The sequence below is a fragment of the Pseudomonas sp. DR48 genome (genome assembly GCF_019823085.1).
Classification (GTDB): domain Bacteria; phylum Pseudomonadota; class Gammaproteobacteria; order Pseudomonadales; family Pseudomonadaceae; genus Aquipseudomonas.
Genome location: NZ_CP081946.1, coordinates 3,410,922 through 3,466,960, shown reverse-complemented (window position 1 = coordinate 3,466,960; position 56,039 = coordinate 3,410,922). Strand labels below are relative to the sequence as shown.

Genomic DNA, 56,039 nt, shown 5'->3' with positions numbered 1-56,039 from the left:
TCCCCTTGGCGCTGCTTTTCGCTACCCTTCAGACTTTGATCGGTACTGATAAGCTCGTACGCCGGGTTCCAGCCTTCATTTTCGGCATCACAAGCCCCGATCCAGCGTTGCCACCCCTCGTTCCTGCCACTCTGGAGCAGGTTGCAACCTTCCGGCTCGGGTTTTCTGAATTCGCATCCGCAGGCTCGTCCCCGGTAAAAACGCCCATTAAGGTATCGACCGCTCATCGCTTTAGGAATGCTGCATGTCCACCCCCACAGTTCGCGAACAATTCCTTGTCATCAGTGCCCTCGGCGCCAACCCCATGGAGCTGACTAACGTCCTGTGCCGCGCCAGCCATGAAAATCGCTGCGCCGTGGTCACCTCTCGCCTGACCCGTCATGGCGAGTGCAGCGCGTTGGTCCTTGAGATCTCCGGCAGCTGGGACGCCCTGGCGCGCCTGGAAGGCAGTCTGTCGAGCCTTGCCAAGAAGCACGCCTTCACCGTTAACGTGGTGCGCAGCGCGGCTCTGGAGAACCGTCCACAGGCCTTGCCGTACGTCGCATATGTCAGCTCGGCCTATCGCTCGGACATCATCAACGAGCTGTGCCAGTTCTTCATGGACCACAACGTTGAACTGGAAAACCTGACGTGCGACACGTATCAGGCGCCGCAAACCGGCGGCACCATGCTCAATGCCACGTTTACCGTGACCTTGCCTGCCGGCGTGCAAATCAGCTGGCTGCGCGATCAGTTCCTGGATTTCGCCGACGCGCTGAACCTCGACGCCCTGATCGAACCGTGGCGCCCACAAAACCCAATGTAAGGAAGCTTTCATGGCCGTTGCCATCGACCAACCGGTTGCCGACTTCGAAGCACCCGCCACCAGCGGGCAGACCATCAGCCTCGCGAGCCTCAAGGGCAAGCAAGTGGTGATCTACTTTTATCCGAAGGACAGCACGCCGGGCTGCACGACTCAGGGTCAAGGCTTTCGCGATCAACTTGAAGCCTTTAAAGCGGCCAACACCGAAGTATTCGGTGTGTCCCGTGACAGCCTCAAATCCCACGAAAACTTCAAAGCCAAGCAGGCGTTCACCTTCGAGCTGATCAGCGACAAGGAAGAAGCGCTGTGCCAGCTGTTCGATGTGATCAAGCTGAAGAAGCTGTATGGCAAGGAATACATGGGGGTGGATCGCAGCACTTTCCTGATCGACAAGAATGGCGTGCTGCGCCAGGAATGGCGTGGCGTGAAGGTCCCAGGGCATGTGGACGCGGTTTTGGCTGCAGCTCAGGCACTGAACAAGGCCTGATTCATCTGTTGCCTGTTATTACGCCTTCGCGGGCAAGCCCGCAAAGAGACGCTCAGCCTCACTGAAGAATCAGGGCTGAGCGTTAGAGCAGGGGCGCCACTATCGGCTCCTTGCGTGGCCACGCGTCGAGCACAGCCTTGAACAGCGTCGCCAGGGGAATCGCAAAGAATACCCCCCAGAAACCCCACAACCCGCCAAACAACAACACTGCGCAGATGATCGCCACCGGGTGCAGGTTGACCGCCTCCGAGAACAGCAGCGGCACCAGCACGTTGCCGTCCAGGGTCTGAATGATTCCGTAGACCGCCATCAAATAGATGAACTGGTCACTCCAGCCCCACTGGAACAACGCAATCAGCATCACCGGAACCGTCACCACTACCGCCCCGACATACGGCACCACCACCGACACGCCCACCAGCAACGCCAACAGCGCCGCGTAGTTGAGCCCCATAACGACGAAACCGATGTAAGTCACGCCACCGCAAATGACAATCTCGATGACCTTGCCGCGAATGTAGTTGGCGATTTGCCGGTTCATCTCATGGGCAACCCGTGTGATCAGCGTACGCTCACGCGGCAGGTAACCAAGCACCCACTGGCCGATCATCTCCCGGTCCTTGAGGAAGAAGAACACCAGGATCGGCACCAGGACCAGGTAGATCATGATGTTCACCAGCAGCGGCAGACTCGACAGCGAGAAGGTCAGCGCCCACTGGCCAAACTTGCCGATCTCGCCCCGCGCCAATTCGATGGCCTGCAACACCTGCTCATCGGACACCAGATGCGGATAACGCTCAGGTAGCAGCAACAGTAGCGATTGCCACTTGGCAAGCATGCCCGGCAGTTCATTGAACAGCGTGATCAGTTGATGCCAAAGCAACGGCACCACGACAACGATGAAGACCAGCAAAACGCCCATGAACAATGCAAAGACCAGCCCTACCGCGACAGCGCCCGGAATGCGCAGGCGCTCGAGCGTGAGGACCAGGCCTTGCATCAGATACGCCAGTACCATCCCGGCCAGCACCGGCGCGAGCATGCCACCCAGCGTAAGTACGGCGGTAAATGCCAGAAACAGCAGAACCGCCAACACCACGGCTTCTTCGTCGGAAAAGTAGCGCTGAATCCAGTCGCGTAACACCTTGAACATCAATAATCCTTAGAAATGAACGCAGCAGGTTCAGGCTTTTTTCAACCAATAGCGGTAAACACCCGCCTCATCTTCTTCGCGAAGCAGCGTATGACCGGCCAATCGGGCAAAGGTGCGAAAGTCGCGTTGGGAGCCGGCATCTGTCGCGGTGACCTTCAGCACAGCGCCACTGGCCAGCTGATTGAGTTCCAGCTTGGCCTTGAGCAAGGGCAAAGGGCAATTGAGGCCACTGGCGTCCAGTTCGGCGTCATGGGCTACAGCATCGGTCATTGCGTCACTCCGGGTCAGGTGGTGGTGTTGCCTAGAATATCTGGTCCCAAGCCAAGTGTCCGGCTACAGTAAGCTCTTTGTCGACTAAGGCTTTGTGCATGACTTTTTTGCGCCCTACCCTGCTGACGCTCGCTTGCCTGCTCGCCTCACCGGGCTTCGCTGACGACTTGCCGTCACTCGGCGACGCCAGTTCTGCCATCGTCTCGCCGCAACAGGAATACCAACTGGGCCGCGCATGGCTGGCGCTGCTGCGCAGCCAGGTTAAACAGCTCAACGATCCGCAGCTCAAGGATTACGTCGAATCCAGCGTTTACCGCCTGGTGGAGACCAGCCAGGTCAATGACCGGCGCCTGGAGTTCATCCTGATCAACAGCCCGCAACTCAACGCCTTTGCGGCGCCGGGCGGGATCGTCGGGGTCAACGGCGGACTATTCCTCAACGCGCAGACCGAGGGCGAATATGCGTCGGTACTGGCCCACGAACTGGCTCACTTGTCGCAACGCCATTTTGCCCGTGGCGTTGAAGCGCAACAGCGCATGCAAGTACCGATGATGGCAGCCCTGCTGGCCGGTATCGTGATTGCGGCGGCCGGCGCTGGTGACGCGGGGATCGCGGCGATTGCCGGTACTCAGGCAGCAGCCATTCAGGAACAGCGACGTTTCTCGCGCCAGAACGAACAGGAAGCCGACCGTATCGGTATCCTCAATCTGGAAAAGGCCGGTTACGACCCACGGTCGATGCCGACGATGTTCGAGCGGTTGATGCGCCAATACCGCTTCGATGCCAAACCACCTGAATTTCTGCTGACTCACCCGGTAACCGAATCGCGTATCGCCGACACCCGCAACCGGGCCGAACAAGCTAAACCGGGCGGTATCGAAGATACGATGCGCTATCAGCTGATTCGTGCGCGCGTCCAACTGATCTATGAAGAAACCCCGGGACTGGGCGCCAAACGTTTCCGCGCGCAACTCGATGAGAACCCGAGCAGCGACGTCGCCCGATATGGTTTGGCGATTGCCCAGATCAAAGGCGGCCAGCTCAATGAAGCTCGGGAAAACCTCAAGCTGCTACTGGCCAAGTCGCCGAACGAGATCATCTACAACCTGGCACAGGTCGATCTGGACATCACCAACAACCGCCTGCCCGATGCGCAGACGCGTGTCGACCGGATGCTCACCCAGTATCCCGGCAACTATCCGTTGAACCAGGTGCGTGTAGATCTGTTGCTGAAACAGAACCGCACCGCCGACGCTGAAAAGGCCCTAGAAGGCCTGCTCAAGTCGCGTCCCGACGATCCAGATGTCTGGTATCAGGTGGCCGAAACTCGCGGCCTGTCGGGCAACATCATTGGCCTGCATCAGGCGCGTGCAGAGTACTTTGCTCTGGTTGGGGATTACCGTCAGGCCATCCAGCAACTGGACTTCGCCAAACGCAAGGCGGGTACCAACTTCCCGTTGTCTTCGCGCATCGATGCGCGCCAACGCGAACTGATGGAGCAGGAGCGCATGATCAAGGACATGATGGGCTGACAGTCACAAGAAACCTGAATTCCGCGCACAAAAAAACCGCCTCTTTCGAGGCGGTTTCTTATTCAGCCATCTACTGGTTTATTCAGCCAGTTTGAAGGTGATGAAGCTGGCACGACCTTGACGCAGAACCCGCATTGAAACCGAGCGGTTCTTCGGCAGCGCCTTGGCAATTTCAGTGAACTGCTTGCTGTCACTGATGGCCTGGTTGTTCAGGTGAGTAATGATATCGCCAGGTTGCAAGCCGATCAGTTCAGCTGGACCCTCTTGCACCTCCTTGATAACCACCCCGCCCTTGAGGTCATAGGTCTTCTTCTGCTCAGCGGTCAAATCGCCGACGGCAACACCCAGACGATTGCTGCTGGCTTCAGCACCGGATTTAAGCGGTGAATTCAGCTCCGAACCCTCATCAGGAATCGCCCCCACAGTCAGCTCGACATTTTTGCGTTTGCCTTCACGGATCACTTCGAGATTGGCCTTGGCGCCTTCTTTCAGTGCACCGACCAGATGCGGCAGATCGGCAGACATGATGATCGGCTGACCGTTCATGCTCAAGATCACGTCGCCCACCTGCAGACCACCTTTGGCTGCCGGGCCGTCGTCCTGGATCTGAGCCACCAGCGCACCGGCCGGTTTTTCAAGACCGAAAGACTCGGCCAGATCCTTGCTCACTTCCTGAATCACCACACCCAGCCAGCCGCGGCTGACTTTGCCACCGGCTTTCAGCTGGTTGGAAACGTCCATCGCGACGTCGATGGGAATCGCGAACGACACGCCCATGAACCCACCGGAGCGGGTGTAGATCTGTGAGTTGATCCCGACCACTTCACCGGCCAGGTTGAACAGCGGGCCACCGGAGTTACCCGGATTGATCGGCACGTCGGTCTGGATGAACGGTACATAGTTCTCGTTCGGCAGGCTGCGACCGATGGCACTGACGATGCCTTGGGTCACCGTGTGATCGAAGCCGAACGGCGAGCCGATGGCAACAACCCACTGGCCGGCTTTCAGGTCTTGGGATTTGCCGAGTTTCAGTACCGGCAGGTTTTTGCCTTCGATCTTCAGTAATGCCACGTCGGAACGTGGATCTGTGCCGATGAGCTTGGCTTTCAACTCACTGCGATCGGCAAGACGAACCAGGATTTCGTCAGCATCTGCGATCACATGGTTGTTGGTCAGGATGTAACCATCAGGCGAGATGATGAAACCCGAACCCAGGGACTGCGCTTCACGGCGATCACCACGAGGCGAGCGCGGCTGCGGCATGCCCCGTTCGAAGAACTCACGCAGCGCGGGCGGCAAGCCTTCAAGATCAGGCATCTGGCCAGAAACTTTACGATCTGGCAGTTTTTGCGTGGTACTGATGTTTACCACCGCAGGCGAGGCCTGCTCGACCAGTTGCGTGAAGTCAGGCAATTCGACTGCTTGAGCAGTGACCGCCTGACCGAGCACCAGCACGGTGGCAAAAATGGAGAGATAAGACTTCAAGCGTGGTATCGACATACGGCTCCCGTTACGACGAGCATGGTTAAGCGATATGGAGCAAGGAACACCGGGAAAGATACGCCGGTATTTTTGTTCCGGGAACAACAAAACAAGGCCAGAGCCGTGAGGCTCTGACCTATAGAAAAATTCAGGTTTTTTTGCAAATTGAAATGCTCACCAAACATTTCGGCATCAGCTCACTACTTGGTTGCAGTGGCATCGGTGCGCATGGACAGCGCAATCCGTTCAGCAGTACCTATTGGAATCTCGCCGACCACAGTCACCATTATTTCGCCTTGAGGAGTCGTCAAGCGTCGAGAAACAGCAACGGTTGGTCCTAGCTGTGTGCGAGTGTCGGTGACGGTCGCACCGTTCAACGGCTCAAGAAACACCGAAAAACGCGCCAGACCATCGTCATACATCAGACTGTTGACCTGGGTTTTGGTCTCAGGATCCTTGCGGGCATTGCTGCTGGTCAACTCGAAACCTGGCGGTAGCCAGTCCGAATGCCAGACTTGCGCAACCTTGGCGGCAGACGCCTTGTCACTATCGAGGGCGATAGCTTTACAGTCGGGGCCCGGCTGCAATTCACTTTCCTGCGGTACATCGGTATCCAGTTGCGTGAACTGGAACCGCTCCAGCAGTTGCCCTTTCTCATTAAGCAGCAATGACTTGAGGGGCAGGCCGGTTTCTTTATCCAGATGCAGTTCAAAACCGTATCGGTGCTGATCACGGGGTACCAGTGAAACGATCACTGCCGCCCGCCCAGCCACGCGCGACTTGCCGATCACGGCAAGGTCGTACCAATTCTTCAGCTTTTGTGGATCGAGTGAACGAGCAGCGGAGCTGGGGGAATCCCCAAGCCCTGCGATCAGGGTGCCGCTGACACATTGAGTATGACCATCAATGCGCACGACTTCCTGCGCTGAGCCGTCGAGCTGGAGTAAACGCTCTCGGACCTTGCCATCCTGGACGCGGTGCCAGATGTTATGGGTAGAAAAACTACCGTTACGCTCGTAAACAAAAGTGCCGTGAAAGCTTTGCTGTTGCTCGGCTTGGCCCAGGCGTGTCAACCAGTCCTGGGCTTCATCAGCATAGGCTGGAACAACAAACCAGCCACCGAGCAGAAGCGAAAGTAGAGGTATGGCGCGCATGATCCTCCTTAACGGTTTTCCAGGCTCGCTGCACGAGCGTAAGGCAGAGCGCTTTCAGTACCTTTCAGTGCAGCCTGTTGAGCATGTTGGCGCAAGTAGCCTGGCAGACGCTGATCGTGCCAGCCTGGCTGACCTTGCAATACGCCGTTGGCCATAGGGCCAGTGGCATCCGAACTCTCATTGTAGCCTGCTAATACGGCTGGGCCTTTAACTTGAGGAGCGACCAGGCTTTGTTGGCTGGAACGCTGTGCCAGCTCAACACCAGCGATCTCGTCCTGGTTATACAGACGAACACCTGCCAGTACGGCAACGGTTACCGAAGCGGCAACGGCCAGTCGACCCAGGCTGCGCCATGGACTGCGAGATGCTTTTGCCGGTACGGCTTCGTCAGCCAACGCAGCAGAAACTGCCGCAGCGATGTCCAAGCGTGGAAGCAGCAAATCCTTGTGCATTACTGCCCGAGCGATTTGATAACGAGCCCAGGTTTCACGGGTTTCGACATCGTCAAAGGCATTCAACACCCGACGCAATTCCAGTTCGTCCGCTTCGTTATCCATCACTGCGGACAGCGATTCCTGCAGGGCTTCACGACTCATGGCGTTCCTCTCTTGGCTATCGCCGCTGTCTCAGTTTTCCTGCAACAACGGCTGCAGGGCTTTATCGATGGCCTCCCGAGCGCGGAAAATCCGGGAGCGCACGGTACCCACCGGACATTGCATGACGGCTGCAATGTCCTCGTAACTCAGACCATCGAATTCACGTAAAGTTAACGCCGTACGTAAATCTTCTGGCAGTTGCTGGATGGTTCGATGGACGGTGCCTTCGATCTCATCCCGCAGCAATGCACGCTCTGGCGACTCGAGATCCTTGAGGCCATGATCGCCATCGTAGAACTCTGCATCTTCGGAACTGACATCGCTATCCGGCGGCCGACGGCCGCGTGAAACCAGATAGTTCTTCGCCGTGTTGATGGCGATGCGGTAAAGCCACGTATAAAACGCGCTGTCTCCGCGAAAATTTCCAAGTGCGCGGTACGCCTTGATAAAGGCTTCCTGTGCCACATCTTGGGCTTCATGGGTGTCGTGCACGAAACGCACGATCAACCCGAGAATTTTGTGCTGATATTTCAGCACTAGCAGATCGAAAGCTCGCTTGTCGCCGCGTTGAACGCGCTCGACGAGCTGCTGATCCTCTTCCTGGGTTAGCATGAACACTCCTCGATAAGCTCGGAGGAGGCTTGCATAACTAAACGACCAGGCTTGCAAACATAGACTCGGGCTTTTCGCAAAAGTTCTCCCCCTCCAAGCAAGTTTCCTGCGGGCTCTGATTTGGCACGCACGAAAAGCGCAGCTCGGCATGACCCGGCTGCGCGAATAATCTTGTCATCGGATCCGCCAGGAAGGACCAACCGCACGTCCCATCCTGAAGCCGACACTGTCCTTCTTTTCAGGCACCGTCTATTGATCTTGAGCCTTCCGCAAAAGTTCCAAATATTTATAGCCGGGCGAATGCGACATTGTGCAACCGTGAATAGAAAAAGAATGTTAAATCGCTGATACAGTCGTGTTGTCGCCGAACCCGCGAAAAAACCATCCGACGAAGCGTCAGATATTTTCCGTCACAGTAGTTTCACAATGCCATATGCGCTCGGGTATTGTGCCGCTCCCCCCCTCTATATACTAGTGGGCTGTGTGGCTGCCTCGACTCGCCGTTCCAGGAGTCTTGCGCCAACCCCGACCCGGGTCGCTTTGAGCGGAATCCTGAAATGAGCCAACAGTTTCAACATGATGTTCTGGTCATTGGCAGCGGCGCTGCCGGTTTGAGCCTTGCGCTGACTTTACCCGGTCATTTGCGTATCGCCGTACTGAGCAAGGGCGACCTTGCCAACGGTTCCACGTTTTGGGCCCAGGGCGGTGTCGCCGCCGTTCTGGATGACACCGATACTGTCGAATCCCACGTCGACGACACCCTCAATGCCGGCGGTGGCCTCTGCCACGAAGATGCCGTGCGCTTTACCGTCGAGCACAGTAAAGAGGCAATTCAATGGCTGATCGACCAAGGCGTGCCCTTTACCCGCGATGAACAATCCGGCACCGAAGACGGTGGATTCGAATTTCACCTGACCCGCGAAGGCGGTCACAGTCATCGGCGCATCATTCATGCCGCCGATGCCACGGGCGCGGCGATATTCAGAACCTTGCTCGCCCAGGCCAGACAGAGGCCGAATATCGAGTTGCTGGAACAGCGGGTCGCCATTGACCTGATCACCGAAAAACGCCTGGGCCTTGAAGGCGATCGTTGCCTGGGCGCTTATGTGCTGAATCGCGGTACCGGTGAAGTCGACACCTATGGTGCCCGTTTCGTGATCCTCGCATCCGGTGGCGCGGCCAAGGTCTACCTCTATACCAGCAATCCTGACGGCGCCTGCGGTGATGGCATCGCGATGGCCTGGCGTTCGGGGTGCCGGGTGGCGAATCTGGAGTTCAACCAGTTCCATCCGACCTGCCTTTATCACCCGCAAGCCAAGAGTTTCCTGATCACCGAAGCCCTGCGCGGTGAAGGTGCTCACCTGAAGCTGCCTAATGGCGAACGGTTCATGCAGCGCTTCGACCCGCGTGCAGAACTGGCGCCACGGGACATCGTCGCCCGCGCCATCGACCATGAAATGAAGCGCTTGGGGGTCGACTGCGTCTACCTGGACATCAGCCACAAGCCCGAAGCATTCATCAAGTCGCACTTCCCGACGGTGTACGAACGCTGCCTTGAGTTTTCCATCGACATCACCAAGCAACCGATCCCGGTGGTTCCGGCGGCGCACTATACCTGCGGCGGCGTGATGGTCGATCAGAACGGTCGCACCGACGTGCCCGGCCTATATGCCATTGGCGAAACCAGTTTCACCGGTCTTCACGGCGCCAACCGCATGGCCAGCAATTCGCTGCTGGAGTGCTTCGTCTACGCCCGCTCGGCGGCGGCGGACATTCTTGAACAACTGCCGCAGGTTTCGGCCCCTGTCACCCTCCCCGTCTGGGATGCGAGCCAGGTGACCGACTCCGACGAAGACGTGATCATTGCGCACAACTGGGACGAATTGCGGCGGTTCATGTGGGACTACGTCGGCATCGTGCGCACCAATAAGCGCTTGCAACGCGCGCAACACCGGGTGCGATTGTTGCTGGACGAGATTGACGAGTTCTACAGCAACTATAAGGTCAGTCGCGATTTGATCGAGTTGCGCAACCTGGCCCAGGTCGCCGAGCTCATGATCCAGTCAGCGATGGAGCGCAAGGAAAGCCGCGGCCTGCATTACACCCTCGACTACCCGAACATGCTGCCCGTCGCCCTGGACACTATTCTGGTGCCGCCCACCTACGTCGACTGAACTTGAGTCGAACCCGCAGGCGGCGATGGACATCCGCCGCCTGCGAATCGTGGGGGACGCAGAGTGATCTGACGTGACGCTCGCCTCGCAGACGAAATCGCAGGACCACCATCAACGGCAATGCCAGGCTGTCCGGTCGCATCTGCACGGACTGCCAACCCGCCGCTTGATTCCACAATTGCCAGCCATCGGCATCGCGACGCAAACCGCGAAACGCGTGTGGATGTGTCAGCAGGATCTGTCGCGGCAGCAGCCAAACGCCATGCGCCAGGCACAGCGCAAAGGCAGGCAAACTGGCCCAGACGGGTATCGAAAGAAGAAACAGCGAACCCAGCGCGAACAGCTGGGCCAAGACATAAGCCGCCAGCAATTGCCGTGAGGCATGCCAGCGGCATTCGAACGCGTTACTTGGGCTGGACACGATCCAGGATCATGCGAACCATGCGCTGAAGCTCCGGATCTTCGGACTCGGCGCGCTCCATGAACCAGCCGAACATGTCCTGATCTTCGCATTCGAGCAGCTTGCGGTAGCAATCGCGGTCGACATCATTGAGGTGCGGGTAGACCTCTTTCACGAACGGCACCAGCAACACGTCAAGCTCGAGCATGCCGCGGCGGCTATGCCAGTAGAGGCGATTCAGTTCAACATCTTCGACCATGGAGCGCTCCTCAAATAGGCGGCAAGTATACAGCCCCGGGCACGCTCGAACAGCCGGCTTTGGTCGGGCATGTTCAAGCCTTTGTGAACTACCCATTTCAAGAGCGCACCCTTATGATGTCCCCCAGACTCTTTACCCTGCGATGACCCATGGCCGATTCTGCTTTTTTCTGCACCCTGTCTCATGAAGGCGTTCTTGCCGTCCGCGGCGCGGATGCGAGCAAATTCCTGCAAGGCCAATTGACCTGCAACCTCAATTACCTCAGCGATACCCAAACCAGTCTTGGCGCTCGCTGCACGCAAAAAGGGCGCATGCAGTCCAGTTTCCGCATCCTGCTCGAAGGCGATGGCGTGCTGATGGCCATGGCCACCGAACTGCTGGAGCCGCAGCTCGCGGACCTGAAAAAGTACGCCGTGTTCTCCAAGTCCAAGTTGACGGATGAAAGCGCTGCCTGGGTCCGTTTCGGCCTTGAGCATGCAGACGCCGCGTTGACCGGCCTGAGACTTGAGCTGCCGGCCGACACTGACAGCGTCGTGCGCAACGACGGCCTGATCGCCATTCGTGTCTCGTCGGAGCGCGCAGAGTTGTGGGTTGCCGCCGATAAAGCCGATGCGATCAAGGGCAAGTTGTCCGCACAGCTGGCCGAAGGCAATCTGAATCAATGGCTGCTGGGCCAGATCCGCGCAGGGATCGGCCAGGTCATGCCGAGTACCCGTGAGCTGTTCATCCCGCAGATGCTCAACCTGCAAGCCGTCGGTGGCGTCAGCTTCAAGAAAGGCTGCTACACCGGTCAGGAAATCGTTGCGCGCATGCAGTACCTGGGCAAACTCAAGCGTCGCTTGTATCGCCTGACACTGGATGCCAGCGAATTGCCCGAGCCTGGCACGCCACTATTTTCACCGACCCACGGTAGTTCCATCGGCGAAGTGGTGTTGGCCGCCACCGCCGAGCAAAACATTGAACTTCTGGCGGTGCTGCAAGCCGAAGCAGCTGAAGGTGGCGATATTCATCTGAGCGCGCTCGAAGGGCCTGCCCTGCACCTGCTTGACCTGCCTTATCAACTGGATCGCGATCGCGAAATCCAGCGCTAACTGCAGCACTTGTTGCAACACCCTAGAGAAAATAGATGAGCGAGCTGGCGGATAAGGTCCAACAGGATTTGGTTGAGGCCATCGATAATGATGACCTGGTTCTGCCAACTTTACCGGAAGTGGCCCTGCAGATTCGCAAGGCCGCCGAAGACCCGGAAGTCAGTGTCAGTACCCTGAGCAAAGTGATCGGTCGTGATACGGCGCTGTCTGCGCGCCTGATCAAAGTGGTCAATAGCCCACTGCTGCGCGCGACTCAAGAAGTGACTGACCTGCACACGGCAATCACGCGTCTGGGCGTTAACTACAGCAGCAATCTGGCGATCGGCCTGGTGATGGAGCAGATTTTCCATGCCCGATCCGAAGTCGTAGAGCAGAAAATGCGCGATGTCTGGCGCAAAAGCCTGGAAATCGCTGGTGTCAGCTATGCGCTGTGCCGCCGATACACGCAACTCAAACCTGATCAGGCGGCCCTCGGCGGGCTGGTGCATCAGATCGGCGTACTGCCGATCCTGACCTACGCCGAAGACCATTATGAACTGCTGTCGGACTCGGTCAGCCTCAACCATGTGATTGACCAGATTCATCCGCTGATCGGCGACAAACTACTCAGGGTCTGGGAATTTCCGGAAATGCTGTTGCAGTTGCCGGGTCTGTATCTGGACTTCAAACGCGAGTCCGAACGGATCGACTATGTCGATCTGGTTCAGGTCGCCAGCCTGTATTGCCATAAAGATACCGACCATCCCATCGCTCGCATCGATGCGTTCAGCGTGCCAGCTTTCAAGAAATTGGGGATCGATCCGCAGAACGAGGCTGTGTGCCGAAGTCTGGAAGAGTCGCGGTCGATGTTTTACTAGACGGGACTGCGGCGCTTCAATCGCGAGCAAGCTCGCTCCCACATAATCAATCCAGTGTGGGAGCCTGCTCGCGATGGGGCCCTAACAGGCGCCATCACTCCCCCGCAATAAAACTCACCCGAACCTTCAAACCCGTCGATTCGCCATCGTGCAGACTGATCTGCGCCAGGTGGGCGCGACAAATCTCACCGACAATCGCCAACCCCAGCCCCGAGCCGGCGACCTGCTGATTTCGCCGGTAAAAGCGCTCGAACACCCGATCCCGCTCATCAATGGGAATGCCTGGCCCGTCATCCTCGACCTCCAGCACCGCGGGAGCCGTCACCCGCAGAATCACATTGCCACCCGGCGGTGTATGCGCCAGCGCATTGTCCACCAGATTGCTCAGCAGTTCATTCAACAGCGTCGGCTCCCCGCGTAACCACACCGGCTCGTCCGCCTCCAGCGCCAGGGCCACGCCGCGCGCATGAGCCAAAGGTGCCATCGCCATGCCCAGCTCTCGAGCCAACTGACTCAGGTCCAGCAATTGCGCCCCGCCCTCGGCGATCGCCCGAGCACCGTTTTCCACCCGTGCCAGCGAGAGCAATTGATTGGCCAGATGCGTCAGACGGTCAGTGCCTTGGGCCGCAGTTTCCAGGGTGTTGCGCCAGGTATCGGGTTCGTTGGAACGCAAACCCAGCTCAAGTCGTGCTTTCAGAGCGGCCAATGGCGTGCGCAATTCATGGGCGGCATCGGCGATAAACTGTGCCTGTCGCTCGAATTGCCCACGCAGGCGCTCGGTAAAATGATTGAGGGCCCGCACCAGCGGCCATAACTCGTGTTGCACTTCCACCAGTGGCAGCGGGCGCAGATCGTCCGGCTGGCGCTCTTCCACTGCCGTGCGCAAGCGTTCCAGTGGACGCAACGCCGCACTGACCGCAAACCACACCATCAATAAAGCACCGATGGCCAACATCCCCAGGCGCAGCAACGTGTCAGCGGCCAGGCTGCGGGCCATCGCCACCCTCGCTTCATCGGTTTCTGCCACACGGATTTCGGCCATGCCATTCATGTTCGGCTCGCTCACCGGCTTGAGCAAACTCACCACGCGCACGTTCTGCCCTTGGTACTTGGCGTTGTAGAAACGCGCCAGCGCGGGGTAGTCATCGGTGCGCGGGGTTCCCGGCGGCGGTGGCGGCAGGTTTTCGTAGCCGGAAATCAGCTTCTGATTGATGTCGTTGACCAGGTAAAAAATCCGCCCGGCGCTATCGTAAGCGAAGGTATCGAGGGCCACGTAAGGCACGTCGGCGCTGAGGCTGCCGTCGCGCTGGGACACGCCGGCGGCAATGGTCCGCGCCGAGGCCAGCAACGTGCGGTCATAGGCGGTGTCCGCGGCTTCGCGACCATTCCAGTACGCGCTCAAACCACTGGCCAGCATTAACACCACCAACAACAGCGCCAGGTTCCACAACAACCGCCAGCGCAGGCTGCTGGGCTTATGCATCGCGGCTTTCCAGCAAATAGCCGAGGCCGCGGAACGTCACGATGGCAACCGGCTGGCCGTCGAGTTTCTTTCGCAGGCGGTGGACGTAGATTTCGATCGCATCGGGACTGGCTTCTTCATCCAGACCAAACACCTGAGAGGCCAATTGCTCTTTGCTCATCACACGACCGGGCCGGGCGATCAATGCTTCGAGCACGGCCTGCTCGCGTGAGGTCAGGGTCAGCAATTCTTCGCCGAGGGTGAAGCGTCGCGTGTCCAGGTCATACGCCAGCACGCCACAGCGTTGCTGGCGTTCACCACCGAGCACACTGCGTCGCAACAAGGCTTTGACCCGCGCTTCGAGTTCCGTCAGCTCAAACGGTTTGGCCAGGTAATCGTCGGCGCCCAGGTTCAAGCCGTGTACCCGATCCTTGACGTCGCTGCGAGCGGTCAGCATCAACACCGGCAGGTTCTTGCCCCTGGCCCGCAGGCGCGCCAGCACCTCGAAACCATCCATGCGCGGCAGGCCGACATCAAGGATCGCCATGGCGTATTCCTCGCTGCCCAAGGCCAGGTCGGCCGCCACGCCGTCGTGCAGCACATCCACGGTCAAACCGGTGCTCTTGAGCGCCTGGGCGACACTTTCGGCGAGCTGCAGATGGTCTTCGACGAGCAGAACACGCATGGATCTTTACCTCATTCAGGGATGGTCGACGCCATTCTTTGGCGCGGAGTTTACAGCCGCATCCGCTGCTGTGAAGCCGCAAAACGGTGAAAGTCCACTGAAAGGTTAGCGAAAGGTTGGGCCGTTAGAGTCGATCCACGGAGGGTTTCGACTGCAGACCTTCCAATCGTAGTTTGAAAACGTGCCTGAAACGTAGCTCCCGAAAAACGCCTTGAAGCGTTTTCGCCAATAAGAACAATAAACCGAGGTACTGCACCATGCCGCGCATCGCGCTTGAGACCTACCCGCCCCACCCTTCCTCTCGATTCCCATCGTTGACGCTTGCCAGCGCCGTTGCCGGCTGCACGACGCGAAACCGCCGCATCTGAAACATCCCCAAAAACAAAAACTCCCGTGGAGACAACAATGAATCGATCACTGCGCCGTTTCGCCCTCGCCGCCAGCTGCATGCTGTTCGCCGGTCAACTGATGGCCGAACCAAAACGCCCGGAATGTATCGCCCCTGCCTCGCCAGGTGGCGGTTTCGACCTGACCTGCAAACTGGCGCAAAGCGCGCTGGTAAACGAAAAGCTGCTGACCAAACCGATGCGCGTGACCTACATGCCCGGCGGTGTCGGCGCGGTGGCGTACAACGCGGTGGTTGCACAGCGCCCGGCAGACGCCGGCACGCTGGTGGCGTGGTCCAGCGGTTCGCTGCTGAACCTGGCCCAAGGCAAGTTCGGTCGTTTCGATGAAACCAACGTGCGCTGGCTGGCCGCCGTCGGCACCAGCTATGGCGCCATTGCGGTGAAAAGCGATTCGCCCTACAAGAACCTGGACGATCTTGTTCAGGCGCTGAAGAAAGATCCGAGCAAAGTGGTGATCGGTTCCGGCGGCACCGTCGGCAGCCAGGACTGGATGCAAACCGCACTGATCGCCAAGGCCGCCGGGATCAACCCGCGTGACCTGCGTTACGTCGCCCTCGAAGGCGGCGGCGAAATCGCTACCGCCCTGCTCGGTGGCCACATCCAGGTCGGCAGCACCGACATCTCCGACTCCATGCCGCACATCCAGAGCGGCGACATGCGCTTGCTGGCCGTGTTCGCAGAAAAACGCCTGGACGAGCCGGAAATGAAAGACATTCCGACCGCCAAGGAACAAGGCTATGACATCGTCTGGCCAGTGGTTCGCGGCTTCTACCTCGGGCCAAAGGTCAGCGATGAAGACTACGCCTGGTGGAAAAACGCTTTCGACAAGCTGCTGGCGTCCGAAGACTTTGCCAAGCTGCGCGATCAGCGCGAGCTCTTCCCGTTCGCCATGACCGGCCCGGAGCTGGACACCTACGTGAAGAAGCAGGTCGCGGACTACAAAGTGCTGGCCAAAGAGTTCGGCCTGATTCAGTGATCGCCTCTGTCTAGCGGCTGCGGCCCCCTTCCTGCGGGGTCGTGGCACAGGAGTTCCCCATGCTCTTACAACGCATTTTTGCTTCGGTGCTGTTATTGGCCTGTGTTGGCCTGGCGCTGATGGCATGGCCGTACCAGGCCGCTTTTTCCTACGAACCGGTGGGCCCTCGCGCGTTTCCGCTGTTGATGCTGGGCCTGATGGGGCTCGGCTTGCTGTACATGGTGTTTCGGCCAACGCCGATCATCCACAGCGACGACGACCCGAAGCTTGATCGTGAAACGCTGATCAAGATCGGCATCTGCGTGGTGCTGTTGCTGGTATTCGCCGGCACCTTCGAACCCCTTGGTTTCATCGTCGCCAGCATCCTGATCGGCGTTCCCATGGCTCGCCTGTACGGTGGCCGCTGGCTGCCGAGCGCAGTGATCATCAGCCTGATGGCCATCGGTCTTTACCTGCTGTTCGACAAGTTGATGGACGTGCCTCTGCCCTTGGGCGTACTCGACGTTCTGGAGAACTGATATGGATACTCTTGGCTATTTGGGTCAGGGCTTCGGCGTCGCGCTGACCCCGTACAACCTGGTGACCGCGCTCTGCGGCACCCTGATCGGCACCGTTGTCGGCCTGTTGCCGGGCCTGGGCCCGATCAATGGCGTGGCGTTGTTGATCCCGATTGCGTTCGCCCTGGGCTTGCCACCGGAGTCGGCTTTGATCCTGTTGGCGGCGGTATACCTGGGCTGCGAATACGGCGGTCGTATCAGCTCGATCCTGCTGAACATCCCCGGCGAAGCTTCCACCGTCATGACCACCCTGGACGGTTACCCAATGGCCCGCAAAGGCCTGGCCGGCGTGGCTTTGTCGCTGTCCGCGTGGAGCTCGTTCATCGGTGCGTTCATTGCCACGTGCGGCATGGTGCTGTTCGCGCCGTTGCTGGCGAAGTGGGCGATTGCCTTCGGCCCGGCGGAATATTTCGTGCTGATGGTATTTGCGATTGTCTGTCTCGGCGGCATGGCCGGGGACCGACCGTTGAAAACCTTTATCGCAGCGCTGATCGGTCTGTTCCTGTCGAGCGTGGGGATCGATGCCAACAGTGGCGTCTACCGTTTCACTGGCGACAACATCCATTTGACTGACGGCATTCAGTTCGTGGTGCTGGTTCTGGGCCTGTTCTCCATCAGCGAAATTCTCCTGCTGCTGGAAAAGACCCATCGCGGCCAGGAAGCGGTGAAAGCCACCGGGCGCATGATGTTCAACTTCAAGGAAGCTTCGGCGGTCTTCGTGGTGAACATCCGTTGCGGCTTGCTGGGCTTCATCATGGGCGTGTTGCCGGGTGCGGGCGCAACCCTCGCCAGCGCCGTGGCCTACATGACCGAGAAGCGTATCGCCGGCGCCAAGGGCACTTTCGGCCAAGGTGACATGCGCGGCCTCGCCGCCCCGGAAACCGCCATCGGCGGTGCAGCCTGCGGTGCACTGGTACCGATGCTGACCCTCGGCGTTCCAGGTTCGGGCACCACGGCGGTGATGATCGGCGCGCTGTCGCTGTACAACATCACCCCCGGCCCGCTGCTGTTCCAGCAACAACCCGACATCGTCTGGGGCCTGATCGCCTCGTTGTTCGTCGCCAACGTCATGCTGGTGATCCTCAACATCCCGATGATCCGCATTTTCACCCGCATCCTCGCCGTGCCGAACTGGGCGCTGGTGCCGGTGATCGCGATCATTACCGGGATCGGCGTCTACGCGGTGCACGCCACCACCTTCGACCTGTTCCTGATGATCGGTATCGGTATCTTCGGTTACATCCTGCGCAAGCTGGACTTCCCGTTGTCGCCGGTCCTGCTGGGTTTCATCCTCGGCGGCTTGATGGAACAGAACCTGCGTCGCGCCCTGTCGATCTCCAACGGTGCGCTGGAGATCCTCTGGTCGAGCCCGATCACGTTCGGTGTCTGGGTGCTGACGGCGATCATGCTGTTGATGCCGATTCTGCGGATCTGGCGCAAACGTTCGGTTGCGCGTCGCGCTATCGCCGATGTCTGATCGAACACCTTTCAACGCCTGGTGGGGTACGCCGCTGGTCGGCGCGCTGGGCGGTTACCTGGCCAGCCTCGTCGGCTGGCCGTTGCCATGGATGGTCGGCTCATTGCTGGCGATCATCCTGGTGCGTTGTCTGACACCCTGGCAATTGGCGGAAATCCCTGGCGGCCGCAAGTGCGGCCAGTGGATCGTCGGTATCGGCATCGGCCTGCATTTCACCCCGATCGTAATGGAGCAGGTGCTGAGTCACTTCGGCCTGATTTTCTGCGGTGCGTTGATAACTAGCCTGTCCGCCGTGGTCGGGGTCTGGTTGATGCGGCGCACCGGTGAAGATCGCGCTACCGCTTTCTTTTCCAGCATGCCGGGCGGCTCCGGGGAGATGGTCAACCTCGGCGCGCGTAATGGCGCGGTGCTTAGCCGGGTTGCGGCAGGACAAAGTCTGCGGGTGTTGGTCGTGGTGCTGTGTGTGCCGGCGGCGTTCAAGTATTTGTTGGGCTACGGTGCACCGGTCTTGCATCCCACCGAGGTCAACTGGTGGCTGCTGGCCCTGCTGTTCCCGGCCGGCGCGTTGGCGGCCTGGATCTGGGAACGTCTGCGCCAACCCAATCCCTGGCTGTTCGGGCCGTTGCTGGTGAGTGCGGCTGTGAGCATTGGTTGGGATTTGCACATCGGCTTGCCCAATGGTGGCAGCCAGATCGGCCAATGGCTGATCGGCAGCGGGTTGGGTTGCCACTTCAATCGGAAGTTTTTCCGGCGCGCACCTTCGTTCATGGGGCGGACATTGATTGGCACGGTGCTGACGATGTTGATCGCCACAGCGGCGGCACTGGGTTTGAGTGCGCTGACCCATCTGGATCTGCGTTCGCTGACCCTGGGCATGATGCCCGGCGGGATTGCGGAGATGAGCCTGACGGCAGAAACCCTGCAATTGTCCGTCCCGCTGGTAACGGCGATGCAGGTAATGCGGCTATTGTTTGTGTTGTTTTTGGCGGAGCCATTGTTCAGGTATTGGAACCGCGAGCCCGATTCAGACTGATAGACCACGTCGCCGCCATCGCGAGCAGGCTCGCTCCCACAGGGTTCGTATGCTCCTTGTGGGAGCGAGCCTGCTCGCGATGCTTTTCAGACTGGCGGCAACCGCCACTCGATCGGCGTCTCGCCATTTTGCTCGAGATACTTGTTGGTCCGACTGAAATGCCCACAACCGAGGAAGCCGCGATAGGCGGACAGCGGTGACGGATGCACCGACGTCAGCACCAGATGCTTGGTGGCATCGATGAGTTTCTGCTTGCTCTGGGCATGCGCGCCCCACAGCAAAAACACCAGATGCGGTTGATGCTCGCTGACCACTTCGATAATCCGGTCGGTGAAGTGTTGCCAGCCCTTTCCGGCATGGGCGTTGGCGTTGGCGCGCTCCACGGTCATGGTGGTGTTGATCATCAGCACGCCCTGGTCGGCCCAGCTTTGCAGGCAACCGTGGTTGGGGATGTCGATGTTCAGGTCGCGTTTCAACTCTTTATAGATGTTCACCAGCGACGGCGGCGCCGGCACGCCCGGTTGCACCGAAAAGCACAGCCCATGGGCCTGGCCCGGGCCGTGGTACGGGTCCTGGCCGAGAATGACGACTTTGACCTTATCCAGCGGCGTCGAGTTGAGCGCGTTGAAAATCATCGGTCCAGGTGGGTAAATTTCTTTGCCCGCCGCGCGCTCCTGCTGCAGAAAATTACGCAACTCTGCCATGTAAGGCTGGTCGAATTCGGCACGCAGCGCTTCCTTCCAGCTCGGTTCGAGTTTGATACGGTCGTCAGCAGTCATGGTTACATCCGGCAAAAACAATGGGGCGAACCCTAGGAAAGCTGACCATGCTTGTCAATTGATCTGACGCAGATCCGCCACTTTCCTGTACAGCGATCATACTGAACGCTTAATTTCCCTATCGAGGTCACGATGAATCTGCACTTCGAAGAACTCACCGGCACCGACGGCGCTCGCATTGGCATCGCCAGCCTGGATGCCGAAAAGTCCCTCAACGCGCTTTCCTTGCCGATGATCAACGCCCTGCGCGATCAAATGGACGCGTGGGCCAAAGATCCGCAAGTTGTCTGTGTCCTGTTACGCGGCAACGGCGCCAAGGCTTTCTGCGCCGGGGGCGAAGTGCGCAGCCTGGTGGAAGCCTGTCGCGCGCATCCGGGGGAAGTCCCGCCGTTGGCTGCGCACTTTTTTGCCGCGGAATATCGCCTGGACTTCAATCTGCACACCTATCCCAAACCGCTGATCTGCTGGGGGCATGGCTATGTGCTGGGCGGCGGCATGGGGTTGCTGCAAGGCGCGAGCATCCGCATTGTCACGCCGAGCAGTCGCCTGGCGATGCCTGAGATCAGTATCGGACTTTATCCGGATGTCGGCGCCAGTTGGTTTCTGTCACGGCTGCCCGGCAAGCTTGGGTTGTTTCTGGGTTTGACCGGCGCTCACATGAACGGTCGTGATGCGATCGATCTGGACCTGGCCGATCGTTTCCTGCTCGATGAACAGCAACCAGAGTTGATCGAAGGCTTGCTGCAATTGAACTGGCAGGAACAGATACCGATGCAGCTCAACAGTCTGCTCAAGGCTCTGCAACAGGAAGCCGTCGCGCAATTGCCCGAAGCGCAATGGTTGCCGCGACGCCAGCAAATCGACGAACTGCTGGACGTTGCCGATGTGCGTTGCGCCTGGAAAGCCATCAGCCATCTGCGCGACAGCACGGACCTGCTGTTCAGCCGCGCCGCGAAAACCATGAGCGAAGGCGCGCCCCTGACCGCCCATCTGGTGTGGGAACAGATCGCCCGCGCCCGTCATATGTCACTGGCGCAGGTTTTCCAGATGGAATACACGATCAGCCTCAATTGCTGCCGACATCCGGAGTTCAGTGAAGGGGTTAGAGCGCGATTGATCGACAAGGACCAGAAACCGCATTGGCACTGGCAGGACATCAATGTGCCTGAAGCGGTTGTGGAAGCGCATTTTCACAAGGTCTGGGAAGGTCGGCATCCGCTGGCGGACCTTTCCGAGTACTGAAATTCAGGCACAAAAAAAGCGGCGCACGATGCGCCGCTTTTCTAAAGGTTTGCGTCAGAGTTACCAGCGACCACCCCGGTCACCTCGGTCACCATGATCGCCGCGACCCTCATGGTCGCCTCGTCCGCCGTGATTGCGTCCACCCTCGCCACGGTAGTCGTTGTTCCAGCCGCCACGGTTACCGCCGCCCCAATCGTGATTCTGATGGCCCCGGTAGTCGCCTCGTTGCGACTGGTAATAGCGGGGAGCCGGTTGATAAACCCGCGGCTGGTAGTAATACCGTGGGGTTGGCTGGTAATACCGGGCCGGTGGCGCGTAGTAACGACGCGGCTGGGTGTAGTAGCCGTCGCCACCGGAGTAATAGACCGGCGCCGGTGAGGTGTAGACCTCGGAACTGTAGTAGCTGCCTCCTCCATCGGAATAGGGTACGCACGCACCAAGAGATAATCCCAATACAGCCATCAGAAGAATTAGTTTGACCCGTTTTCGACAGAGCATGGCGGCCTCCTGGACCGCGAGTGAGCCATACCAGCGACGCTGGCAGGCAACAGTCAATTATTCGGTGACTGTCGATAGATCAGACATCGATTTCGAAATCTGGTGCGTTTCTGAAACACATTGAAACAAGTAGCCGATGAAAGGTTTTTCACCTATTCATGCGCTGATTAGTGGTGCCCACCGTGGTATCCACCGCCGTAATGACGTGGCCCGTACCCGCGCCAGTAGTAATAGCGATAGCCGCCGTAAAAGCGTGGCCCGTAGTAATAACGGGGGCCGTAATAGTAGTAATAGGGCGAATAGCCAGGGTAGTAATAGGCCCCATAGCCGGGGTAGTAATAAGGCGCGGAATACACATCGTAGCCGCCAGCGTAGTAATAGCAGCCGGCCAACCCCAGACCGAGAACCATACCCAACAACAGTCGGCGAAACATCACGGCCTCCTGAAAGACCCGCAACCGGAACTCGCCGGCTGATACCACTTTTGACTGGCGATCCCGGGCCGAGTGCCGAGCTGCGCAGACCTTCGGATCAGCGGCCTGCCCGGTCCATTGCGGTGCGTCCACGCACCATCACAAAGCACCCTCCCCGCCCTCTTGACCGCGCCAATCGCGTAACCCCGCACGCTAGAGCGCTTTAGCCGACTTGGCACGGCTCTCGCTTTAGTAAACCCGTGCAGGAGTCATCACAGGTTCGCGGCACCACAATTTGCAATGGCTGACTAGGGTTCCGGCTCGCTTAAGCGAGTGGCTGGTCCGAGAGTTGGCGACCTCCAGTTGAGGTTACACGGCGGGACAAAAGCCCGGGAGACAAGCCACCGTTCGCGGTGCCGCGTTGACTCCTGCCCGCCCTTGATCAACTGGAGAACCACCCATGCTCAAGCTTCGTTTACCCGCCCTGCTCGCCGCTGCTTTCGCAGCCCTCGTGAGCGTCTCGTCCCAAGCCGCACAGAAAGACCACTTCAGCGTCTGCTGGACCATCTACGCCGGCTGGATGCCCTGGGAATACGCGGGCAGCCAAGGCATAGTCGACAAATGGGCGAAAAAGTACGGCATCAAGATCGATGTGGTGCAGCTCAACGATTACGTCGAATCGATCAACCAGTACACCGCCGGCCAGTTCGACGGCTGCACCATGACCAACATGGATGCACTGACCATTCCCGCCGCCGGTGGCGTCGACAGCACAGCGCTGATCGTCAGCGATTTCTCCAACGGTAATGACGGCATCGTGCTCAAGGGCGATGGCAAGAAAGTCACCGACCTCAAGGGCATGAACGTCAATCTGGTCGAACTGTCGGTTTCCCACTATTTGCTGGCGCGCGCGCTGGATTCGGTCGATCTCACCGAGAAAGACCTGAAAGTGGTCAACACCTCCGACGCCGACATCTCGGCCGCCTTCAACACCGATCAGGTGAAAGCCGTCACCACCTGGAACCCGATGCTCTCGGACATCAAGGCCAAGCCTGCGGTGACCGAAGTGTTCAACTCCAGCCAGATTCCCGGCGAGATCATGGACATGATGGTGGTCAACAGTGCCACCCTCAAAGACAACCCGGCCCTGGGCAAAGCGCTGACCGGCGCCTGGTTTGAAGTGGTCGCGTTGATGAACGAGAAAAACGCCGCCAGCAAAACGGCCCTCGAACACATGGCCAAAGCGTCCGGCACCGACCTGGCCGGTTTCCAGGCGCAACTCGATACCACCAAATTGTTCGCGACGCCCAAGGAAGCCCTCGACTTCTCCACCAGCAAGCAACTGCCGGAAACCATGCGCAAGGTCGCCGAGTTCTCTTTCCAACACGGTTTGCTCGGTGAAGGCGCCAAAGACACCAGCGCGGTGGGCATGGCCTTCGCCAATGGCGTGACCAGCGGCGACAAGAGCAACCTCAAGCTGCGCTTCGACCCGACCTACGTGCAGATGGCAGCCGACGCCAAGCTGTAAACAGGAGGACTGGCCATGCGCCTGATCAATCGCCACCCGGATCGCCCGAGTCGCTTGCTGTTGGTGATCCTGCCGTTCGCCCTGGTGCTGTTCGCCTACTTCATGGGCTCGGCCGAGCGACTGACGGACAACCCCAACGACAAACTGCTGCCGAGCGCCGTGCAAATGACCGACGCGGTCCAACGCCTGGCGTTCACCGCCGACAGCCGCACCGGTGAATACGTACTGTGGCAAGACACCGCATCCAGCCTGCGACGTCTGGCCATCGGCCTCGGCATCAGTGCGTTGGCCGGGCTGTGCCTGGGCATTGCCGCCGGTACCTTGCCGCTGTTTGGCGCACCGTTGTCGCCACTGCTGACCGTGCTGTCGATGGTGCCGCCACTGGCAATCCTGCCGATTCTGTTCATCGTGTTCGGGCTGGGGGAATTGTCGAAAGTGATGCTGATCGTGATCGGTATCACCCCGGCACTGGCCCGTGATCTGGAACAGCGCGCCCGGGAAATTCCGCTCGAGTTGCTGATCAAGGCCCAGACGTTGGGCGCTTCGACCTGGACCTTGATGCTGCGCGTGGTGCTGCCACAGCTGTTACCTCGCCTGTTGATCTCGCTGCGGTTGATGCTCGGCTCGGCGTGGTTGTTCCTGATCGCCGCCGAAGCCATCGCCTCCACTGACGGTCTCGGCTACCGGATTTTCCTGGTGCGTCGCTATCTGGCGATGGACGTGATCCTGCCGTACGTGGTCTGGATCACGCTGCTCGCCTGGCTGATGGATTGGGGTCTGAAACGCCTGACCCAGCGCGCCTTTCCCTGGTATGAGGGGGCTCGCGCATGAGTTTCATCACAGTCAAAAACGTTTGGCAGCAGTACGCCGATCAGGTGGTGCTCGAAGGGCTGAACCTGAGCGTCAACGAGGGTGAATTCTGCACCTTGGTCGGCGCCTCGGGTTGCGGCAAATCGACCTTCCTGCGGCTGTTGCTCGGCCAGGAACGCGCCAGTCGCGGTGAGATTCTGCTCGACGGCCACGCCCTGGCCGGCGAGCCGGATTCCAGCCGTGGCGTGGTATTTCAGCGCTACTCGGTGTTCCCGCACCTGACAGTGCTGGACAACGTCGCTCTGGGCCTCGAACTGCCACGCTCACCGCTGCTCGGACGCTTGTTCGGCAGCGCCAAACGCGAGGCCCGGGAACAGGCCTCGGTGCTGCTGCACAAAGTCGGCCTCGGCCATTCGCTGGATAAATACCCGGCGCAGCTCTCCGGCGGTATGCAGCAACGACTGGCGATCGCCCAGGCGCTGATCATGAAACCCCGGGTGTTGCTGCTCGACGAACCGTTCGGCGCTCTCGATCCGGGCATCCGCAAAGACATGCACGCCTTGCTGCTGGAGCTGTGGCGCGAGACGCAACTGACCGTGTTCATGGTCACCCATGACCTGTCCGAAGGTTTCAGCCTCGGCACGCGCCTGCTGGTGTTCGACAAGGTCCGCGTCGACCCGCACGCCCCCGGCGCCTATGGCGCGCGCATCACCTACGACATCCCTTTGAACAGCGACCGCCGCGTCAATCGCGCCGCCGTCGACGCCCTGCCGCAAGCCCTGGCAGGCACGCTTCGTATCGCTTAGAGGAATTTTGAAATGACGGATTCGACTCAACTGTTCCCACCCTTCGCCGAAGAAATGCTCCCCGGCGGCGGTCATCGCTCGTTCGTGTTGAAGCGCGGCCAATTGCTGCGCCTGACCGACCTGCGCGGCGGCGCCAACGTCAGCCTGACGCTGCTCAACGCCAACGAAAAAACCGAACGCCTGAACCTGCCCGACAGCCTCAAATGCCAACACACCGCCAAACTCACTGGCGGCCATTGCCTGTACTCGGACATGGGCCGCGTCCTGGCCGCCATCACCGCCGACACCTGCGGCTGGAGCGACAGCCTCGGCGGCGTGCTCTGCGCCGAAGAAGTCGCTGAAAAGTACGGCGCCGGCCGCTATCAGGAACTGCGCAACGGCTTCTTCCGCAACGGCACCGACAACCTGTTGGTGGAACTGGGCAAGTGGGGCCTGGGCCTGTCGGATTTGCTGATGACCCTCAACTTGTTCAGCCGCGTCAACGTCGATGAAGCCGGGCGTTTCCATTTTGTCGAAGGCAATTCCAAGGCCGGCGACTACATCGAGTTGTACGCGCCAATGGACACGCTGGTGGTGCTCACCGCGCTGCAACACCCGATGGACCCGTCGCCGCAATACGCACCGAAACCATTGAAGCTGAGCTGGATGAACGCCGACGCCAGCGTCGCCGAACATTGCCGCACCTCGCGCCCGGAAAACGAGCGCGGCTTCATCAACACCGACCGTCTGTTCGCCTGAGGATCGCTGCCATGTCACTCGCCATCGCTACCACGCACAAGCATCCAGAAACGGCGGTCTATCGCGCCACCATCCCCGCTGGCGAACCCTGGCTGATGGAGGTCAAGGCCGGCCAGACCCTGCGCATCCTCGATCTGGAAGGCAACCAGGCCGTCGACACCTTGTTCTACAGCGTCGCCAACCCGAAGGAACGCTACGACGTGCAGCGGACTTTGCGCCGGCAGAACAGCGTCTATTTGAGCACCGGCAGCGTGCTGTATTCCAACCTCGGCAAACCGATGCTGACCATCGTCGCCGATACCTGCGGCCGTCACGACACCCTCGGCGGCGCCTGCGCGCAGGAGAGCAACACCGTGCGTTACGCACTGGAAAAACGCTACATGCACAGCTGCCGCGACAACTACCTGCGCGCCTGTGTCCACGACGGACGGCTGGGCAAGGGCGACATCGGGCCGAACATCAATTTCTTCATGAACGTGCCGGTCACGGCGGACGGCGGGCTGACGTTTGAAGACGGCATTTCGGCGCCGGGCAAATACGTCGACCTGCGGGCCGAGATGGACGTGATCGTGTTGATTTCCAACTGCCCGCAGTTGAACAACCCGTGCAATGCCTACAACCCGACCCCTGCGGAGTTGCTGGTATGGAACTGAAAATGGCGCAGTTGCGGCGGTGGTTGTTTGCGTTGTGCCAGGCGCGTTCGGGCCAGTGCCTCAAAACTCATGTACACCACTAATCCCACTGTGGGAGCGGGCTTGCTCGCGAAGAGGTCATCACATTCAAAATTGATGTCGACTGATACGCCGCTTTCGCGAGCAAGCCCGCTCCCACAGGGGTCGGTGGTGGTCTGAAGAGAAGTGATTTTTCCGTCGGGGACGACCCCGGCGCTCATCGAAAAACTGCGGGACGGCCCGCATCCCCTTCAGGGGTTATGCCATGTTCGAAAAAGTCCTGATTGCCAACCGTGGCGCTATCGCCTGCCGCATCCTGCGCACGCTGCGCGAATTGCAGGTCAAGGGCGTCGCCGTTTACTCCGAAGCCGATGCCGCCAGCTTGCACATCCTGCAAGCCGACGAAGCCCACAGCCTCGGTGAAGGCGCCGCCGCCGGCACCTACCTGGCGGTCGATAAAATCCTTGCCATCGCCACTTCTACCGGTGCCACGGCGATCCACCCCGGCTACGGCTTCCTCTCAGAAAACGCCGCGTTCGCCGAAGCCTGCGAAGCGGCTGGCATCGCCTTCATCGGCCCGACCCCGGAGCAGCTGCGGGTGTTCGGCCTCAAGCACACCGCACGTGCCCTGGCCAAACAACACGGCGTGCCGATGCTCGAAGGCACCGAGCTGCTCGACAGCCTCGACGCGGCCTTGATCGCCGGCGAACAGGTCGGCTACCCGGTGATGCTCAAGAGCACCGCCGGCGGTGGCGGCATCGGCATGCGCGTGTGCCGCAGCGCAGCCGAGTTGAGCGAATCCTTTGAAGCGGTGAAGCGCCTCGGCCAGAACAATTTCAGCGACGCCGGTGTGTTCATCGAGAAATACATCCAGCGCGCCCGGCACCTTGAAGTCCAGGTGTTCGGCGACGGTCGCGGCGAAGTGATTGCCCTCGGCGTGCGCGATTGTTCGGTGCAACGGCGCAACCAGAAAGTCCTCGAAGAGACCCCGGCGCCGAACCTGCCAGAGGGGATGGCCGATGAGTTGTGTGCGGCGGCGATCAAGCTGGCAAAAGCAGTCAACTACCGCAGCGCCGGCACCGTGGAATTTGTCTTCGACAGCGAAGACCAGCGTTTCTATTTCCTGGAAGTGAACACCCGCCTGCAAGTGGAACACGGTGTCACCGAGCAAGTGTGGGGCGTGGACCTGGTGCGCTGGATGGTGGAACTGGCGGCCGGTGACTTGCCGCCATTGAGCGAGTTGAGCCGGGGCTTGAAGGCCGACGGTCATGCGATTCAGGCACGGCTCTACGCCGAAGACCCGGGCCGCGATTTTCAGCCGAGCCCGGGTTTGCTGACCGCTGTGAACTTCCCGACCGCCGATGGCAAACAGCTGCGCATCGACACGTGGGTCGAGGCCGGTTGCGAGATTCCACCGTACTTCGATCCGATGATCGCCAAGGTCATCAGCTGGGCCCCGACCCGCGAAGAAGCCCGCGCCGATTTGCATCAGGCGTTGGGTGACAGCCTGCTCTATGGCGTGGAAACCAATCGCGATTACCTGCGGCAGATTCTGCAGGATGTGCCGTTCGCCAGCGGTCAGCCGTGGACCCGTTGCCTCGAAGGTCTGGTGTATCAGGCCAACACCTTTGAGGTGCTCAGCGCCGGCACCCAGACCAGCGTCCAGGACTATCCCGGCCGTCTCGGCTACTGGGCGGTGGGCGTGCCGCCGTCGGGACCGATGGACAGTCGCGCTCTACGCCTGGGCAACCTTTTGCTGGGCAACGACGAAGGCGCCGCCGCGCTTGAAATCACCATGAGCGGGCCCTTGCTGCGTTTCAACTGCGACGCGGTGGTGGCGGTGACCGGCGCGCAGATTCCACTGACGTTGAACGGTGAAACCGTTGCAATGAACACGGCACTGCTGATTCCGGCCGGTGCCACGTTAAGCCTCGGCACGATTGCCGGTGCCGGCGCACGCAGCTACTTGTGCCTGCGCGGTGGCCTGCAAGTGCCGGATTATCTGGGGAGCAAAAGCACGTTCACGCTGGGACAGTTTGGCGGGCACGGCGGTCGCGCGCTGCGCGCGGGTGACGTGTTGCACGTGCCTGCGTTGATTGACCGTGGTGTCGGTCAGCAACTGCAACACATCACCGAGTTACCTGCCGTGCGGCAGATCCGGGTGATCTACGGTCCCCATGGTGCGCCGGAATACTTCACCGAAAACTACATCGGCACGTTTTTCGCGACCCAGTGGGAAGTGCATTTCAATTCCAGCCGCACCGGTGTGCGCTTGATCGGGCCCAAGCCTGAATGGGTGCGTGCCGACGGTGGCGAAGCCGGGCTGCATCCGTCGAACATCCATGACAATCCGTATGCCATTGGCGCGGTGGATTTCACCGGGGACATGCCGGTAATCCTGGGGCCGGATGGCCCAAGCCTGGGCGGTTTCGTGTGCCCGGTGACGGTGATCGAGGCGGACCTTTGGCAGCTGGGGCAACTGAAGGCGGGGGACAAAGTCCAGTTCTCACCGATCGACATCAAAACCGCCCGCAACCTCGCCTTGAAATGGAATACCCCTTGTGGGAGCGGGCTTGCTCGCGAAGAGGCCGGGCCAGTCAACACTGATGTATCTGACATACCGCTTTCGCGAGCAAGCCCGCTCCCACAAGGAATTGTGTCGCCCGTGGTGTTGGATTTGGGTCAGGGGGATACGCGGCTGGTTGCCAGGTTGTCGGGTGACACTCACCTGCTGTTGGAAATCGGCGCACCTGAACTGGACCTGGTCCTGCGCTTCCGCGCCCACGCCCTGATGCAAGCGCTGGAAAGCAAACACCTGCACGGCGTCATCGACCTCACGCCCGGCATTCGCTCGCTGCAAGTGCACTACCAACCCGAGCAACTGCCGCTGGCCGATCTGCTCGGCATCGTTGCCGGAGAATGGGACGCCGTGTGCGCCGCCAAAGACCTGCAAGTGCCGTCGCGCATCGTGCATTTGCCTCTGTCCTGGGATGATCCGGCTTGCCAGTTGGCAATCGAAAAATACATGACCACCGTGCGCAAGGACGCACCGTGGTGCCCGAGCAATCTGGAGTTCATACGCCGCATCAACGACCTGCCGAACCTCGACGAAGTGCAGCGCACGGTGTTCGACGCCAGCTATCTGGTGATGGGCCTGGGCGACGTTTACCTCGGTGCGCCGGTCGCCACCCCGCTCGATCCGCGCCATCGGCTGGTCACCACCAAGTACAACCCGGCTCGCACCTGGACCGCCGAAAACTCGGTGGGCATCGGCGGCGCCTACATGTGCGTCTACGGTATGGAAGGCCCCGGCGGTTATCAGTTCGTCGGCCGTACGTTGCAGATGTGGAACCGCTACCGCGAAGTCGCGGCGTTCGATGGCAAACCGTGGCTGCTACGCTTTTTTGACCAGATCCGTTTCTACCCGGTCAGTGCCGATGAACTGCTGCGCATCCGTCGCGATTTCCCCCTCGGGCGCTTCGAGCTGAACATCGAGCACAGCCAGTTGAACCTGGCGGACTACCAGGCTTTCCTGGCGAAAGAAGCCGAGACCATCGCCGCCTTCCGCGATCAGCAACAAGGCGCGTTCAACGCTGAACGCGAACGCTGGATCGCCAGCGGCCAGGCGCACTTCGACAGTGAAGAGCTGATCGCGCAAGTGACAGAGGACGCGCCGCTGACCAGCGGTGAAATGAGCGTCGACAGCCACATCGCCGGCAATCTCTGGCAGGTGCAGGTAGAGACCGGCAGCCGGGTTGAGGCCGGCGATGTGCTGGTGATTCTGGAGTCGATGAAGATGGAAATTCCGCTGCTCGCGCCCCTCGCCGGCGTGGTGCGCGAGATTCGTGTGCAACCGGGTTCGGCGGTGCGCGCCGGACAGCGCGTCGTGGTGCTGGAACTCGACTGAAGCCATTTTGAAAAGGATCAAGCCATGAACATCAATCTGCAACTCGACGCCCTGCGCAGCGCTTACCGCGACGGCAGCACCACGCCTCGGCAACTGCTGCTGAGCCTGCGCGACAAAGCCGCGGCGCTGAACCCGGACTATCACCTGTTCATCCATTTGCTCAGTGTTGAAGAACTGGAACCGTATCTGGCGGCCCTCGACGGCCGCGAACTCGACAGCCTGCCGCTGTACGGCGTGCCATTCGCGATCAAGGACAACATCGACCTGGCGGGCATTCCGACGACCGCAGCGTGTCCTGATTTTGCTTATGTGCCGGAACGTTCGGCGACCATCGTCGAACAACTGCTGGCCTTGGGCGCGATCCCTTTGGGCAAGACCAATCTTGACCAGTTCGCCACCGGGCTGAACGGCAGCCGCTCGCCATATGGCGCGTGCCCCAACAGTGTGTTGCCAGAATATCCGTCGGGCGGTTCGAGTGCCGGCTCGTCGCTGGCGGTCGCGCTGGGCGTGGCGAGTTTTTCGCTGGGCACGGACACGGCGGGCTCCGGGCGAGTCCCGGCGGCGCTGAACAATCTGGTCGGCCTTAAAGCGACCAAAGGGCTGATCTCAACGGCGGGCGTGGTGCCGGCCTGCCGCACCCTCGATTGCGTGACGACGTTTACCGCGACGGCTCGGGAAGCCAGCCAGTTGCTCGCGCTCACCGCGCACCTCGACCCGCGTGATGAATACAGCCGCAGCAATCCGCTGTGGAATGACGGCTCGGCGTTCGGCGCACCGCGCCCCTTCCGTTTCGGCGTGCCTCGTGCGCAGGACTTGGAGTTCTTCGGCTGCCCTGAAGGACCACTGCTGTTCGGTGATGCCATCGATCAGCTCAAGGCGTTGGGCGGCGAAGCGGTGGAGTTCGATCTGTCGCCGTTCCTTGAGGCTGCGCGCCTGCTCTATGAAGGTCCGTGGGTGGCCGAGCGTTACAGCGTGGCCGGCGAGTTGATGGAGCAAAATCCGCAAGCCGTGTTGCCCGTGATCCGCGCCGTGCTGGCCAAGGCTCCGGCGGTGACGGGCGTGCAGACCTTCCGCGCCCAGTATCGGCTGCAAGCCTTGAAGGCGCTGTGCGACAAGGCGCTGGAAGGGCTCGACTGCGTCGTCACGCCGACCATCGGCCGCCCGGTTACGCTGGCGGAACTGGCCGCCGAACCGGTCCTGCGCAATTCGGAACTGGGTTACTACACCAACTTCATGAACCTGCTCGATTACGCCGCCGTTGCGGTGCCAAGCGGCTTCATGGGCAATGGTCTGCCGTGGGGCGTGACGCTGTTTGGCCGGGCGTTTACCGATCAATATCTGTTGAGCGTGGCAGATGCGTTCCAGCGGGGTTCGGCCGAGCCTGCACCGACGACGGTCGCCCGCAATGACCGTGCACGCCTGGTGGTGTGCGGCGCGCATCTGGACGGGCTGGCATTGAACTGGCAACTGAAGCGGCGCGGGGCTCGGTTGGTCGAGACCACGATCAGCTCACCGGACTATCAACTGTATGCATTGGCCGGTGGGCCGCCGTTTCGTCCGGGGATGGTTCGGGTGAAGGATGGCGGCGTGGCCATTGCAGTGGAGGTTTGGGAGTTGCCGAGCAGTGAACTGGGCTCGTTCCTGACCGGGATTCCAGCGCCGCTGGGGTTGGGTAAGGTGCAACTGGCGGATGGGCGCTGGGAGAGCGGGTTTATCTGTGAGGCGTATGGGTTGGAGGGGGCCGTCAATATCAGTCATCTAGGCGGATGGCGTGCGTATCTGCAATCCCTGAGCTAAATACCGCCCCCCTGTAGGAGTGAGCCTGCTCGCGATGGCGTCAGCACATCCAACACAGATGTCGACTCATGCGACGCTATCGCGAGCAGGCTCACTCCTACAAGGACCGCGCTCGGCGCACATGGAGCAGTTATTTTCCGGCAGTGCCATTAGAATGCCTGCCATCGGGTTACTGCCAACGGAAACGTCATGCCGCTTCGCTCGTCGCTGTATTCACAACGCTCGTTGGTCCTCACGCTCATCGCGTTGCTGGGCGCAGGTTTCCTGGCCACGTCCTTCCTCAGCTACTACGCCTCGCGAGCGTCGATCCGCGACAACATCGTCAACACCGAACTGCCGCTGACGTCCGACACGGTCTACTCGGAAATCCAGAAAGACCTGGTCAGACCGATCCTGATTTCCTCGATGATGTCCCGCGACACCTTCATGCGTGACTGGGTGGTAAACGGTGAGCAAGACCCCGATAAAATGACCCGTTACCTCAACGAGGTCATGACGCACTACGGCGCCTACACCGCATTTTTCGTTTCCAACACCAGCCTCACGTACTACCACGCCAAGGGCGTACTCAAGCAGGTCAAATCCACTGAGCCGCGCGACGCCTGGTATTTCCGCGTGCGCGACATGGCCGATCCCTACGAGATCAATGTCGACCCGGACCTCGCCAACAAGGACAACCTGACCTTCTTCATCAACTACAAGGTCTACGACTACAACAACCGCTTCATTGGCGCGGCGGGCGTCGGCCTGACGGTCGATGCGGTCATCAAGCTGATCGACAAATACCAGCAGCGTTACCAGCGCAGTGTGTACTTCGTCGACAACTTCGGACGCCTGGTGCTCACCGGCGCCGAGGGCGGCCCACAAGGCGCGCATATCGGCCAGAAACTCGACGAACTGGACAGCATGAAGGGGCTGGTCAGCCAGCTGCCCAAACCCCACAGCGGCAGTTACGAATATTCCGCCCACGGCCAGGGACATTTCCTCAACGTGCGGTTCATTCCGGAATTGAACTGGTACCTGTTTGTCGATAAACGCGAAGACGGCGCGCTTAATGAAATCCGTCAGTCGCTGTACCTCAACCTGCTGATCTGCCTGCTGGTCACGCTGATCGTGCTGGCCCTGCTCAACCGGGTGATCAAGCGCTATCAGGGCAAGATCCAGGCGCAAGCGACACTCGACAGCCTGACCGAATTGCCGAACCGTCGCGGCTTCGACCTGCTGGCCGCGCAAGCCATGCACGAAGCCCAACGCGAGCCCAAGCCGCTGACGGCGTTGTTGCTGGACCTGGATCACTTCAAGGCCTTGAACGACACCTACGGTCACTTGGCCGGCGATCAGGTGCTGATCGGCTTCGCCCGGGACCTGGAGAGTTGCCTGCGCCACTCCGACATTGTCTGCCGCTGGGGCGGCGAAGAGTTCATCGTGCTGCTCAAGGACACCGACGGTGAGACCGGTCTGATGATCGCCGAGAAAATTCGCCAGCACGTCGAACAGCAGCGTTATGCCTACAACGGAAAGGAACTGCAGCTGACAGTCAGCATCGGCCTGACCACCTTGCAAGTCGATGAAACCTTGCACACCCTGCTCTCTCGGGCCGATCATGCGATGTACCGGGCCAAGCAAGCCGGCCGCAACCGAACGTGCGTGGAAATGCCTCACTCCAGTTATGAATACAGTCCTACATGAATAATCCTGACCTGTGCCCGGCCTGCGGCGCCTCCAACGCCTGCACCCTGGCGGACCCGCGAACCGTCGATCAAACGTGCTGGTGCTTTGGCGTCAGCATCGACCCTGCGGTGCTCGAAGCGTTGCCCGCGGAACTGCGCAATAAATCCTGCCTGTGCCCACGCTGTGCCGAGGTCGAGGCGCAGTTGTAAGCAACCTCTCGGTCGATCACGTAAGATACGCGCCCTTTTACCACTGATCCTTCGTCATGCGCGTTGACCGTTTCCTCAGCAATCTGCCGCGTTTCAACCGTCAACAGGTCCGCCTGTTGCTGGTGGAAAAACGCGTGCGGATCGACGGAAAAGTCGTCAGCGACCCGCATGCCCAAGTGCTGGAGTTCAGCCGCGTCGAGGTCGATGGGGATGTGCTGCAAGTCGGCAAGCCCGCACGCTATTTCATGCTGCACAAACCGCCCGGCTGCGTCAGCGCCACCCGCGACCCGCAACACCCGACTGTCCTCGACCTGATCCAGGAGCCGGACAAGGAAGACCTGCACATCGCCGGCCGCCTGGATTTCAACACCACCGGCCTGATGCTGATCACCAATGACGGCAGCTGGTCGCGACGCCTGACCCAGCCGCAGACCAAGCTGCCCAAGATTTACTACGTCGAGACCGAGCAAGCGATCGGCCCGCAATATGCGTTGAAATTCGCTGAGGGGCTGTACTTTGCCTTCGAGGATCTGACCACGCAGCCGGCCGGGCTGGACGTGCTCGGCCCCACGTCCGCTCGACTGAGCATCGTCGAAGGTCGTTACCATCAGGTGAAGCGAATGTTCGGCCACTTCGACAACAAAGTGCTGCGCCTGCACCGTGAGAGCATGGGCCCGCTGGTGCTCGATAACGCGCTAAAACCGGGCGAGTACCGCCCGTTGCGCACCGAAGAGATTCAATTGATCTAAGCAGCCTACCGCTCAGCAGAAGTTGTCGAACAATTTACGAAAGGCACTTGCGTGATGCCGTCTCCCCTGCTTGAATCAGGTCGTCAGCCGAAATGTGACTGACGAGTCACAACATACTTCTAAGAAACTTTTTGCCGGTTAGAGAACCCTCAGGTTCCGCCTCAGACCGGCAGACTGCCCGCCAATAATAATACCCGTCGACCTGCAGTACGGATCGACATGGGCCTCCAAATTCCAGGCGTATGCCTACCTGTCACAAAGCTCGTGCAATCTCATTTGCGCGCATACCCGCTTGCCAGGAGTCTTATGACATGAGGCCAGAAATCGCTGTGCTGGATATACAGGGTCAGTATCGGGTTTACACGGAGTTCTATCGCGCAGACGCCGCAGAGAAGACCATTATCTTGGTCAACGGCTCGATGGCCACGACTGCGTCGTTTGCACAAACCGTGAAAAACCTTCACCCGCAGTTCAATGTGGTCTGCTACGACCAGCCCTACGCGGGCAAGTCAAAAGCCCACAACCTGCATGAAAAATTGCTGACCAAGGAAGTCGAAGGGCAGATCCTCCTGGAGCTGATCGACCACTTCGCCGCCGAACACGTGCTGTCGTTTTCCTGGGGAGGCGCCGCGACCCTGGTCGCTCTTGCTCACCAGCCACGACGCATCGAAAAAGCCGTGATCAGCTCGTTCTCTCCGGAGATCAATGCGCACATGCTCGACTACCTCGAGCGCGGCATCGACTACCTCGGCAGCCGGGACGGCGACCGGGTCGGCAACCTTGTGAACAGCACCATCGGCAAACACCTGCCGACGCTGTTCAAGCGCTTCAACTATCGCCACGTCAGCAGCCTGGCCGAACATGAATACGGTCAGATGCACTTCCACATCAGCGACCTGCTGCACAGCGATCGTCAGTGCTTCCTCAAAGCAGCTGAGAAAATCAACGTGCCCGTGCTGTTCATGAACGGCGAATGGGACGAATACACCGCCGCCGATGGCGCCCGGTTGTTCGCCAACCACGTGCAACACGCCACCTTCAGCACCTTGCAGGCCACCGGGCACTTTCTCGACATGGAACACAAAGCCGCTTGCCGAGACAGCCGCGAGGCACTGCTGGGCTTCCTGAAACCGGCGCAGCACGCCAGCCGACCGCGTTACCACTACGTCCAGGACCAACATGCATTGGCCATCTGAAACAGCGTCATCACGAGCAAGCTTCGCCCCACAGTGTTGAATGCATTCCTGTAGGCACGAGGCTTGCCCGTGATAGACCGTTTCACCTGCACCCAACGCATCGCGCGCAAAGAAAAACTTCATTTCCACGCGCACATCTGGTACAAAGTCAGCCGCTCTGAGCGGGTGTCGTATAATGGCATTACTCCAGCTTCCCAAGCTGATAACGAGGGTTCGATTCCCTTCACCCGCTCCAATTGAATTCAGGTCTCACGTTGTTTTTTGACGGGGGATGCAGGTAAAGAAAAAACCGGCCTTGATGGCCGGTTTTTTTATGTCTGGGGTTTGTGTTTCAAGGCGGAAATTAACGTTTTCGCGCAAAACAGGTGTTTTGTTAGCGTTTTTCTTGCCCTAGTAACGGTTTTCTCTGCACCCTTTGCCCTGTACGAGCAGATCAACGCGGAGATCGTGGAATGAACCTTAAGCTAATTCTCAACCAAGAAGACTTGAACACTGCGTTTGCTCGAGTGGAGCAGTTGTGGGGGGCAGGCATTGGTTCGCCTGAAGGTGATGATCTGGAAACTCTGGCGCTGCTCATCGAAAAGTACGAAGACGAGCATTATCCGATGCCGCCGTCCGATCCGATTGAGGCTCTTAAATTCCGTATGGATCAGCAAGGCCTGACTCATTGAGAACAGGATTCAGTGAACCGCTGATTTTTCATCCTGGATGATCAATCAACGCCTGCCATTACCTGTCGAGAACCCACTCGCTAGTGGCACGAAAGTGGCCAATTATCGAAAAGGCAAGGTCCTACACTACGGTGGGAATTGTCCGTAGACTTGCGCATTGCTGTGTTTTCACCATGAAGTCTATAGTCGACCCGCGCCAAAAATGGCGTATCGGGTTTGGCGACTCGATGCCATGGTACGGAAGCCTCCGAGGATTTCTCGGAGCGCTTTTGAACGCACTCGGCTGCCTCTTTTTTTGGTGGCTGTGCGTGGGAGACCTCAGGGTCTGCCGGTTTTACCATGGTCCGGTTCGCCAACCCGCGTACAGCTACCACCCCATTGTTTGGCGACGATTGAGTGGTAGGTCCTCCTCTAACATGGTGATCACTTATGAACGAATACATGGCTTTAACCAGCAACGCCGACGACCTTCCCTCGCTCTACGTAAACACCACCCAACCGCTGCATTCCCTGCTCAGCACCGCCAGCTACAGAATCCGGGCTGTCACGCAGCTTCTTGAAAACCTTGCGATGCGAGGCGACATCACGTCTGACTCGGTGATCCTCAGCGACTTTGCGTTGCTCTGCTGCGTGCCCTTGCGCGACGGTTGCGATGTGCTGGATGTCATTGCTCGACGCATGGATGCGGAATAGTTGTGACGTGAATCTGGGGCGCCTTTCGGGGCGTCCTTTGCGTTTATAGCGCCAGCACCGTGTGCTGGATTGGGCTGCTGTGAACCCGGGCCACCTCCCCCCGCCCCCATGCCTGCACACTATGCAGTGCTATACTTTTTTAGGCCTGAAACAAGCGTGAAACGTTGCCCGCGGGTACTGATACCGACTGCAAATCTCGGCGAACAGCTTCAAGACAGAGGGGGGTCTTGGGCAAGCACGGGATAGGAGGTGTGGCATGAACCGTCACTATTACATCAGCAACAACCTCGACGATCTTGAAGCCGTTGAAAACGAACTGGAAGCCAGCGGCATCAACTCCGAACAAATCCACGTGCTCAGCGAACACATCGCCGAAGTCGAACAACATCACCTTCACGAGATCAACTCGTTAATGGAGCAGGATGTCGTCCACTCCGGGGAAATTGGTGCGCTGGTTGGAATACCGCTCGCGGCACTGGTTCTTGGCGCGGCCTATTGGTTGGGCTGGACCGAATCCGCTGCCGGCTGGATGCCTTTTGTATTTCTTGCCCTTGTTGTACTTGGCTTCTGCATCTGGGAAGGCGGCTTCTTTGGCATACAAGTGCCGAACGCTCACTTCCGCAGTTTTAAACAGGTCGTGGCCGAGGGAAAACATATCTTCTTCGTGGATGTCGAGCCGAATCAGGAGCCGGTTTTGGACGGCGTTATTGAACATCATCCACTGCTGGAGATCGCCGGTACGGGAGCGGCAGCCCCTCACTGGACAGTCGCCTGGCTGCATCGGTGGCATCAGTTCAAGCGAACCATATAGCGGCATTCGTTATCAGTCAGTCCCTGGAAGCTAAAGGCGTCCGGGCGTTTTTTAATGTCCGAAGAAAATCACCCGGCTGAGAAAAACATAATCGGCCTCGGTGGCCATCAGTCCGACAAGCACCAGCAAACACAACGGTGGCACCAGGATCGCGTAGACCATGGCCAATCGTTCCCAGGCCATGTGCATGAAGATGGAGACAATCAAACCGGCCTTTAACAACATGAACGTGATGATCAGGAACCACCTGACGTAGCCGTGGAAATGGAAGTAGTCGACAAGATACGACAGGGTGCTGAGGACAAATAACAGACCCCAGATTTTAAGGTACAAGCTGATTGGATGTTGTTGACCTTGAGCATGCGCCATCACCAGTGCTCCTCTACCATAAATAGAAGAAAGCAAAAATAAACACCCAGACCAAGTCCACGAAGTGCCAGTAAAGTCCGGCTATCTCGACGTTCTGATAGTTGCCGGATTGCTCGTAATCGCCGCGCAATACTTTCCTCGCCACAATGCTGAGGTAGAGGGCGCCGATTGACACATGCAGCCCGTGAAACCCGGTAATCATGAAAAAGCAGGCACCAAATTGCGCAGCGCCCATGGGGTTCCCCCAGGGACGGACTCCTTCTCCGATAAGCTTGGTCCATTCAAATGCCTGCATGCTGACGAAGGTCACGCCCAGAGCAGCGGTCGCCAGCATCAGCGCTGTGGTTTTCGCACGATCACGGCGATAGGCATAGTTGACGGCCATGGCCATGGTGCCGCTGCTGCTGATCAGCACGAACGTCATGATGGCGATCAGAATCAGCGGGATTTCCCGGCCGCCAATGGTCAACGCGAACACTTCACTGGGGTTTGGCCAAGGCGTGGTGATGGTCATGCGTACCGACATGTAGCCGGTTAAAAAACAGGTGAAGATAAACGTGTCGCTGAGCAGGAATATCCACATCATCGCCTTGCCCCAGGGCACTTGCTTGAAGGCCTCCTTATCCGAGGCCCAGTCGCCGGCGATGCCTTGCCATCCGGGTGCCAGTGACGATCCGAGGGGATTGGCTGAACTTGACTCGATGGGAACTGGTGGGTGCGATGCCATGGCTGATCACCTCAAGCCGCAGAGTCTGGCGAGGGCTTCATAGGTTTGTGGCGTGCTGGTCAGCAGGGCGAATAGCACGAACCAAAGCGCCAATAGGTAATGCCAATAAATGGCACAGAGTTCCACGCTGGTGCTGAGTTGCGACAACGGCACGCGAGACAGGAATTTACCGACGGTTCTGCCCCAGGCAATCAACCCGCCCAGCAAGTGCAGCCAGTGCACGCCGGTCAACAGGTAGAAGAAGCTGTTGGCCGGGTTGCCGGCGACAAAATAACCCCAGGCGACAAACTGTTGCCAGACCCTGAACTGCCCCGTCAGAAAGACAATTGCAAACACGCCTCCCAACAAAAAAGCCATGACCGTTGAGTTCAAGCGGCCTCGACGAGCAGCCATGCGCGCCCACTGCAATGCGATGCAACTCAACGCCAGAAATGCCGAGTTCACCCACAGCTGCCATGGGTTGGCCAGCGGCGCCACGGGATCTGTCAGGGGTAACCAGTCGGTCATCTGTGAACGGGCGATAAAGGCGAGCAAGAACAGAAAAAACAACGAGCTGACCACCGCCAGAAACAAGCGCAGACCTGTTTTGGCGATCTGTTCTCGATCGGCACCCTCACCCGCCTCAGCACCCTGCGGATCGCTATTCCAACTGCCGCCGGGGTCAGCGTCATCGGCGTTTTTTAATAGCAGCCTGCTCATGTTTTAACGTCCGCTATTCGGGTTCCAGCATCCCGTTGCCGCATCTGCTCCAGCTCCTCGGCGGAGACTGTTTGCGGAACGAAATCCTGCTCGATCCCCGGCACGCTGTAGTCATAGGCCCAGCGATGCACCACTGGCAGCTTCGCGCCCCAGTTGCCGTGTACGGGCGGGGTGTTCGGCGTTTGCCATTCCAGGCTGGCCGCGCCCCAGGGATTACTGCCTGCGGGTTTGCCTTTAAAGACACTCCAGGCCAGGTTGAACACAAACAGCAACTGGGAAACGCCAACGGTCAACGCGACCACCGTTATAAAGGCATTCAACTCGTGCGCCGATTGTGGAATGAACGCGTAGTTGTCATACGCGTAGTAACGGCGTGGCATGCCCTGGAAACCCAGGTAGTGCATGGGAAAGAAGATGGCGTAAGTGCCCAGGAAGGTAATCCAGAAATGCAATTTGCCCAGGGTGTCATTCAACATGCGCCCGGTGACTTTCGGGAACCAGTGATAAATCCCGCCGAATACCACCAGGACCGGTGCGACACCCATCACCATATGAAAATGGGCCACCACGAAATACGTGTCCGAGAGCGGAATATCCACGATCACATTACCGAGAAATAACCCGGTCAGGCCTCCGACCAGAAAGGTCACGATAAAGGCCAGGGCAAACAGCATCGGCACGGTCAGATGAATGTCGCCGTGCCATAGGGTCAGCACCCAGTTATAAACTTTCAGTGCCGTTGGCACCGCAATAATCAACGTGGTGACGGCGAAGAAAAAGCCGAAGTAAGGGTTCATTCCGCTGACATACATATGGTGCGCCCACACCACAAAACTCAGGACGCCAATCGCAATAATGGCCCACACCATCATTCGATAACCGAAGATATTCTTGCGCGCATGGGTGCTGATCAAATCGGAGACCAGGCCAAACGCCGGAAGCGCAACGATGTACACCTCTGGATGGCCAAAGAACCAGAACAGATGCTGGAACAAGATGGGGCTGCCGCCTTGGTGATTGAGCTGTTGCCCCAGAGAGACGATCGCCGGCATAAAAAAGCTGGTGCCCAACAGTTTGTCGAACAGCATCATGACCGCACTGACGAACAACGCCGGAAACGCCAGCAAGGCCATGATCGAGGCCATGAAGATGCCCCAGACAGAGAGTGGCATGCGAAACAATGTCATGCCGTGCGTGCGCGCCTGCAGCACGGTGGTGACGTAGTTCAACCCGCCCATGGTGGCCGCGACGATAAAAATCGCCAGTGAGACGAGCATCAGGACGATGCCCCACTCCACGCCCGGTGTGCCCTGGGTGATGGACTGCGGTGGGTAAAGCGTCCAGCCCGAACCCGTGGGGCCGCCCGGCACAAAGAAACCGGCGAGCAGCACCACTACCGCCACCAGGTAGAACCAGTAACTCAGCATGTTGACGTAGGGAAAGACCATGTCGCGGGCGCCCACCATCAACGGGATCAGATAGTTACCGAAGCCCCCCAGGAACAACGCCGTCAGCAAATAAATGACCATGATCATGCCGTGCATGGTCATCGCCTGATAATAAGTACTGGCATCCATGAACGCCAAACTGCCGGGGAAACCTATCTGTATGCGCATCAAGCCGGACAACACCAGCGCGACAAGCCCCACGAACAGCGCCGTCAGCGAATATTGAATGGCAATGACCTTGTGGTCCTGACTCCAGATATATTTGGTCAGGAAACTTTTAGGCTCGTGCAGTGCTTCTGTTTCGGCTTGCTCCGCATAGGCCATCACATCATCCTCCTGCCGAAGTTTCAGTGAGTGTCTGGCTGCTTTACGGCGACTTCCCTGGCTCAGCCTTGCTCGCATCAGCGTCAGCGTTCGCTTTGGATTTGATGAAAGCGATCAGGGCGCTCAGCTCCTTGTCGCTTGGCGTAAAGGGCGGCATGACGGCGGCATAGCCCTTGACGATTTTGGCACTTGGATTGAGAACCGATTCTTTCAAGTAGTTCTCGTCGACCTTGATGCTCGAACCGTCGGAAAGGGTTTCCGTCCTGCCATACAAACCCTGCCAACTGGGGCCAATGCCCTTGCTGCCATCGACACTGTGGCAGGCCAGACAACCGAGCGACTGCGCCAGCCGTTGGCCCTGTGTCGCGAGGTCGTCACCCGGGCCCGATGCTTCGCCGGAAGAGGGTTCTTCGGCTGGCTGCCCGGCACCCAGCGATTTGATCAGGGCAATGACAGCACCCAGTTCATCGTCATTGAGAGTATAGGCCACCATCACTGGCGGGTAGCCCTGCACCAGGCGGGCCTTTGGATCGAGGATTGACTCTTTCAGGTAGGCGTCATCGACCTGCACACTGGTGCCATCGGCCAGTTGTTCAGTGCGACCGTACAGGCCCTTCCATCCCGGGCCGAGGCTGGCACTGCCATCCTGGCTATGGCAGGCACGGCAGCCATAGTGCTCGACCAGCTGGCGACCTTTTTCCAGCAGACTGTCTCGACTGGGCTTGGCCGCAGTCACCATTGTCTGGGCAAAAGTCGGCTGGCTGCTCAGCCACTGGGCGAAAGCGGCCTGGTCCTCGACGATCACATCGCCGCGCATATTGTAATGGCCGATACCACAGTACTCGGCGCACAGGATTTCATACTTGCCGATGACCGTCGGCGTAAACCAGAAGTACGACACCATCCCCGGCACCATGTCCATCTTGCTGCGCATTTGCGGTATATAAAAATCGTGCAGAACATCTTTCGAACGTAATAAGACTTTCACCGGCTGATTGAGCGGAAGACGAACTTCACTACTTCTGACTATTACATCGTCCTGGCCAACAGGATCCTTGGGATCGAGACCGAGGGGATTGGCCGAATCCACAAACTTGACGTCCGACTTCCCCAACTTTCCGTCCTTGCCCGGGAAACGAAAAAACCATTGCCACTGCTGGGCGACAACCTCAAGTTCAAACGCATTTTTCGGCACCCGGATAAAATCGTTATAAACAACCAGACCTGGCGCCAACATTCCCGCAATGCCGATCGACGTCACGACAATCAGCCAGAATTCCAACCGTTTGCTTTCGGGCTGGTAAGCAGCCCTGGAACCTTTTTTATGACGGAAACGTAGGATAGCTATCGCCATGAAGACGACGATAGCAATGAAAAATATCCCGCTAATGACCAGGGTGATGAACAGCGTGGTGTCTATCGATGCCCAGTTGGATGCCGGCGGCGCCGCGTGCCAAGGCGCTAACAGGTGGAATAGCACGGAGGCAATAACGATTAGTACAAGAACAATTGCTATTGCCATTTTGCCTTTGTCCTATTCCTGTTACTCATTGCCATGCCTGAGCATCGCCACAGGATCTGACGCCAAAACAGGCCAGAAACGACCACTTCTCTTAGTGGCAAAGTCCGCAGGAAGTATAGTTCACGGGCAGAACCGGCGCTTTCACGACCCCCTACCAAAGGTTTGAATATTCCAACTTCCTCATCAACTTGCGCACTTAAAATCCAATCGCTATATCTGACTGTAACTCCTGAGTAACACATCTAACTCGGACTAACTGGTTATCCGGCCAGCTCACTAACGACCGAATATGCACACAGTCCGCTTGGGCAAACGATGCCCGGCGGCCAGCTATAATTACAGTCTGATAACGGAGGGCAAAGATCAGCTAAAGCGCCCGCAAAGATCCTTGCCTATGCAGTGCGGTCAGACAAGTGACGGCGGAGCGTTATAGAGCCCAGCCGTCCACAACGGAGATTTCGTCATGAGTGCCTTGACGATCGAAGGCCGGTGCAAACTCAACGGTGCGGAAAAGTCGGAACCAATAGGTGAAATTCATTTTTACGTCGATGGCCCCCTCCGTCTGAGACTGGAGGAAGCTGAAGAACGTCTGCAGAAGACCCATGAACCTGAGGCCATGGTCGACGTCGACATGGACACATTGGATTTGATCTTGCCCGAGGGATACGGCCCGTTGTCCGACTGCCAGATGCGCGTCTATATACACTTCGAGCGCGGTCAGTTTCATTTGGTGGGGCATCGAGCAAGCGACGGTAGCTTGATCTACAGCAATGCGGTTTTGATTGATCAACAGATTGATTAGCTACGACGGGAAACTCGGCTACTCGTGCGCAAAAAAGGGACAGGCGACACACAGCCTGTCCCGTAAACGCATCAACGCGTGGCAACGATAAACAAACGAGGGAACGGTAGCAGCACTGAACCATCGGCCAATAGCGGATAAGCCCGCTCGATCGCCGTTTGGTACTGCTTGAGGTACTGGGCCTTTTCCGCCTCATCCAGTGGATCGAGAAACGGCCGCAATCCGCTGCCCTTGAACCACTCGACCACCCCCGACGCGCCACCTGCGAGCGGGTGATGGTAGGTGGTGCGCCACACGTCGACTCGCGCACAGTGCGATCGCAGCATCGAGTAGTAATCGCTGGCGCTCGCCATTTCCGTGCGTTGCCCGGCGGCGTCCGCCAACTTGCTGACCCAAGGGCCATCGGCAGCGACTTCGCGCATCAAACGGTGCGACGGCTCGTTGAGGTTGTCGGGCATCTGAATCGCCAGGCTACCGCCCTGTGTCAGCCGGGAAGCCAGCGCAGGCAGTAGCGTTGCGTGATCAGGCACCCACTGCAGCACCGCGTTGGCGAAAATCACATCGAACGGACCCGGTTCGTTCCAGGTATCGATGTCAGCAGTGTCGAAGCGTACTTGAGGCAAGCGCTTGCGGGCGGCCTCGACCATATCGGCCGAACTGTCCAGGCCCCGCACCGTGGCATTGGCAAAGCGCTCGACCAGCAGTTGAGTCGAATTGCCGGGGCCACAACCGATGTCGATGGCCAAGCGCGCGTCCACGGGCGGGATCGCCGCGAGCAAGTCACGGGCCGGGCGTGTGCGTTCATCTTCAAAAGTGACGTATTGTTTGGCGGACCAACTCATTGCGTTCTCCTGTCGGTGTGTAGATGTGGCCGGAGGCGCACAACCGGATTGCTACGATACTCCGGTTCGGGCGCTCCGCCCTATCCAACCTATGGCGCAAGAAATCAGTTTACCCAACCTCCGCGTTGCCAATACCAGCCATCATTACGCCGCTCCCAGTGCGGATGCACATAACGATAGCCCGGTCGTTCCGCAACCCAGTGACCATGAACCGCGGCGTAGCGCCCACCGTCCCAACGCCAGTAACCCCGGGACCAAACGTACCCCGGACGCGCCATCGGCTCGACCTCGATCACGCGCTCAGGCGGTGCCTGCGGCGCAATGACTTCGACGTACTCACGCGGCACTGGACGCCGCTCATGAACCACCCGCTCCTGCACACAACCGGAAGCTGTGAACATCACCGCCATTAACGCCATGTAACGTAACCACATGCTGCCTCCTCAGGCTTGACCGCCACATCGAGTGAACCAGCAAAAAATTGCCCCCTTTTTCCTGCCCTGCTCCTGCCTGGCTCACTGCTTTTTTAACAGGTCATATCTGTCTATTGCCTGAACTGGCCTCACTTGGCGCAGACGGCACAAGGGAGTTTGAATGAGCGCTTCCTTATCGCCAAATCATCGCAAGCCATCACTTTTTTGACCGTTCGTCGATCGACAAGGCCAGCAATTTTGACAGCCTGTATTTCGCACCTATAGTCCTAATCGCGGCCCGTCGGAAGGAACCCGACCCGTTAGTTTTCACGCAAGGAGCCAGGCCAGCTCATGCCCGTGACAGGTGGGTTCCGCCCGTAGTGTTTGCGCAACGGCCGCAAGGCAAGCAAACGTTGTTTTGCCTGGAAAGAAGCCAGGCATTCACTATGAACAAGGAGCTTTACTATGTCTCGAGTCACGGATGTACTGGTTTCCATCGACACCGAAACCATTCTGAAAAACTACCCGAACATCAGCAAAAACCCTGCTTCGCCCACACTCATCGACGTCAATCATGTGTACATGGTGACCAATCGGGACAACGTCATCAATGGCCAGGCCGGTGGCGAACTCAACTTGAAGGCCCAGGTGGGCGACCTGATTCGCTGGCGTGAAACCAGCCTGTCGCAGAGCTTCGAGACGGCGGTCATTTTCTACAAATTCATCGGCAACGTCGGCAACGAATTGATCTCCACCCCCACGCCGCGCAAGGCTACCGCCTGTGTCGCCGTTCCCAACACCAGCAATCCGTCGGTGCCGAGCTGCCAGAAAGTCGATAACCATTACTGGTCCTCGGAAACCCTTTCGTGCGGCAGCGTGACCTACCACTTCCACTTCCTGATCGTGGATCGCGATTGCAAGATCGTCGGCTGCTGTTCGTGGGACCCGTTCATTACCATCCGTAATTGACCTGAAGCTGGCCCCTTGGTGACAAGGGGCTCGCCCAATACGTTGCCGCTTCGACAGGAACAGGATGTCTGCATGAACCGAAGCGGTTGCCGTTTTAAGCCAACATCATGAAAGGAATCCATGATGACTTCCGAACCGATCAAATCCGCTGAATCCAGCATCGCGCCAGCCAACAATGTGCTGCTGATCGTCGATGCCGAATCATTGCTGTCACGCTATCCGCAACCCAGTCTTGAACCGCAAAACCCGACCGTGATCGAGAAAGGTTTCATCTTCGCCATCAGCGGCACGCACACCAATAAAAATGCAATAAATGACAGCAAATTGAATCTGTCCGCCATAAACGGAAAAAACTTCCATCTACGCGGCAGAACCGTCAGCTTGCTCGCCGAGCACAGCGTGGTGTTTTACGAGATGTCGGTAGGTGATGCCGGCGTACTGTCGGCCCCTGAACTGGTGGTCCACAGCAAGCTGACCGTGCCCGCACCCGATCCGGCAAACCCGACTAAACCGGGCAGCCACACAGCGGATGATCATTATTGGCATTTCACGCAACTGGCCGCCGGGGTCGAGGCGTGCGTACTGAATTTCATGCTGATCGATAAAAACTGCGAGGCGTTGGGGTATTTCAGTTGGGCGGTTGAGGTGAAGCTGACCCATTGAGCGATGGGTGCCAGCGCTCGGTAAGACCTGGGTAGGAGCTGGGTAGGAGCTGTCGAGTGAAACGAGGCTGCGATCTTTTGATCTTGATCTTTTTAAATGCAAGATCAAAAGATCGCAGCCTCGTTTCACTCGGCAGCTCCTACAAACATCGGGGCGTCGCAGAATTAGGGGTTTTAATTAGAATTTTCAATACGCCGTCGCTGTCTGAAAATCAGGCGCATCCCTTTAAGGAACACGGTAATGAAATTCGCAAAAATCTCGCAAAGGCTCGCTTTGTGGGCCGGTAGCCCCAAGACCTTTATGGGCGCGTTGATCCTGATCGCTCTGTGGGGGTTGAGTGGCCCGATTTTTCACTTCAATGACACCTGGCAGCTGATCATCAACACCTCGACCACGATCATCACGTTCCTGATGGTGTTCCTGATCCAGAACACGCAGAACCGCGATACCGACATCCTGCACTTGAAAATCGATGAACTGCTGCGGGTGAACCAAGAGGCGCAGAACGCGATGCTGGGGCTGGAATTACTGGACCTCAAACAACTGGAGGCGCTACGTAGGCACTATCGCGCCATGGGCGAAAAGGATGTGCATGGCCTGGCGGGCCTGGCGACATCGAGCAAGCACAAGCCCGATCTGAATAAATGCTGAGTACAAACAAAAACGGCGCGTGATGTGAATCACGCGCCGTTTTCTTTAACCCCTGATAAATAAACGCTGGTCAGCGACCGGCTTGCAGCGCCCTGGCCATTTGCAGATGATTTTGCAGTTTGGGCAGGGTTTCTTCAGCGAAGGCTTTGATCGCCGGGACATCGGTGGTCTGCGCTTCCTGCTGAAGCTGGTCAATGGCTTCCTGAGTGGTTTTCACCTGACTGGCGGCATAGGCCTGGTCGAAACTCTCGCCGTCCGGCACTTGCGGCATCAGGGCCTTGGCTTTGTCGACCACTTCCTCACGAGGGGCCACCGGCAGGTCCAGTTGCTTGGCAATTTTCGCCAGATGCTGGTTGGCGGTGGTGCGGTCGTTAATGACGACGATGGTGTAATCCTTGATCTCTTTGGATTCGGTTTTCTGGTGCGCCAGGCGACTGGCTTCGATGTCGGCAATGCCTTTGGCCGATGCATCATTGATGAATTCTGCGGGCGACTGGGCGAAGGCACAGTGGGTGAACAGCCCCAGCAACGTGGCAAAACCGGCAGTGCATAATCGGGTGGCCATCCGGTTCATGGTCGCGCCCTCCTTATAAAAAAATTCAAGCGGGAGCTTTCGCCCCCGCCTCTCAATCAAAACTACCTTTCACTGACTACTTCGATTTCTGATCACTTTTGCGGCCCATTTCTGGTTTCGCAGAGTCTTTGTCGACCGTCGTGGTGGTAGTTTTCCCACCTTTGCGACCGGCTTCCGACGCCTTGGTTCGATCGTTGGCGAAGTTTCCCGAGTTCGAGTTTCTTGAATTAGGCATGATTCTCTACCTCTTGGTAATGATCGCGGCGAGCAGGAGCCCGCATAGAATCTGAATTGCGATCACCGCAAAGGTTTAGAGAAATTGAAATTCGCGCGACGAATGGCGGCAGATTTTTCAGACGCCGAGACCCTGGTGATGTTGGCGCTTGGCCGTGTACATCGCCTCGTCAGCATGCCGGAACAGCTGCTTTTCCTCGGTGCCATGTTCAGGGTAATGCGCAACGCCAATGCTCGGCTGGATGTTGACGTTGTGCCCATCGAGGCGCAGTGGCTGAGCCAACACCTGACGGATTTTTCCTGCCACGTTATCGGCATCTTCCGAGGCATGGATGCTGTGCAACAACACCACAAACTCATCCCCACCGATGCGCGCCACCGTGTCGGTTTCACGCACGCAGCCCTTGAGCCGGTTGGCGACCGCTTGCAACAGCATGTCGCCGACCGCATGGCCGTGGGTGTCGTTGACTTCCTTGAAACGGTCCAGGTCGACATACAGCAACGCCATCCGCCCGCAATCGGCCCGCGCCAGCATCAGCGAGGCTTTGAGTCGCTCGCGCAGCAACTCCCGGTTGGGCAGTTGAGTCAGCGGGTCGTATTGCGCCATGCGCTGCAGTCGGGCGTGCAATTGCTTGCGCTCGATCGCGGTCGCGACCTGGGCGCAAACGTATTGCAGCAGTTCTTTGTCTTGCTCGGTGTAACGCTCGCCGCCCGGTATGCTTTTGACGATCAGCGCGCCGATGGTGCCGTTCTGCGAGTTCAACGGCACACCCAGCCAGCACGGCGAATCCTTGCCTGCGACCAGCCATTCAAATCCTTCAAGCGGACTGTCCTGGTCCGGGGTCAGCAGAATCGGCTGGCCACTGCGAACCACTTCCGCGCACAGACGCCCGGTCATGGTCCCCGGCTGCTCGGGTTGTAGTTCATGGTCGTCGACGTGATAGGGGAAATTGAGCTGCGCGCAGTGTTCGTCAAACAGCGCGACGGAAAAATTCAACGCCGGCAGCCATTCGCCGATGATCAAGTGGACGCGTTTGAACAGCGCCAGCAAATCTTCCGCTGCGTGGGCCGCTTCTGAGATCGCGTACAACGCCGCTTGCCGGGACTCGGCCTGCTTGCGCTCGGTGATGTCCCGAGCCACTGCGATGCGCAATTGATCGACTTCAGACCAGCGCGCCGACCACAGGATATGCACCACACCACCGTCTTTGCGCAGGTAGCGGTTTTCGAAATTGAGCTTGGGCTCGCCGCCCATGATCTCGTGCGCAGCGTCGAGCGTGCGCTGCCGATCGGCGGGATGCACCATCTCAATCATCTGCTGGCCGATCAGCTCGTCCGGGGTATAGCCAAAAATACGCTCGCAGGCCGCGCTGACAAATACGAAGCGACCTTGTTTATCCACCGCACAGACGGCATCCAGCAAGAGATCGATGTAGCTCGCCAACGGCGCGGAATTTCTGGTTGCCATGGTGCGATGTGCGAGTCCTGACAATGCAGCAAAAAAGAAACATCCCTGACTGATCAAAAAACCGGCGCATCCGGGCGGCCGACCTCAAGCCTTGTTCGGCATCAACCCCGGCAGCGCATGAGCGAGGGCATTGATGGCAAAACCGATAAACATCACCCCGCACAACCGGGTGATCGCCAGTTCATGGCGTTGATACAAGGTGCGAACCTGCCGCGCACCGACGATGCCAATGAGGATAGCGTAGGCCATCAGGCCACCGACGAAGCTCAGAACGATCAACCAGGGCAACATTGACCAATGCAACAACTCTGCACGGCTGGACAACAGCGCGGTAAATGTCGCCACCGCCACGGGATAAGCCTTGGGATTGGTCAGCCCGAACAGGATGCCGTGCCAAAAAGGCTGGCGAGCCGGGCCTTGAGGGGCCTCGCTATGGCTGCGCTTGGCCCGTACGGCGCGCAACCCGAGCCAGAACAGGTACAGCCCACTGAGCAGCCCCAGCACATCGAATGCGGTGCTGCCGATTTCTCGCGCCCCCACAATCGCGATCAATGCTGTGCTGCACCAGACCACGTCCCCCAACAAATGCCCGCACAAAAAACCCGCCCCCGCCCGCCGTCCATGCGCGGCACCGATGCCAAACACCGCCAACACACCCGGCCCCGGCGTTATGCCGTAGATAAAGCCCGAGGCGAGAACAGCCATGAGCAGCGATGGGGTCATCGGAAATCCTTTTGAACTATTTGGTGAATGGGCGCAAGTCTATATCAGGTCACTGAAATATCGGCTGACTGATCGTCGAAGAACTTCATTTCCGCGTAAGGCCGCTCACGGCAGGCGGCCAGCCGCGACGCCAAGTCGCCGACATGGGCTTCAAGCTTATGGTCGGGCGAGGGTCAGGTGGTTGAGGCCGGTGAGCCTGAGTCAAAAACCTCTGAGTGCTTCGGGGACGACATACTGTTTACCGTCGTACCGCAAAGTAGATAGCACAGGTTTTGCTGTCGTTGATCTGGATTGATAGCGAAGGGTTTGGTGATGTCAGGTTGAACGATAACCGATAGATAGAAGTTGACTGTCAGGCCGCCATCGCGAGCAGGCTCGCTTCCACAGTTTGATCGGCGGCGTGGCACAGATCGAGTGTGGGAGCGAGCCTGCTCGCGATGACGGCCTGAACAGCGCCGCAGATTTTAGAACTTGTCGAGTGTGCGCAGCTTCTGCGGCAACCCCCACAACAGCAACGCAACCGCAATCAACGCGCAGACACCAATGACGTACAGCGCCGGCGTGGTGCTGCCCGTCAGGTCCTTGATCCGCCCGACCATGACTGGGCTGACGATGCCGCCGAACTGCCCGAGGGTGTTGATCACCGCAATCCCGCCCGCAGCCCCCGCACCCGCGCCGGCCAGCAGTTTGGGTGGCAGGGTCCAGAAGCTTGGGATGGACGCGATGATCCCGGCACCGAGCAGGCCCAGCGCGACAATCAGGAAAGTCGTGTGGTTGGCGAAGATCCCCGCACAGAAGAACCCGACCGCCCCCACCGCAACCAGGCCGGCGACAAACTTGCGTCGTTCACCGGTCGAGTCCGACAACCGCCCGATCACCACCATGCTGATCGCGCCGCAAATGTAGGGGATGGCCGTCAGCAAGCCGATCATCACCGGGCTCTCGGTGCCAGCGCTGCGGATCAGTTGCGGTGCCCAGAAATTCAAGCCATAGGACGCCACCTGAATCAGGAAGTAGATCAGCCCCAACGTCAGGAACCCCGGAATCCGCAGCGCGGCGAGCAACGAACCGCCGCTTTTATGCGGTTCATGGTGCGCGATGCGGCTGGCCAGCAAGGTCTTTTCCGACGGCGTCAGCCAATGGGCGTCTTCGATGCGATCCTTGAGCAAGGTCAGCACCAACAAGCCGAGGCCGATGCACGGCACGCCGCCGAGCAGAAACAGCCAATGCCAGCCGCGCATGTCAAGGAAGCCGTCGAGGTGTTGCAGCACCAGCCCGGAGAACGGTGCGCCGACCAGCCCGGCAAACGCCGACGACAGAAACAGCATCGAGGTGATGCGCCCACGATAGTGCTGCGGGAACCACAGCGTCAGGTAATACAGCACGCCTGGGGCGAAACCGGCTTCCATCGCGCCGATCACGAAGCGCAGGGCATAGAACTGCCATTCGCTGTTGACGAAGACCATGGCCGCCGTTGCGAGGCCCCAGGACATCATGATCCGGGCGATCCAGCGTCGGGCGCCGACCTTGTACAGCATCATGTTGCTCGGCACTTCGAAGATCACGTAACCGACCACGAACAGCCCGGCGCCGAGACCGTAGGCGGTGTCGCTCAGGCTCAGGTCGGTTTGCAGCTGGAACTTGGCGAAGCTGATGTTGATGCGGTCGAAAAAGGCGAACAGGTAGCAGACCATGATCAGCGGCATCAGGCGCCAGGCGACTTTGCTGACCAGGGCTTTTTCTTCGTCGTGGCTAACGGACGGGCTCGCGCCCGCCTCCAGTACATTGAGGCTCATGGTGCTTTCTCCAGGCGGACTTCCCGTGGGTGTCCGATTGTTTTTGTTGTCTGGTTGAATGGAACGATATGGATGCTTTTACTGTGGGAGTGAGCCTGCTCGCGATATCGGTGGGTCAGTCGACATCATTTTCGGATGTAACACAGTCATCGCGAGCAGGCTCACTCCCACAAGGGATGCGGTGTGGTCAGGATGGCGTTGGATGCAAATCACAATTGCGTCCGGCCTTGGCCAACTGACCGGGCACTTCATGGCCCAGCAGCGCCGGTAATCCTCGGGACAGTTTCAGCAACAGCGGCAGGTCGATGCCGGTGTGAATACCGATTTCATCGCACAGGTTGACCAGATCTTCAGTGCAGATATTGCCCGAAGCGCCCGGCGCGAACGGGCAACCGCCGAGTCCGCCGAGGGCCGCGTCGAAGCGCCGCGCGCCAGCCTCGTAGGCCGCCAGCACGTTGCACAACCCAAGCCCGCGAGTGTTGTGGAAATGCAGGGTCAGATCTGCCGGTGAAACCCGCTGCAACACCCGCTGCACCAGACGATCTACCTGGCGCGGATTCGCCATGCCGGTGGTGTCGGCCAGGGTGATGCCCTGAATCCCGAGTTCCTGATAGGCCTCGACGATTTGCAGGACGCGATCCTCATCGATCTTGCCTTCGAACGGGCAACCGAAAGTGGTGGCGATGCTGCCGTTGAGCCGCACTTGCGTGCCGCCCACGTAGTGCACGATTTCGCCGAACGCCACCAGCGAGTCTTCGCAACGCATGCGCATGTTGGCCAGGTTGTGCGTCTGGCTGGCGGACATCACCAGGTTCAGCTCATCGGCGCTAGATGCCAAAGCCCGTTGCGCGCCCTTGAGGTTGGGGATCAACGCGACGTAGATCACGCCCGTTTGCCGGGCAATGCCCTTGAACACCTCCTCGCCATCGCGCAACGCCGGAATGGCCTTGGGCGACACGAATGAACCAGCTTCGATGCGGCTGAAACCGGCCAGCGACAGCTGATCGATCAAAGCAATCTTGTCGACGGTTTCGACCCAGGTCGGCTCGATCTGCAAGCCGTCGCGGGGGGAGACTTCCTGAACGATCAGGGTTTCGGAAAAATCAGTGATCATTGCACCACCCCTGCAGTTTTCAGGCGTTCGATGTCGGATGCCGTAAGGCCCAGTTCCGCGAGAATGCCGTCGGTGTGCTGGCCCAGACTCGGCCCGGACCAGTTCACGCCGCCGGGGGTTTCGGACATTTTCGGCACGATGCCGGGCATTTTCACCGTGGCGCCGCCAGGCAAGTCGGCGCTGAGCAGCATGTCCCGCGCCTGATAGTGCGGATCGGCGACGATATCGGCCACTGAGTAGATGCGCCCGGCCGGCACTTCGGCGGCTTCCAGCGCCGCCAACACCTCATCAATCGGCAGGCTGCTGGTCCAGTGCGTAATCGCCGCATCGAGCACGTTGCTTTTCAATGCACGACCATCGTTATGGGCAAATTCTGCTGCTTCGGCCAGATCACGGCGACCGACCACCTCCATCAGGCGCTTGTAAATCGGGTCGCTGTTGCCGGCGATCACCACGTAGGCACCATCGGCCGTCAGGTAAGTATTGGACGGCGCGATGCCTGGCAAGGCGCCGCCGCTGCGCTCACGAACATGGCCGAGCATGTCGTATTCCGGCACCAGGCTTTCCATCACGTTGAACACGCTTTCGGCCAGGGACACATCCACCACTTGCCCGCCGCCCTGCCCGGTCTTGACCCGCAGCAGCGACATCAACGCACCGATCACCGCGTGCAACGACGCCAGGGAATCGCCGAGGCTGACGCCGACCCGCGCCGGTGGAGAGCCGGGGGTGCCGGTGGTGTAGCGAATCCCGCCCATGGCCTCGCCGATGGCGCCGAACCCCGGACGGTCGCGGTACGGACCGGTCTGGCCATAACCGGAGATGCGCACCAGCGTCAGGTTGGGATTAAGGGCGTGCAGCACGTCCCAGCCCAGACCAAGTTTCTCCAGGGCGCCGGGGCGCAGGTTTTCGATCAACACGTCGGCGCTGGTCGCCAGTTGCTTGACCAGTTCAATGCCTTCGGGGGATTTCAGGTTCAGCGCCAGGGACTTCTTGTTTCGCGATTGCAGGTACCACCACAGCGACGTGCCTTCGTGCAGCTTGCGCCATTTGCGCAGCGGGTCGCCCTGGCCCATGGCTTCGATCTTGATCACTTCGGCGCCGAACTCGGCGAGCATGCGCGCGGCGAACGGCGCGGCGATCAGCGTGCCGATCTCGATCACTTTGATTGCACTTAACGGGGCAGTCATCGCGGGGACCTCATGTTGTTCTTGGAATATGAGCCAAGGCTAGAGGACCCGCGGGCGATGAATCCAACCCTCAATCGGCAACCTTCGTTCGCGAAACGCGAACGCCCTGACATTTGCGCGACCTCAGGTCAGTCATCGCGAGCAGGCTCGCTCCCACAAGGGACTTATGAACGTCACACATCCACTGTGGGAGCGAGCCTGCTGGACCAGTCAGCAGAGAACCGTCAGACCGGCCCGCGCAAATGCTCAAACAACATCCGGCTCACCGGCGACAACGCCGCTTCATCACGCACGACCAGGATGAGTGCTCGATCCGACCAGTCATCCGTCAGCGGCACCGCATGCAAACCCAGCGCCCGGCCAAACAGTTCATAGGCTTTTTGCGGCAGGATGCCGATGCCCATGTTGGCCTGAACCATGCGACACATCGCATCAAACCCCGGCACATGAATCCGCAGGCGCAGCACCTTGCCCGCCTTGCGTGCCGCGGCGTGGGTACGCATGTTGATTGAACTGGCGGCATGCAGGCCGACGTAATCGCTGTCCAACGTGTCGGTGAAGGCCAGGCTGGAACGACTGGCCAACGGATGATCGGGCGGCATCAGCACCACCAGTTTGTCCTGGCGATACAGGACGCTGTGCAGGCCCTTGACGTCGCTGTCACTGGAGCAGATCCCGAGGTCGGCCACGCCATCGAGTACCCCCTGAATCACCCCGCTGCTGGGGCGTTCTTCGAGGTCGGTCTTGACCTGGGAATGACGCGCGGAAAAATCGCGCAGGTCTTCGGGCAGAAACTGAATGATCGCCGACAAGTTGGCGAGCATCCGCACATAACCACGAATACCGTGGCTATGCT

Annotated in this window: 56 protein-coding genes, 1 tRNA gene, 2 pseudogenes and 1 riboswitch (1 of these 60 only partly in view); of the genes and pseudogenes, 30 read left to right on the top strand and 29 right to left on the bottom strand. The window is 59.0% G+C overall.

Features of this window, described 5'->3' with window-relative positions; genetic code table 11:
* Positions 1-244: 244 nt before the first annotated feature.
* A complete protein-coding gene (locus tag K5K95_RS15655) occupies positions 245-805 on the top strand; it encodes a glycine cleavage system protein R (protein ID WP_019692529.1) in 561 nt (186 codons plus the stop codon).
* 10 nt (positions 806-815) lie between these two features.
* Positions 816-1,289, top strand: coding sequence for a peroxiredoxin (locus K5K95_RS15650; RefSeq protein ID WP_222590152.1), 474 nt, complete (start codon positions 816-818; stop codon positions 1,287-1,289).
* Between the two features lie 82 nt (positions 1,290-1,371).
* Here K5K95_RS15650 and K5K95_RS15645 read toward each other — a convergent pair whose 3' ends face one another.
* Positions 1,372-2,442 carry an AI-2E family transporter gene (locus tag K5K95_RS15645; protein ID WP_222590151.1) on the bottom strand — a complete coding sequence of 357 codons (1,071 nt, stop codon included), beginning with the start codon at positions 2,440-2,442 and terminating at the stop codon, positions 1,372-1,374.
* Between the two features lie 30 nt (positions 2,443-2,472).
* Positions 2,473-2,712 (bottom strand): sulfurtransferase TusA family protein, encoded by a 240-nt coding sequence (locus K5K95_RS15640; protein WP_222590150.1) that lies wholly within the window; start codon positions 2,710-2,712, stop codon positions 2,473-2,475.
* A 98-nt stretch (positions 2,713-2,810) separates the two neighbouring features.
* Between K5K95_RS15640 and K5K95_RS15635 the strand changes: the two genes are divergently transcribed.
* Positions 2,811-4,244 carry a M48 family metalloprotease gene (locus tag K5K95_RS15635; protein WP_222590149.1) on the top strand — a complete coding sequence of 478 codons (1,434 nt, stop codon included), beginning with the start codon at positions 2,811-2,813 and terminating at the stop codon, positions 4,242-4,244.
* Positions 4,245-4,322: 78 nt separating this feature from the next.
* Here K5K95_RS15635 and K5K95_RS15630 read toward each other — a convergent pair whose 3' ends face one another.
* The 4 genes from K5K95_RS15630 to rpoE form a co-directional block, all read right to left on the bottom strand.
* Positions 4,323-5,744: a DegQ family serine endoprotease gene (locus K5K95_RS15630; protein ID WP_222590148.1), complete on the bottom strand. Its 1,422-nt coding sequence runs from the start codon at positions 5,742-5,744 to the stop codon at positions 4,323-4,325.
* A gap of 182 nt (positions 5,745-5,926) precedes the next feature.
* Positions 5,927-6,880, bottom strand: a complete 954-nt coding sequence (locus tag K5K95_RS15625; RefSeq protein WP_222590147.1) for a MucB/RseB C-terminal domain-containing protein — start codon at positions 6,878-6,880, stop codon at positions 5,927-5,929.
* Between the two features lie 8 nt (positions 6,881-6,888).
* Complete coding sequence (locus K5K95_RS15620; RefSeq protein WP_222590146.1) at positions 6,889-7,476, bottom strand: RseA family anti-sigma factor; 588 nt, start codon at positions 7,474-7,476, stop codon at positions 6,889-6,891.
* 30 nt (positions 7,477-7,506) lie between these two features.
* Positions 7,507-8,088 carry an RNA polymerase sigma factor RpoE gene (gene rpoE / locus K5K95_RS15615; RefSeq protein ID WP_007944079.1) on the bottom strand — a complete coding sequence of 194 codons (582 nt, stop codon included), beginning with the start codon at positions 8,086-8,088 and terminating at the stop codon, positions 7,507-7,509.
* 557 nt (positions 8,089-8,645) lie between these two features.
* Here rpoE and nadB point away from each other — a divergent pair.
* Positions 8,646-10,262, top strand: coding sequence for an L-aspartate oxidase (gene nadB, locus K5K95_RS15610; protein ID WP_222590145.1), 1,617 nt, complete (start codon positions 8,646-8,648; stop codon positions 10,260-10,262).
* On the opposite strand, the gene K5K95_RS15605 is transcribed toward nadB, so the two are convergent.
* Positions 10,231-10,683: a protein YgfX gene (locus K5K95_RS15605; protein ID WP_222590144.1), complete on the bottom strand. Its 453-nt coding sequence runs from the start codon at positions 10,681-10,683 to the stop codon at positions 10,231-10,233. The genes nadB and K5K95_RS15605 overlap by 32 nt on opposite strands.
* A complete protein-coding gene (locus tag K5K95_RS15600; protein WP_007944081.1) occupies positions 10,667-10,921 on the bottom strand; it encodes a succinate dehydrogenase assembly factor 2 in 255 nt (84 codons plus the stop codon). The genes K5K95_RS15605 and K5K95_RS15600 overlap by 17 nt, the downstream gene beginning before the upstream one ends.
* A 149-nt stretch (positions 10,922-11,070) precedes the next feature.
* Between K5K95_RS15600 and K5K95_RS15595 the strand changes: the two genes are divergently transcribed.
* A complete protein-coding gene (locus K5K95_RS15595; RefSeq protein ID WP_222590143.1) occupies positions 11,071-12,012 on the top strand; it encodes a YgfZ/GcvT domain-containing protein in 942 nt (313 codons plus the stop codon).
* Positions 12,013-12,047: 35 nt separating this feature from the next.
* The gene (locus tag K5K95_RS15590; RefSeq protein ID WP_222590142.1) at positions 12,048-12,869 is read left to right on the top strand and encodes an HDOD domain-containing protein; all 822 of its coding nucleotides are present in this window, start codon (positions 12,048-12,050) and stop codon (positions 12,867-12,869) included.
* A gap of 94 nt (positions 12,870-12,963) precedes the next feature.
* On the opposite strand, the gene K5K95_RS15585 is transcribed toward K5K95_RS15590, so the two are convergent.
* Together K5K95_RS15585 and K5K95_RS15580 are read right to left on the bottom strand one after the other, a co-directional pair.
* Positions 12,964-14,352: a sensor histidine kinase gene (locus K5K95_RS15585; protein WP_222590141.1), complete on the bottom strand. Its 1,389-nt coding sequence runs from the start codon at positions 14,350-14,352 to the stop codon at positions 12,964-12,966.
* The gene (locus K5K95_RS15580; protein ID WP_090181166.1) at positions 14,345-15,016 is read right to left on the bottom strand and encodes a response regulator; all 672 of its coding nucleotides are present in this window, start codon (positions 15,014-15,016) and stop codon (positions 14,345-14,347) included. The genes K5K95_RS15585 and K5K95_RS15580 overlap by 8 nt, the downstream gene beginning before the upstream one ends.
* A gap of 405 nt (positions 15,017-15,421) precedes the next feature.
* Between K5K95_RS15580 and K5K95_RS15575 the strand changes: the two genes are divergently transcribed.
* From K5K95_RS15575 to K5K95_RS15560, 4 genes are read left to right on the top strand one after another with little or no spacing between them, the layout of a single operon-like run.
* Entirely contained in the window at positions 15,422-16,399 is a 978-nt protein-coding gene (locus K5K95_RS15575) for a Bug family tripartite tricarboxylate transporter substrate binding protein (RefSeq protein ID WP_208671691.1), read from the top strand.
* A gap of 59 nt (positions 16,400-16,458) precedes the next feature.
* Positions 16,459-16,917, top strand: a complete 459-nt coding sequence (locus tag K5K95_RS15570) for a tripartite tricarboxylate transporter TctB family protein (protein ID WP_010462287.1) — start codon at positions 16,459-16,461, stop codon at positions 16,915-16,917.
* A gap of 1 nt (position 16,918) precedes the next feature.
* Complete coding sequence (locus tag K5K95_RS15565) at positions 16,919-18,433, top strand: tripartite tricarboxylate transporter permease (protein WP_090181158.1); 1,515 nt, start codon at positions 16,919-16,921, stop codon at positions 18,431-18,433.
* Positions 18,426-19,466, top strand: a complete 1,041-nt coding sequence (locus tag K5K95_RS15560) for an AbrB family transcriptional regulator (RefSeq protein WP_222590140.1) — start codon at positions 18,426-18,428, stop codon at positions 19,464-19,466. The genes K5K95_RS15565 and K5K95_RS15560 overlap by 8 nt, the downstream gene beginning before the upstream one ends.
* 86 nt (positions 19,467-19,552) lie before the next feature.
* Here the strand turns inward: K5K95_RS15560 and ung are convergent, their stop codons facing one another.
* Positions 19,553-20,245: a uracil-DNA glycosylase gene (ung, locus tag K5K95_RS15555; protein ID WP_222590139.1), complete on the bottom strand. Its 693-nt coding sequence runs from the start codon at positions 20,243-20,245 to the stop codon at positions 19,553-19,555.
* 132 nt (positions 20,246-20,377) lie between these two features.
* Here ung and K5K95_RS15550 point away from each other — a divergent pair, with 132 nt between their 5' ends.
* Positions 20,378-21,487 carry an enoyl-CoA hydratase/isomerase family protein gene (locus tag K5K95_RS15550; RefSeq protein WP_222590138.1) on the top strand — a complete coding sequence of 370 codons (1,110 nt, stop codon included), beginning with the start codon at positions 20,378-20,380 and terminating at the stop codon, positions 21,485-21,487.
* Positions 21,488-21,547: 60 nt separating this feature from the next.
* Here the strand turns inward: K5K95_RS15550 and K5K95_RS15545 are convergent, their stop codons facing one another.
* Both K5K95_RS15545 and K5K95_RS15540 read right to left on the bottom strand, forming a co-directional pair.
* Positions 21,548-21,985 carry a hypothetical protein gene (locus K5K95_RS15545; protein ID WP_222590137.1) on the bottom strand — a complete coding sequence of 146 codons (438 nt, stop codon included), beginning with the start codon at positions 21,983-21,985 and terminating at the stop codon, positions 21,548-21,550.
* 167 nt (positions 21,986-22,152) lie between these two features.
* Positions 22,153-22,419: a hypothetical protein gene (locus K5K95_RS15540; RefSeq protein ID WP_222590136.1), complete on the bottom strand. Its 267-nt coding sequence runs from the start codon at positions 22,417-22,419 to the stop codon at positions 22,153-22,155.
* A 276-nt stretch (positions 22,420-22,695) separates the two neighbouring features.
* A riboswitch (guanidine-I (ykkC/yxkD leader) is annotated at positions 22,696-22,796 on the top strand.
* A gap of 62 nt (positions 22,797-22,858) precedes the next feature.
* On the opposite strand from K5K95_RS15540, the gene K5K95_RS15535 reads away from it, so the two are divergent.
* The 15 genes and pseudogenes from K5K95_RS15535 (at position 22,859) to K5K95_RS15465 (ending at position 38,655) form a co-directional block, all read left to right on the top strand.
* Complete coding sequence (locus K5K95_RS15535) at positions 22,859-23,926, top strand: putative urea ABC transporter substrate-binding protein (RefSeq protein ID WP_222590135.1); 1,068 nt, start codon at positions 22,859-22,861, stop codon at positions 23,924-23,926.
* 15 nt (positions 23,927-23,941) lie between these two features.
* Positions 23,942-24,757, top strand: a complete 816-nt coding sequence (locus K5K95_RS15530; RefSeq protein WP_222590134.1) for an ABC transporter permease — start codon at positions 23,942-23,944, stop codon at positions 24,755-24,757.
* On the top strand, positions 24,754-25,542 hold the full coding sequence (locus K5K95_RS15525) for an ABC transporter ATP-binding protein (RefSeq protein WP_222590133.1): 789 nt from the start codon (positions 24,754-24,756) through the stop codon (positions 25,540-25,542). The genes K5K95_RS15530 and K5K95_RS15525 overlap by 4 nt, the downstream gene beginning before the upstream one ends.
* A gap of 12 nt (positions 25,543-25,554) precedes the next feature.
* A complete protein-coding gene (locus K5K95_RS15520) occupies positions 25,555-26,280 on the top strand; it encodes an urea amidolyase associated protein UAAP1 (RefSeq protein WP_222590132.1) in 726 nt (241 codons plus the stop codon).
* Between the two features lie 11 nt (positions 26,281-26,291).
* Complete coding sequence (locus tag K5K95_RS15515) at positions 26,292-26,933, top strand: urea amidolyase associated protein UAAP2 (protein ID WP_090181133.1); 642 nt, start codon at positions 26,292-26,294, stop codon at positions 26,931-26,933.
* Between the two features lie 283 nt (positions 26,934-27,216).
* The gene (gene uca / locus K5K95_RS15510) at positions 27,217-30,858 is read left to right on the top strand and encodes an urea carboxylase (RefSeq protein WP_222590131.1); all 3,642 of its coding nucleotides are present in this window, start codon (positions 27,217-27,219) and stop codon (positions 30,856-30,858) included.
* A gap of 24 nt (positions 30,859-30,882) precedes the next feature.
* Positions 30,883-32,655 carry an allophanate hydrolase gene (atzF, locus tag K5K95_RS15505; protein WP_222590130.1) on the top strand — a complete coding sequence of 591 codons (1,773 nt, stop codon included), beginning with the start codon at positions 30,883-30,885 and terminating at the stop codon, positions 32,653-32,655.
* Positions 32,656-32,844: 189 nt separating this feature from the next.
* Complete coding sequence (locus K5K95_RS15500) at positions 32,845-34,344, top strand: sensor domain-containing diguanylate cyclase (RefSeq protein WP_222590129.1); 1,500 nt, start codon at positions 32,845-32,847, stop codon at positions 34,342-34,344.
* The gene (locus K5K95_RS15495; RefSeq protein WP_208671676.1) at positions 34,341-34,535 is read left to right on the top strand and encodes a cysteine-rich CWC family protein; all 195 of its coding nucleotides are present in this window, start codon (positions 34,341-34,343) and stop codon (positions 34,533-34,535) included. The genes K5K95_RS15500 and K5K95_RS15495 overlap by 4 nt, the downstream gene beginning before the upstream one ends.
* Positions 34,536-34,591: 56 nt before the next feature.
* Entirely contained in the window at positions 34,592-35,284 is a 693-nt protein-coding gene (locus K5K95_RS15490) for a pseudouridine synthase (protein WP_222590128.1), read from the top strand.
* Between the two features lie 311 nt (positions 35,285-35,595).
* Entirely contained in the window at positions 35,596-36,480 is an 885-nt protein-coding gene (locus K5K95_RS15485; protein ID WP_208671674.1) for an alpha/beta fold hydrolase, read from the top strand.
* A gap of 161 nt (positions 36,481-36,641) precedes the next feature.
* Positions 36,642-36,715, top strand: a tRNA-Gly gene (locus tag K5K95_RS15480).
* 217 nt (positions 36,716-36,932) lie between these two features.
* Positions 36,933-37,145: pseudogene (locus K5K95_RS15475) on the top strand (type II toxin-antitoxin system HigA family antitoxin); the annotation flags it as partial.
* 435 nt (positions 37,146-37,580) lie between these two features.
* Complete coding sequence (locus K5K95_RS15470; RefSeq protein ID WP_222590127.1) at positions 37,581-37,844, top strand: short-chain dehydrogenase; 264 nt, start codon at positions 37,581-37,583, stop codon at positions 37,842-37,844.
* Positions 37,845-38,100: 256 nt separating this feature from the next.
* Entirely contained in the window at positions 38,101-38,655 is a 555-nt protein-coding gene (locus K5K95_RS15465; RefSeq protein ID WP_222590126.1) for a magnesium transporter, read from the top strand.
* 51 nt (positions 38,656-38,706) lie between these two features.
* On the opposite strand, the gene K5K95_RS15460 is transcribed toward K5K95_RS15465, so the two are convergent.
* Genes K5K95_RS15460 through K5K95_RS15440 form a run of 5 tightly spaced genes read right to left on the bottom strand, consistent with a single transcriptional unit; the run spans position 38,707 to position 43,744 of the window.
* The gene (locus K5K95_RS15460) at positions 38,707-39,024 is read right to left on the bottom strand and encodes a cytochrome C oxidase subunit IV family protein (protein WP_222590125.1); all 318 of its coding nucleotides are present in this window, start codon (positions 39,022-39,024) and stop codon (positions 38,707-38,709) included.
* A gap of 13 nt (positions 39,025-39,037) precedes the next feature.
* Positions 39,038-39,751, bottom strand: coding sequence for a heme-copper oxidase subunit III family protein (locus tag K5K95_RS15455; RefSeq protein WP_222590124.1), 714 nt, complete (start codon positions 39,749-39,751; stop codon positions 39,038-39,040).
* Positions 39,752-39,757: 6 nt separating this feature from the next.
* A complete protein-coding gene (locus K5K95_RS15450; RefSeq protein ID WP_222590123.1) occupies positions 39,758-40,450 on the bottom strand; it encodes a heme-copper oxidase subunit III in 693 nt (230 codons plus the stop codon).
* Positions 40,447-42,222: a cytochrome c oxidase subunit I gene (gene ctaD, locus K5K95_RS15445; protein WP_222590350.1), complete on the bottom strand. Its 1,776-nt coding sequence runs from the start codon at positions 42,220-42,222 to the stop codon at positions 40,447-40,449. The genes K5K95_RS15450 and ctaD overlap by 4 nt, the downstream gene beginning before the upstream one ends.
* Positions 42,223-42,265: 43 nt before the next feature.
* Complete coding sequence (locus tag K5K95_RS15440; RefSeq protein ID WP_222590122.1) at positions 42,266-43,744, bottom strand: cytochrome c oxidase subunit II; 1,479 nt, start codon at positions 43,742-43,744, stop codon at positions 42,266-42,268.
* A gap of 463 nt (positions 43,745-44,207) precedes the next feature.
* On the opposite strand from K5K95_RS15440, the gene K5K95_RS15435 reads away from it, so the two are divergent.
* Complete coding sequence (locus K5K95_RS15435; protein ID WP_222590121.1) at positions 44,208-44,546, top strand: hypothetical protein; 339 nt, start codon at positions 44,208-44,210, stop codon at positions 44,544-44,546.
* A 71-nt stretch (positions 44,547-44,617) separates the two neighbouring features.
* Here the strand turns inward: K5K95_RS15435 and tam are convergent, their stop codons facing one another.
* Positions 44,618-45,388 (bottom strand): trans-aconitate 2-methyltransferase, encoded by a 771-nt coding sequence (gene tam, locus K5K95_RS15430; RefSeq protein WP_222590120.1) that lies wholly within the window; start codon positions 45,386-45,388, stop codon positions 44,618-44,620.
* Positions 45,389-45,492: 104 nt separating this feature from the next.
* Positions 45,493-45,822, bottom strand: a complete 330-nt coding sequence (locus tag K5K95_RS15425; protein WP_222590119.1) for a YXWGXW repeat-containing protein — start codon at positions 45,820-45,822, stop codon at positions 45,493-45,495.
* A gap of 444 nt (positions 45,823-46,266) precedes the next feature.
* Between K5K95_RS15425 and K5K95_RS15420 the strand changes: the two genes are divergently transcribed.
* The 3 genes from K5K95_RS15420 to K5K95_RS15410 all read left to right on the top strand — a co-directional run bounded on the left by K5K95_RS15420 (position 46,267) and on the right by K5K95_RS15410 (position 48,084).
* Positions 46,267-46,770, top strand: coding sequence for an inclusion body family protein (locus K5K95_RS15420; RefSeq protein ID WP_090181110.1), 504 nt, complete (start codon positions 46,267-46,269; stop codon positions 46,768-46,770).
* Positions 46,771-46,893: 123 nt separating this feature from the next.
* A complete protein-coding gene (locus tag K5K95_RS15415) occupies positions 46,894-47,433 on the top strand; it encodes an AidA/PixA family protein (protein ID WP_222590349.1) in 540 nt (179 codons plus the stop codon).
* Positions 47,434-47,673: 240 nt separating this feature from the next.
* Entirely contained in the window at positions 47,674-48,084 is a 411-nt protein-coding gene (locus K5K95_RS15410) for a low affinity iron permease family protein (RefSeq protein ID WP_222590118.1), read from the top strand.
* 70 nt (positions 48,085-48,154) lie between these two features.
* On the opposite strand, the gene K5K95_RS15405 is transcribed toward K5K95_RS15410, so the two are convergent.
* The 9 genes and pseudogenes from K5K95_RS15405 to K5K95_RS15365 form a co-directional block, all read right to left on the bottom strand.
* Positions 48,155-48,658, bottom strand: a complete 504-nt coding sequence (locus K5K95_RS15405) for a DUF4142 domain-containing protein (RefSeq protein WP_222590117.1) — start codon at positions 48,656-48,658, stop codon at positions 48,155-48,157.
* Between the two features lie 76 nt (positions 48,659-48,734).
* The gene (locus K5K95_RS15400) at positions 48,735-48,893 is read right to left on the bottom strand and encodes a KGG domain-containing protein (RefSeq protein ID WP_222590116.1); all 159 of its coding nucleotides are present in this window, start codon (positions 48,891-48,893) and stop codon (positions 48,735-48,737) included.
* Positions 48,894-49,010: 117 nt separating this feature from the next.
* Positions 49,011-50,360: a bifunctional diguanylate cyclase/phosphodiesterase gene (locus K5K95_RS15395; protein ID WP_222590115.1), complete on the bottom strand. Its 1,350-nt coding sequence runs from the start codon at positions 50,358-50,360 to the stop codon at positions 49,011-49,013.
* A gap of 84 nt (positions 50,361-50,444) precedes the next feature.
* Complete coding sequence (locus K5K95_RS15390) at positions 50,445-51,083, bottom strand: LysE family translocator (RefSeq protein WP_222590114.1); 639 nt, start codon at positions 51,081-51,083, stop codon at positions 50,445-50,447.
* Positions 51,084-51,127: 44 nt separating this feature from the next.
* Positions 51,128-51,250 (bottom strand): annotated as a pseudogene (locus K5K95_RS15385) (glutathione transferase); the annotation flags it as partial.
* Between the two features lie 297 nt (positions 51,251-51,547).
* Positions 51,548-52,879, bottom strand: a complete 1,332-nt coding sequence (locus K5K95_RS15380; protein ID WP_222590113.1) for an MFS transporter — start codon at positions 52,877-52,879, stop codon at positions 51,548-51,550.
* Positions 52,880-53,066: 187 nt separating this feature from the next.
* Positions 53,067-53,993: a hydroxymethylglutaryl-CoA lyase gene (locus tag K5K95_RS15375; RefSeq protein ID WP_222590112.1), complete on the bottom strand. Its 927-nt coding sequence runs from the start codon at positions 53,991-53,993 to the stop codon at positions 53,067-53,069.
* Positions 53,990-55,183, bottom strand: a complete 1,194-nt coding sequence (locus K5K95_RS15370) for a CaiB/BaiF CoA transferase family protein (RefSeq protein ID WP_222590111.1) — start codon at positions 55,181-55,183, stop codon at positions 53,990-53,992. The genes K5K95_RS15375 and K5K95_RS15370 overlap by 4 nt, the downstream gene beginning before the upstream one ends.
* Positions 55,184-55,407: 224 nt before the next feature.
* A protein-coding gene (locus K5K95_RS15365) for a LysR substrate-binding domain-containing protein (protein ID WP_222590110.1) crosses the window boundary here: on the bottom strand, positions 55,408-56,039 show its 3' portion. The gene runs 277 nt beyond the window's last position; 632 of the gene's 909 nt are visible here — the last part of the coding sequence; its start codon lies off the right edge, out of view; it ends in the stop codon at positions 55,408-55,410.

Coding starts and splice junctions, on each gene's coding strand:
- K5K95_RS15655 (WP_019692529.1), top strand. CDS start 245: ATGTCCACCCCCACAGTTCGCGAACAATTCCTTGTCATCAGTGCCCTC.
- K5K95_RS15650 (WP_222590152.1), top strand. CDS start 816: ATGGCCGTTGCCATCGACCAACCGGTTGCCGACTTCGAAGCACCCGCC.
- K5K95_RS15645 (WP_222590151.1), bottom strand. CDS start 2,442: ATGTTCAAGGTGTTACGCGACTGGATTCAGCGCTACTTTTCCGACGAA.
- K5K95_RS15640 (WP_222590150.1), bottom strand. CDS start 2,712: ATGACCGATGCTGTAGCCCATGACGCCGAACTGGACGCCAGTGGCCTC.
- K5K95_RS15635 (WP_222590149.1), top strand. CDS start 2,811: ATGACTTTTTTGCGCCCTACCCTGCTGACGCTCGCTTGCCTGCTCGCC.
- K5K95_RS15630 (WP_222590148.1), bottom strand. CDS start 5,744: ATGTCGATACCACGCTTGAAGTCTTATCTCTCCATTTTTGCCACCGTG.
- K5K95_RS15625 (WP_222590147.1), bottom strand. CDS start 6,880: ATGCGCGCCATACCTCTACTTTCGCTTCTGCTCGGTGGCTGGTTTGTT.
- K5K95_RS15620 (WP_222590146.1), bottom strand. CDS start 7,476: ATGAGTCGTGAAGCCCTGCAGGAATCGCTGTCCGCAGTGATGGATAAC.
- rpoE (WP_007944079.1), bottom strand. CDS start 8,088: ATGCTAACCCAGGAAGAGGATCAGCAGCTCGTCGAGCGCGTTCAACGC.
- nadB (WP_222590145.1), top strand. CDS start 8,646: ATGAGCCAACAGTTTCAACATGATGTTCTGGTCATTGGCAGCGGCGCT.
- K5K95_RS15600 (WP_007944081.1), bottom strand. CDS start 10,921: ATGGTCGAAGATGTTGAACTGAATCGCCTCTACTGGCATAGCCGCCGC.
- K5K95_RS15595 (WP_222590143.1), top strand. CDS start 11,071: ATGGCCGATTCTGCTTTTTTCTGCACCCTGTCTCATGAAGGCGTTCTT.
- K5K95_RS15590 (WP_222590142.1), top strand. CDS start 12,048: ATGAGCGAGCTGGCGGATAAGGTCCAACAGGATTTGGTTGAGGCCATC.
- K5K95_RS15585 (WP_222590141.1), bottom strand. CDS start 14,352: ATGCATAAGCCCAGCAGCCTGCGCTGGCGGTTGTTGTGGAACCTGGCG.
- K5K95_RS15580 (WP_090181166.1), bottom strand. CDS start 15,016: ATGCGTGTTCTGCTCGTCGAAGACCATCTGCAGCTCGCCGAAAGTGTC.
- K5K95_RS15575 (WP_208671691.1), top strand. CDS start 15,422: ATGAATCGATCACTGCGCCGTTTCGCCCTCGCCGCCAGCTGCATGCTG.
- K5K95_RS15570 (WP_010462287.1), top strand. CDS start 16,459: ATGCTCTTACAACGCATTTTTGCTTCGGTGCTGTTATTGGCCTGTGTT.
- K5K95_RS15565 (WP_090181158.1), top strand. CDS start 16,919: ATGGATACTCTTGGCTATTTGGGTCAGGGCTTCGGCGTCGCGCTGACC.
- K5K95_RS15560 (WP_222590140.1), top strand. CDS start 18,426: ATGTCTGATCGAACACCTTTCAACGCCTGGTGGGGTACGCCGCTGGTC.
- ung (WP_222590139.1), bottom strand. CDS start 20,245: ATGACTGCTGACGACCGTATCAAACTCGAACCGAGCTGGAAGGAAGCG.
- K5K95_RS15550 (WP_222590138.1), top strand. CDS start 20,378: ATGAATCTGCACTTCGAAGAACTCACCGGCACCGACGGCGCTCGCATT.
- K5K95_RS15545 (WP_222590137.1), bottom strand. CDS start 21,985: ATGCTCTGTCGAAAACGGGTCAAACTAATTCTTCTGATGGCTGTATTG.
- K5K95_RS15540 (WP_222590136.1), bottom strand. CDS start 22,419: ATGTTTCGCCGACTGTTGTTGGGTATGGTTCTCGGTCTGGGGTTGGCC.
- K5K95_RS15535 (WP_222590135.1), top strand. CDS start 22,859: ATGCTCAAGCTTCGTTTACCCGCCCTGCTCGCCGCTGCTTTCGCAGCC.
- K5K95_RS15530 (WP_222590134.1), top strand. CDS start 23,942: ATGCGCCTGATCAATCGCCACCCGGATCGCCCGAGTCGCTTGCTGTTG.
- K5K95_RS15525 (WP_222590133.1), top strand. CDS start 24,754: ATGAGTTTCATCACAGTCAAAAACGTTTGGCAGCAGTACGCCGATCAG.
- K5K95_RS15520 (WP_222590132.1), top strand. CDS start 25,555: ATGACGGATTCGACTCAACTGTTCCCACCCTTCGCCGAAGAAATGCTC.
- K5K95_RS15515 (WP_090181133.1), top strand. CDS start 26,292: ATGTCACTCGCCATCGCTACCACGCACAAGCATCCAGAAACGGCGGTC.
- uca (WP_222590131.1), top strand. CDS start 27,217: ATGTTCGAAAAAGTCCTGATTGCCAACCGTGGCGCTATCGCCTGCCGC.
- atzF (WP_222590130.1), top strand. CDS start 30,883: ATGAACATCAATCTGCAACTCGACGCCCTGCGCAGCGCTTACCGCGAC.
- K5K95_RS15500 (WP_222590129.1), top strand. CDS start 32,845: ATGCCGCTTCGCTCGTCGCTGTATTCACAACGCTCGTTGGTCCTCACG.
- K5K95_RS15495 (WP_208671676.1), top strand. CDS start 34,341: ATGAATAATCCTGACCTGTGCCCGGCCTGCGGCGCCTCCAACGCCTGC.
- K5K95_RS15490 (WP_222590128.1), top strand. CDS start 34,592: ATGCGCGTTGACCGTTTCCTCAGCAATCTGCCGCGTTTCAACCGTCAA.
- K5K95_RS15485 (WP_208671674.1), top strand. CDS start 35,596: ATGAGGCCAGAAATCGCTGTGCTGGATATACAGGGTCAGTATCGGGTT.
- K5K95_RS15470 (WP_222590127.1), top strand. CDS start 37,581: ATGAACGAATACATGGCTTTAACCAGCAACGCCGACGACCTTCCCTCG.
- K5K95_RS15465 (WP_222590126.1), top strand. CDS start 38,101: ATGAACCGTCACTATTACATCAGCAACAACCTCGACGATCTTGAAGCC.
- K5K95_RS15460 (WP_222590125.1), bottom strand. CDS start 39,024: ATGGCGCATGCTCAAGGTCAACAACATCCAATCAGCTTGTACCTTAAA.
- K5K95_RS15455 (WP_222590124.1), bottom strand. CDS start 39,751: ATGGCATCGCACCCACCAGTTCCCATCGAGTCAAGTTCAGCCAATCCC.
- K5K95_RS15450 (WP_222590123.1), bottom strand. CDS start 40,450: ATGAGCAGGCTGCTATTAAAAAACGCCGATGACGCTGACCCCGGCGGC.
- ctaD (WP_222590350.1), bottom strand. CDS start 42,222: ATGGCCTATGCGGAGCAAGCCGAAACAGAAGCACTGCACGAGCCTAAA.
- K5K95_RS15440 (WP_222590122.1), bottom strand. CDS start 43,744: ATGGCAATAGCAATTGTTCTTGTACTAATCGTTATTGCCTCCGTGCTA.
- K5K95_RS15435 (WP_222590121.1), top strand. CDS start 44,208: ATGAGTGCCTTGACGATCGAAGGCCGGTGCAAACTCAACGGTGCGGAA.
- tam (WP_222590120.1), bottom strand. CDS start 45,388: ATGAGTTGGTCCGCCAAACAATACGTCACTTTTGAAGATGAACGCACA.
- K5K95_RS15425 (WP_222590119.1), bottom strand. CDS start 45,822: ATGTGGTTACGTTACATGGCGTTAATGGCGGTGATGTTCACAGCTTCC.
- K5K95_RS15420 (WP_090181110.1), top strand. CDS start 46,267: ATGTCTCGAGTCACGGATGTACTGGTTTCCATCGACACCGAAACCATT.
- K5K95_RS15415 (WP_222590349.1), top strand. CDS start 46,894: ATGACTTCCGAACCGATCAAATCCGCTGAATCCAGCATCGCGCCAGCC.
- K5K95_RS15410 (WP_222590118.1), top strand. CDS start 47,674: ATGAAATTCGCAAAAATCTCGCAAAGGCTCGCTTTGTGGGCCGGTAGC.
- K5K95_RS15405 (WP_222590117.1), bottom strand. CDS start 48,658: ATGAACCGGATGGCCACCCGATTATGCACTGCCGGTTTTGCCACGTTG.
- K5K95_RS15400 (WP_222590116.1), bottom strand. CDS start 48,893: ATGCCTAATTCAAGAAACTCGAACTCGGGAAACTTCGCCAACGATCGA.
- K5K95_RS15395 (WP_222590115.1), bottom strand. CDS start 50,360: ATGGCAACCAGAAATTCCGCGCCGTTGGCGAGCTACATCGATCTCTTG.
- K5K95_RS15390 (WP_222590114.1), bottom strand. CDS start 51,083: ATGACCCCATCGCTGCTCATGGCTGTTCTCGCCTCGGGCTTTATCTAC.
- K5K95_RS15380 (WP_222590113.1), bottom strand. CDS start 52,879: ATGAGCCTCAATGTACTGGAGGCGGGCGCGAGCCCGTCCGTTAGCCAC.
- K5K95_RS15375 (WP_222590112.1), bottom strand. CDS start 53,993: ATGATCACTGATTTTTCCGAAACCCTGATCGTTCAGGAAGTCTCCCCC.
- K5K95_RS15370 (WP_222590111.1), bottom strand. CDS start 55,183: ATGACTGCCCCGTTAAGTGCAATCAAAGTGATCGAGATCGGCACGCTG.